Source organism: Pseudomonas sp. URMO17WK12:I11 (assembly GCF_007677725.1).
GTDB lineage: Bacteria > Pseudomonadota > Gammaproteobacteria > Pseudomonadales > Pseudomonadaceae > Aquipseudomonas.
In genome coordinates, this window is the sequence record NZ_VEDF01000007.1 from 1 (window position 1) to 57,671 (window position 57,671).

General features: G+C 63.4%; 42 protein-coding genes and 3 pseudogenes (1 of these 45 running past the window's edge). 22 read left to right on the forward strand and 23 right to left on the reverse strand.

Annotation, left to right across the window (positions count from 1 at the left end; all coding sequences use genetic code 11):
• Nucleotides 1-338 precede the first annotated feature (338 nt).
• Nucleotides 339-743: a YkgJ family cysteine cluster protein gene (locus FS665_RS14490; RefSeq protein ID WP_049870388.1), complete on the reverse strand. Its 405-nt coding sequence runs from the start codon at nucleotides 741-743 to the stop codon at nucleotides 339-341.
• Nucleotides 744-925: 182 nt separating this feature from the next.
• Here FS665_RS14490 and FS665_RS14495 point away from each other — a divergent pair, with 182 nt between their 5' ends.
• From FS665_RS14495 to FS665_RS14505, 3 genes are all read left to right on the forward strand, one after another.
• Nucleotides 926-3,376 carry a glycogen/starch/alpha-glucan phosphorylase gene (locus FS665_RS14495; protein ID WP_145189578.1) on the forward strand — a complete coding sequence of 817 codons (2,451 nt, stop codon included), beginning with the start codon at nucleotides 926-928 and terminating at the stop codon, nucleotides 3,374-3,376.
• Between the two features lie 199 nt (nucleotides 3,377-3,575).
• A complete protein-coding gene (locus FS665_RS14500; protein ID WP_145189581.1) occupies nucleotides 3,576-4,586 on the forward strand; it encodes a class 1 fructose-bisphosphatase in 1,011 nt (336 codons plus the stop codon).
• Nucleotides 4,587-4,589: 3 nt separating this feature from the next.
• On the forward strand, nucleotides 4,590-5,186 hold the full coding sequence (locus tag FS665_RS14505; RefSeq protein ID WP_145189585.1) for a DUF924 family protein: 597 nt from the start codon (nucleotides 4,590-4,592) through the stop codon (nucleotides 5,184-5,186).
• 33 nt (nucleotides 5,187-5,219) lie between these two features.
• Here FS665_RS14505 and FS665_RS23935 read toward each other — a convergent pair whose 3' ends face one another.
• Both FS665_RS23935 and FS665_RS23940 read right to left on the reverse strand, forming a co-directional pair.
• On the reverse strand, nucleotides 5,220-6,020 hold the full coding sequence (locus FS665_RS23935) for a methyl-accepting chemotaxis protein (RefSeq protein ID WP_371921277.1): 801 nt from the start codon (nucleotides 6,018-6,020) through the stop codon (nucleotides 5,220-5,222).
• A gap of 54 nt (nucleotides 6,021-6,074) precedes the next feature.
• Nucleotides 6,075-7,112, reverse strand: a pseudogene (locus FS665_RS23940) (cache domain-containing protein); the annotation flags it as partial.
• A gap of 223 nt (nucleotides 7,113-7,335) precedes the next feature.
• Between FS665_RS23940 and bamE the strand changes: the two are divergent.
• Together bamE and FS665_RS14520 are read left to right on the forward strand one after the other, a co-directional pair.
• On the forward strand, nucleotides 7,336-7,590 hold the full coding sequence (bamE, locus tag FS665_RS14515) for an outer membrane protein assembly factor BamE (protein ID WP_145189588.1): 255 nt from the start codon (nucleotides 7,336-7,338) through the stop codon (nucleotides 7,588-7,590).
• On the forward strand, nucleotides 7,587-8,159 hold the full coding sequence (locus tag FS665_RS14520; protein WP_145189591.1) for a lipocalin family protein: 573 nt from the start codon (nucleotides 7,587-7,589) through the stop codon (nucleotides 8,157-8,159). The genes bamE and FS665_RS14520 overlap by 4 nt, the downstream gene beginning before the upstream one ends.
• 31 nt (nucleotides 8,160-8,190) lie before the next feature.
• Here FS665_RS14520 and FS665_RS14525 read toward each other — a convergent pair whose 3' ends face one another.
• The gene (locus tag FS665_RS14525) at nucleotides 8,191-9,555 is read right to left on the reverse strand and encodes a formimidoylglutamate deiminase (RefSeq protein ID WP_145189594.1); all 1,365 of its coding nucleotides are present in this window, start codon (nucleotides 9,553-9,555) and stop codon (nucleotides 8,191-8,193) included.
• A gap of 145 nt (nucleotides 9,556-9,700) precedes the next feature.
• Between FS665_RS14525 and hutC the strand changes: the two genes are divergently transcribed.
• The 7 genes from hutC (at nucleotide 9,701) to hutG (ending at nucleotide 17,860) form a co-directional block, all read left to right on the forward strand.
• Entirely contained in the window at nucleotides 9,701-10,411 is a 711-nt protein-coding gene (hutC, locus tag FS665_RS14530; protein WP_178108355.1) for a histidine utilization repressor, read from the forward strand.
• Nucleotides 10,408-10,980 (forward strand): HutD family protein, encoded by a 573-nt coding sequence (locus FS665_RS14535; protein ID WP_145189601.1) that lies wholly within the window; start codon nucleotides 10,408-10,410, stop codon nucleotides 10,978-10,980. Before hutC ends, FS665_RS14535 begins: the two co-directional genes overlap by 4 nt.
• A gap of 117 nt (nucleotides 10,981-11,097) precedes the next feature.
• Nucleotides 11,098-12,771: a urocanate hydratase gene (hutU, locus tag FS665_RS14540; protein WP_145189604.1), complete on the forward strand. Its 1,674-nt coding sequence runs from the start codon at nucleotides 11,098-11,100 to the stop codon at nucleotides 12,769-12,771.
• A 66-nt stretch (nucleotides 12,772-12,837) separates the two neighbouring features.
• Nucleotides 12,838-14,370 (forward strand): histidine ammonia-lyase, encoded by a 1,533-nt coding sequence (gene hutH, locus FS665_RS14545; protein WP_145189607.1) that lies wholly within the window; start codon nucleotides 12,838-12,840, stop codon nucleotides 14,368-14,370.
• Nucleotides 14,371-14,434: 64 nt separating this feature from the next.
• Nucleotides 14,435-15,844 (forward strand): amino acid permease, encoded by a 1,410-nt coding sequence (locus FS665_RS14550; RefSeq protein ID WP_145189611.1) that lies wholly within the window; start codon nucleotides 14,435-14,437, stop codon nucleotides 15,842-15,844.
• Nucleotides 15,841-17,046 carry an imidazolonepropionase gene (hutI, locus tag FS665_RS14555; RefSeq protein ID WP_145189614.1) on the forward strand — a complete coding sequence of 402 codons (1,206 nt, stop codon included), beginning with the start codon at nucleotides 15,841-15,843 and terminating at the stop codon, nucleotides 17,044-17,046. The genes FS665_RS14550 and hutI overlap by 4 nt, the downstream gene beginning before the upstream one ends.
• Before the next feature lie 10 nt (nucleotides 17,047-17,056).
• Complete coding sequence (gene hutG, locus FS665_RS14560; protein WP_145189617.1) at nucleotides 17,057-17,860, forward strand: N-formylglutamate deformylase; 804 nt, start codon at nucleotides 17,057-17,059, stop codon at nucleotides 17,858-17,860.
• A 49-nt stretch (nucleotides 17,861-17,909) separates the two neighbouring features.
• Here the strand turns inward: hutG and FS665_RS14565 are convergent, their stop codons facing one another.
• Both FS665_RS14565 and FS665_RS14570 read right to left on the reverse strand, forming a co-directional pair.
• Nucleotides 17,910-23,429: a dermonecrotic toxin domain-containing protein gene (locus tag FS665_RS14565; RefSeq protein WP_256675099.1), complete on the reverse strand. Its 5,520-nt coding sequence runs from the start codon at nucleotides 23,427-23,429 to the stop codon at nucleotides 17,910-17,912.
• Nucleotides 23,430-23,518: 89 nt separating this feature from the next.
• Nucleotides 23,519-28,120, reverse strand: a complete 4,602-nt coding sequence (locus FS665_RS14570; protein WP_145189620.1) for a dermonecrotic toxin domain-containing protein — start codon at nucleotides 28,118-28,120, stop codon at nucleotides 23,519-23,521.
• A gap of 147 nt (nucleotides 28,121-28,267) precedes the next feature.
• Here FS665_RS14570 and pip point away from each other — a divergent pair, with 147 nt between their 5' ends.
• The 7 genes from pip to FS665_RS14605 all read left to right on the forward strand — a co-directional run bounded on the left by pip (nucleotide 28,268) and on the right by FS665_RS14605 (nucleotide 37,085).
• The gene (gene pip / locus FS665_RS14575; protein ID WP_145189623.1) at nucleotides 28,268-29,239 is read left to right on the forward strand and encodes a prolyl aminopeptidase; all 972 of its coding nucleotides are present in this window, start codon (nucleotides 28,268-28,270) and stop codon (nucleotides 29,237-29,239) included.
• Entirely contained in the window at nucleotides 29,236-29,673 is a 438-nt protein-coding gene (gene dtd / locus FS665_RS14580; protein WP_145189626.1) for a D-aminoacyl-tRNA deacylase, read from the forward strand. Before pip ends, dtd begins: the two co-directional genes overlap by 4 nt.
• Nucleotides 29,674-29,996: 323 nt before the next feature.
• On the forward strand, nucleotides 29,997-31,673 hold the full coding sequence (locus tag FS665_RS14585; RefSeq protein WP_145190284.1) for a glucan biosynthesis protein G: 1,677 nt from the start codon (nucleotides 29,997-29,999) through the stop codon (nucleotides 31,671-31,673).
• Nucleotides 31,666-34,239, forward strand: coding sequence for a glucans biosynthesis glucosyltransferase MdoH (gene mdoH / locus FS665_RS14590; RefSeq protein ID WP_145189629.1), 2,574 nt, complete (start codon nucleotides 31,666-31,668; stop codon nucleotides 34,237-34,239). The genes FS665_RS14585 and mdoH overlap by 8 nt, the downstream gene beginning before the upstream one ends.
• A 247-nt stretch (nucleotides 34,240-34,486) precedes the next feature.
• Complete coding sequence (locus FS665_RS14595; protein WP_145190287.1) at nucleotides 34,487-35,284, forward strand: transporter substrate-binding domain-containing protein; 798 nt, start codon at nucleotides 34,487-34,489, stop codon at nucleotides 35,282-35,284.
• Nucleotides 35,285-35,398: 114 nt separating this feature from the next.
• A complete protein-coding gene (locus FS665_RS14600; protein WP_371921278.1) occupies nucleotides 35,399-36,358 on the forward strand; it encodes an amino acid ABC transporter permease in 960 nt (319 codons plus the stop codon).
• A complete protein-coding gene (locus FS665_RS14605) occupies nucleotides 36,351-37,085 on the forward strand; it encodes an amino acid ABC transporter ATP-binding protein (protein WP_145190289.1) in 735 nt (244 codons plus the stop codon). The genes FS665_RS14600 and FS665_RS14605 overlap by 8 nt, the downstream gene beginning before the upstream one ends.
• Before the next feature lie 51 nt (nucleotides 37,086-37,136).
• Here the strand turns inward: FS665_RS14605 and FS665_RS23945 are convergent, their stop codons facing one another.
• The 12 genes and pseudogenes from FS665_RS23945 to ubiE form a co-directional block, all read right to left on the reverse strand.
• Entirely contained in the window at nucleotides 37,137-37,850 is a 714-nt protein-coding gene (locus tag FS665_RS23945; protein WP_371921279.1) for a methyl-accepting chemotaxis protein, read from the reverse strand.
• Between the two features lie 33 nt (nucleotides 37,851-37,883).
• Nucleotides 37,884-39,134, reverse strand: a pseudogene (locus tag FS665_RS23950) (methyl-accepting chemotaxis protein); the annotation flags it as partial.
• Nucleotides 39,135-39,253: 119 nt separating this feature from the next.
• The gene (locus FS665_RS14615; protein WP_145189638.1) at nucleotides 39,254-41,170 is read right to left on the reverse strand and encodes a methyl-accepting chemotaxis protein; all 1,917 of its coding nucleotides are present in this window, start codon (nucleotides 41,168-41,170) and stop codon (nucleotides 39,254-39,256) included.
• A 100-nt stretch (nucleotides 41,171-41,270) separates the two neighbouring features.
• Nucleotides 41,271-41,978: a 16S rRNA (uracil(1498)-N(3))-methyltransferase gene (locus FS665_RS14620; RefSeq protein ID WP_145189641.1), complete on the reverse strand. Its 708-nt coding sequence runs from the start codon at nucleotides 41,976-41,978 to the stop codon at nucleotides 41,271-41,273.
• Nucleotides 41,975-42,766, reverse strand: a complete 792-nt coding sequence (gene tatC / locus FS665_RS14625; RefSeq protein WP_145189644.1) for a twin-arginine translocase subunit TatC — start codon at nucleotides 42,764-42,766, stop codon at nucleotides 41,975-41,977. Before tatC ends, FS665_RS14620 begins: the two co-directional genes overlap by 4 nt.
• Nucleotides 42,767-42,768: 2 nt before the next feature.
• Nucleotides 42,769-43,107: pseudogene (gene tatB, locus FS665_RS14630) on the reverse strand (Sec-independent protein translocase protein TatB); the annotation flags it as partial.
• 3 nt (nucleotides 43,108-43,110) lie between these two features.
• Nucleotides 43,111-43,392, reverse strand: coding sequence for a twin-arginine translocase TatA/TatE family subunit (locus tag FS665_RS14635; RefSeq protein WP_145189649.1), 282 nt, complete (start codon nucleotides 43,390-43,392; stop codon nucleotides 43,111-43,113).
• A 62-nt stretch (nucleotides 43,393-43,454) separates the two neighbouring features.
• Complete coding sequence (locus FS665_RS14640; RefSeq protein ID WP_145189652.1) at nucleotides 43,455-43,790, reverse strand: phosphoribosyl-ATP diphosphatase; 336 nt, start codon at nucleotides 43,788-43,790, stop codon at nucleotides 43,455-43,457.
• Between the two features lies 1 nt (nucleotide 43,791).
• Nucleotides 43,792-44,184, reverse strand: coding sequence for a phosphoribosyl-AMP cyclohydrolase (gene hisI / locus FS665_RS14645; protein ID WP_145189655.1), 393 nt, complete (start codon nucleotides 44,182-44,184; stop codon nucleotides 43,792-43,794).
• Nucleotides 44,185-44,256: 72 nt separating this feature from the next.
• Nucleotides 44,257-45,876 carry a ubiquinone biosynthesis regulatory protein kinase UbiB gene (gene ubiB / locus FS665_RS14650; RefSeq protein ID WP_145189658.1) on the reverse strand — a complete coding sequence of 540 codons (1,620 nt, stop codon included), beginning with the start codon at nucleotides 45,874-45,876 and terminating at the stop codon, nucleotides 44,257-44,259.
• Nucleotides 45,873-46,496, reverse strand: coding sequence for an SCP2 domain-containing protein (locus tag FS665_RS14655; protein WP_145189661.1), 624 nt, complete (start codon nucleotides 46,494-46,496; stop codon nucleotides 45,873-45,875). The genes ubiB and FS665_RS14655 overlap by 4 nt, the downstream gene beginning before the upstream one ends.
• On the reverse strand, nucleotides 46,496-47,266 hold the full coding sequence (gene ubiE, locus FS665_RS14660; protein ID WP_145189664.1) for a bifunctional demethylmenaquinone methyltransferase/2-methoxy-6-polyprenyl-1,4-benzoquinol methylase UbiE: 771 nt from the start codon (nucleotides 47,264-47,266) through the stop codon (nucleotides 46,496-46,498). The genes FS665_RS14655 and ubiE overlap by 1 nt, the downstream gene beginning before the upstream one ends.
• A gap of 124 nt (nucleotides 47,267-47,390) precedes the next feature.
• On the opposite strand from ubiE, the gene FS665_RS14665 reads away from it, so the two are divergent.
• Complete coding sequence (locus tag FS665_RS14665; protein WP_145189667.1) at nucleotides 47,391-47,666, forward strand: polyhydroxyalkanoic acid system family protein; 276 nt, start codon at nucleotides 47,391-47,393, stop codon at nucleotides 47,664-47,666.
• Between the two features lie 19 nt (nucleotides 47,667-47,685).
• Here the strand turns inward: FS665_RS14665 and FS665_RS14670 are convergent, their stop codons facing one another.
• Nucleotides 47,686-52,413: a DUF6543 domain-containing protein gene (locus tag FS665_RS14670; protein ID WP_145189670.1), complete on the reverse strand. Its 4,728-nt coding sequence runs from the start codon at nucleotides 52,411-52,413 to the stop codon at nucleotides 47,686-47,688.
• Nucleotides 52,414-52,584: 171 nt separating this feature from the next.
• Here FS665_RS14670 and FS665_RS14675 point away from each other — a divergent pair, with 171 nt between their 5' ends.
• Together FS665_RS14675 and FS665_RS14680 are read left to right on the forward strand one after the other, a co-directional pair.
• Nucleotides 52,585-53,004: a phasin family protein gene (locus FS665_RS14675; protein WP_145189673.1), complete on the forward strand. Its 420-nt coding sequence runs from the start codon at nucleotides 52,585-52,587 to the stop codon at nucleotides 53,002-53,004.
• Nucleotides 53,005-53,014: 10 nt separating this feature from the next.
• Nucleotides 53,015-53,776, forward strand: coding sequence for a phasin family protein (locus FS665_RS14680; protein ID WP_145189676.1), 762 nt, complete (start codon nucleotides 53,015-53,017; stop codon nucleotides 53,774-53,776).
• A gap of 55 nt (nucleotides 53,777-53,831) precedes the next feature.
• Here the strand turns inward: FS665_RS14680 and FS665_RS14685 are convergent, their stop codons facing one another.
• The 4 genes from FS665_RS14685 to phaC (FS665_RS14700) form a co-directional block, all read right to left on the reverse strand.
• Nucleotides 53,832-54,446: a TetR/AcrR family transcriptional regulator gene (locus FS665_RS14685; RefSeq protein ID WP_145189678.1), complete on the reverse strand. Its 615-nt coding sequence runs from the start codon at nucleotides 54,444-54,446 to the stop codon at nucleotides 53,832-53,834.
• A 12-nt stretch (nucleotides 54,447-54,458) separates the two neighbouring features.
• Complete coding sequence (phaC, locus tag FS665_RS14690) at nucleotides 54,459-56,141, reverse strand: class II poly(R)-hydroxyalkanoic acid synthase (protein ID WP_145189680.1); 1,683 nt, start codon at nucleotides 56,139-56,141, stop codon at nucleotides 54,459-54,461.
• Nucleotides 56,142-56,195: 54 nt separating this feature from the next.
• Nucleotides 56,196-57,047 (reverse strand): poly(3-hydroxyalkanoate) depolymerase, encoded by an 852-nt coding sequence (gene phaZ / locus FS665_RS14695; protein WP_145189682.1) that lies wholly within the window; start codon nucleotides 57,045-57,047, stop codon nucleotides 56,196-56,198.
• Nucleotides 57,048-57,110: 63 nt separating this feature from the next.
• On the reverse strand, nucleotides 57,111-57,671 hold the final stretch of the coding sequence (phaC, locus tag FS665_RS14700; protein ID WP_145189684.1) for a class II poly(R)-hydroxyalkanoic acid synthase. The gene runs 1,119 nt beyond the window's last position; the window shows 561 of its 1,680 coding nt (coding positions 1,120-1,680); the start codon falls outside the window, past its right edge; its stop codon occupies nucleotides 57,111-57,113.

Sequence of the window (57,671 nt, forward strand, 5' to 3'; positions counted from 1 at the left end):
TGTCACAGGCGTCACTGGCCCGAAACAAACGTAGGAGCGAGCGCAGCTCGCGATGCGCCGCGCGGGCGGCGCTCGATATCCGTCACACCCTCACAGCCAAGGCATGCGCCCGACGGCCCTCATTCAAGGCGGTCGCGCGCGTCTGTCACAGGCGTTACTGGCCCGAAACAAACGTAGGAGCGAGCGCAGCTCGCGATGCGCCGCGCGGGCGGCGCTCGATATCCGCCACACCCTCATAACCAAGGCATGCACCCGGCGGCCCTCATTCAATCGCAAGGCGAATGCGCGGCCCTCACTCAATCAAAAGGTGAATGCGTGGCCCTCACTCACAAGGCGAATCACCGCCCAACCACCTTCGGCTTGTAAGCACAATACCCCGGCCGCGGCCCGACCTTGGGGTGATTACGGCAGGTATCCGGCCGCTTGTCATAGATGGTGCACAGTCGGCTCTTGCGATCCAGATACATGCAGTCATCGTTGCTCATCCGGGTCAGGGTGAAAATTCCCGACTTCTGGTTGAAGCGCTCGATGATGCCTTCTTTCTGCAGGCGCTTGGCGACGTTTTTCGGCGGTTCGTCTTTCTCGAATTCGTCCACCACGCCGATGCGGATCAGATCCTTGATCTTCACCTCTACCGGCAGGGTGCAACAGGTCGAATGGCAGCCATGGCACATGTGGCTGGCATAACGCTGCCAAGTCTCCAGGCGGTCGACTTCGGCGGCGGCGATCAGGGTCGTTTTCATCGTTATGGGGGTGAATCACGGTGTAGGGCGCGCGATGATACCGGAGTTGCTCAAATTGTGAACAACCTTTTGGCGATTGAAGCACGCTTGATGAAAAGACGAACACTGGCTGCCATGGCGGGTCGAAGCGTCTAGTCTTTATTGTCTCTTTCCGCTTTCGTCAACTTGCCCGAGGATGCCCCATGTCTCAGGAACCCAAAGCTCGTGACGCCGAAGTCGCGGATTTTCGCGCTGCTGTGCTCGATAAGCTGACCTATGCCGTCGGCAAAGACCCTGAGCACGCCTTCGATCACGATTGGTTCGAAGCCATCGCCCTGGCGGCGCGCGATCACATGGTCGTGCATTGGATGGACCATACCCGCCAGGCCTATCGGCGCAGCCAGAAGCGTGTGTACTACCTCTCCCTGGAATTTCTGATCGGTCGGCTGCTCTACGACAGCCTGAGCAACCTCGGCCTGCTGGACATCGCCCGCGAAGCGCTCGAGGGCCTGGATGTCGATCTCGAGCGTATCCGCCTGCTCGAGCCTGACGCTGCGCTGGGCAATGGCGGCCTGGGACGCCTGGCAGCCTGCTTCATGGAGAGCATGTCGACGTTGGGCATCGCTGCCCATGGCTACGGCATTCGCTACGAGCACGGCCTGTTTCGTCAGGCGGTGGTCGATGGTTGGCAACAGGAGCAGACCGAGAACTGGCTGGACTTCGGCAACCCCTGGGAGTTCGAGCGCGCCGAGGTGATCTACCCGATCAGCTTCGGCGGCAGTGTCGAAACCGTGCAAGATGCCCACGGCCAACAGCGTCAGGTGTGGACGCCGGGTGAGACGGTGCGAGCGGTGGCCTATGATACGCCAGTGGTCGGTTGGCGCGGCGCCAGTGTCAACACCCTGCGCCTGTGGCGCGCACGGGCGTTGGAGGAGCTGCACCTGGAGCGCTTCAATGCCGGTGACCACTTGGGGGCGGTAGCGGAGGTGGCGCGGGCCGAGAGCATTTCGCGGGTCCTGTACCCGGCCGACAGCACCGAAGCCGGCCAGGAGCTGCGTTTGCGCCAGGAGTACTTCTTCGTCTCGGCCTCGCTGCAGGATCTGCTGCGCAGGCACCTGAACATGCACGATAGCCTACTGAATCTGCCGGATGCAGCGGCCATCCAGCTCAACGATACGCACCCATCGATTGCCGTGGCCGAGCTGATGCGGCTGCTGGTCGACCAGCATGAAATCCCCTGGGATACCGCCTGGGAGGTGACCGTCGGCACACTGGCCTATACCAATCACACGCTGCTGCCCGAGGCGCTGGAAACCTGGCCGGTGGCGCTGATGGAGCGCATGCTGCCGCGGCACATGCAGATCATCTACCTGATCAACGCCTACCATATCGACAGCCTGCGCGCCAAAGGCTTGCACGACTTCGACGTGCTGCGCGCAGTGTCGCTGATCGAGGAAGACAACGGCCGCCGTGTGCGCATGGGTAACCTTGCGTTTCTGGGCTCGCACAGCGTCAACGGCGTGTCGGCGTTGCACAGTCAGCTGATGAAAAGCACGGTGTTCGCCGAGCTGCACAAGCTCTATCCGCAACGGATCAACAACAAGACCAACGGCATCACCTTCCGCCGCTGGCTGTACCAGTCCAATCCGCAGTTGACGCAGATGCTGGTCGATGCGTTGGGGCCGCAGCTCAAGGACGACCCCGAGGGCCGCCTGGCCGATCTGCTGCCGTTCGCCGACAAACCGAGCTTTCGCAAGCAGTTCGCCGCCCAGCGCCTGCACAGCAAGCGCGCCCTGGCCAGCATCATCCAGGATCGCATCGGCGTCACGGTCAATCCCGAGGCGATGTTCGACGTCCAGGTCAAGCGTATCCACGAGTACAAGCGCCAGTTGCTCAACCTGTTGCACACCGTGGCGCTGTACCAGGCCATGCGCAACGACCCTGGCACCAACTGGGTGCCGCGGGTGAAGATCTTCGCCGGTAAAGCCGCGGCCAGTTATCACCAGGCCAAGCTGATCATCAAGCTGGCTAACGACATCGCCCGGGTGGTCAACAATGACCCGACCGTGCGCGGTCAGCTCAAGGTGGTGTTCCTGCCCAACTACAACGTCAGCCTGGCCGAAAGCATCATCCCGGCAGCCGACCTGTCGGAGCAGATCTCCACGGCGGGTTACGAGGCCTCCGGTACCAGCAACATGAAGTTCGCGCTCAATGGCGCGTTGACCATCGGCACGCTCGATGGTGCCAACGTGGAAATGTGCGAGCAGGTCGGGGCGGACAACATGTTCATTTTCGGCCTCACCGCGCAACAGGTCGAAGCGCGGCGCCGCGCTGGCGATTTCGGGGCCAGTGCGGCAATCGCTGGGTCCAGCCGGCTGGGCGAAGTGCTCGAGGCGATTCGCAGCGGGGTGTTTTCGCCAGACGATCCGTCGCGCTATGCGGGGCTGATCGACGGGCTGGTGGCCTATGACCGCTTCTTGGTCTGCGCCGATTTCGACGCCTATTGGGATGCCCAGCGCCGGGTCGACGAACTCTGGCACGATCCGCAGGCATGGTGGCGCATGGCGGTGCTCAATACCGCGCGCATGGGCTGGTTCTCCTCTGACCGAACCATCCGCGAATACGCGACCGAGATCTGGAAAGCTCTGGATTGATCAGGCACGCGAACTTTTGTGGCAGCACCCTTGCGTCGCGAAAGGGCTGCGTGGTTGGCCGAGGGCGTGCGGGGCAATCGACCACTGAGCGGGCGCTTGCTGAACTCACGCCCGCAAGTCGAGTCTCTTTGCTCGCTAGCCTGCAACTCTCACTGTAAACTGCGGGGGTTTTTCTCCCCCTTTCCTTTCGGAGCCATACATGTCCCGCGTTACCCTGAGTCGCTATCTGATTGAGCAGACCCGCAGCAACAATACCCCTGCCGATCTGCGCTTCCTGATCGAAGTGGTGGCGCGTGCGTGCAAGGAGATCAGCCATCACGTGTCCAAGGGCGCCCTCGGCGGCGTGCTCGGCAGCATGGGCACCGAGAACGTGCAAGGCGAAGTCCAGAAGAAACTGGACGTGATTTCCAACGACATCCTGCTCGAAGCCAACGAGTGGGGCGGTCACCTGGCCGGCATGGCGTCCGAAGAAATGGACAACGCCTACCAGATTCCGGGCCGCTATCCCAAGGGTGCCTACCTGCTGGTCTTCGACCCCCTGGACGGTTCGTCGAACATCGACGTCAACGTCTCGGTCGGTACCATCTTCTCGGTACTGCGTTGCCCTAACGAATACCTGAGCCAGAACGAAACCCTCAACGAGAATGCCTTCCTGCAGCCAGGTACCGAGCAGGTCGCCGCCGGCTATGCCATCTATGGCCCGCAGACCATGCTGATCCTGACCCTGGGCAATGGCGTCAAGGGCTTCACCCTGGACCGTGAGCTGGGCAGCTTCGTGCTGACCCACGAAAACATCCAGGTGCCGGAAACCACCGCTGAATTCGCCATCAACATGTCCAACCAGCGCCACTGGGAAGCCCCGGTTCAGCGTTATGTCGGCGAGCTGCTGGCAGGCGAAACCGGCCCGTTGAAAAAGAACTACAACATGCGCTGGATCGCCTCGATGGTGGCCGACGTGCACCGTATCCTGACCCGCGGCGGTCTGTTCATGTACCCGCGCGATGCCCGCGAGCCGAGCAAGCCGGGCAAGCTGCGCCTGATGTACGAAGCCAATCCGATGTCGTTCATCATCGAACAGGCTGGCGGCGCTTCCACCAATGGTTACGAGCGGATCCTCGACATCAAGCCAGAGAGCCTGCACCAACGCGTGTCGGTGATTCTCGGCTCGAAGCAAGAGGTCGAGCGCGTTACCGCCTACCACAAGGAGTAAGTCATGCTCGCACCTTGGCAGCCGTTGCTGGAATGGTGGTTCGGCTGGGGCACCAGTGCCCAGGCCGTGGCTGACGAGAAGAGCACGCTGTGGTTCGGCAAGCATCATGATGCCGAGGCCCAGGCGCTGTTTGGCGAGCTGGTCGAGCACGCCCTGGCCGGCGGGCTGGAAGACTGGCAGCAGAGCCCGCAAGGCTGGCTCGGCTTGCTGATTCTGCTCGACCAACTGCCGCGCATGCTCTATCGCGACACGCCGCGCGCCTTCGAGGGTGATCGGCGTGCCCAGGTAGTGGCCATGCAAGGGCTGCAGAAGCACTGGGATTACCAGTTGCTGCCGATCCAGCGGGTGTTCGTGCTGCTGGTGCTGGAGCATGCCGAGGTGCTGGACTGGCAGAACCTGTGCGTCGAGCGCTACCAGATGCTGCTCGCCGAACAGCCTGAAGACAGCCGCCGCTTGTTCGAAGGCTTTCTCGATTACGCCGAGCAGCATCAGCGGGTGATTGCCCGCTTCGGCCGTTTCCCGCACCGCAACCTGGTGCTGGGGCGGCCGAGCACCAGCGAAGAGATGGACTTCTTGCTCGAGCCTGGGTCGAGGTTCTAGGCCGTTGGGGCTGCCAAGCAGCCCCAGCTGTCATCAGATCCTGAAACTGCCGACCAGATGCTTCAACCGCTCGACCTGGTGTTCCAGGTCGGTGCAGGCGCGCAAGGTGCTCTGCAGGTTCTGTACCCCTTCCTGATTCAGCGAATTGATCTCGGTGATGTCGACATTGATCGATTCGACCACGGCTGTCTGCTCTTCCGTGGCGGTGGCCACTGACTGGTTCATGCCGTCTATTTCTCCAATGCGCTGGGTCACGCTGCCCAGCCGCTCGCCAGCCTGGTTGGCGATGCCCACGCTCTGGTCGCTGTGCTGACGGCTCTGGTTCATGGTGCTGACCGCCATTTGCGCGCCGGCCTGCAGTTCCTCGATCAAACGCTGCACTTGCTGCGCCGACTCCTGGGTGCGGTGGGCGAGGTTGCGCACCTCATCGGCGACCACGGCAAACCCACGCCCGGCTTCGCCTGCGCGGGCTGCCTCGATCGCCGCGTTGAGCGCCAACAGGTTGGTTTGCTGGGAAATACCGCTGATCACATCGAGAATCTGGCCGATGTTGGCCGTGTGGGCGTTGAGCGTCTCGATGTTGCCGCACGCGTCGCTGATGCGCGCCGAGAGCTGGTTCATCACCTCGATGGTGTGCCCGACCACGTCCTGACCGTCTTTGGCCAAGCCGCGTGCCTCGCTGGAGTGCTGCGAGGCCAGCGCGGCGTTCTGGGCAATTTCCTGGGCGGCTGCACCGAGCTGGTTGATCGCCGCAGCGACACTGCTGGTGCGGCTCGACTGCTGGTCGGCATTATGGATCGAGGCATTTGAGGCGCCGATCACCTGCGCCGCCACGGCATTGACCTGGCCAGTGGCCGAGGCGACTTCGCGGATCGACTCGTGGATGCGTTCGACGAAGCGGTTGAACGACTGTGCAAGGCTGCCAAATTCATCCTGGGCATGAATGGCCAGGCGCCGGGTCAGGTCGCCTTCGCCCTGGGCGATGTCGTGCATGGCGCGGCCCATGACGTGCAGGGGCTCCATCAGCACACGGATCAGCAAGCCCAACAGCGCGATGATGACCACGATGGCGATCAGGGTGGCAACCAGCGCCGAGGTGCGCAGATCGCTGAGCATGGCGAACGCGGCATCCTGATCGAGCACCAGGGCGACGTACCAGTCCGCCGACGGCACGCCGTCGACGTGGGTGAAATTGATGAACTGCCTGTGGCCGTCGACCACGACTTCCTTGAGCCCGGCACCAATGGCCGGCGTGTCCTGCGGATAGAGATCGGCCAAGGTTTTCAAGGCGAGATCGGCCTGGGGATGGATCAGTACCTTGCCCTGGCCGTTGACGATGAACGCATGGCCCTGGCCGTCGAAGTCCAGGGCGTTGATCAGCCTGCTGATGGTCTGCAGGTCAGTGTCGGCGCCGCTTACGCCGATCAGGCGACCTGCTTGCTGCACCGGCGTTGCCAGGGTAATCACCAGCTTGCCGGCCGAAGCCGAAATGTACGGCTCGGTGACGATGGTCTGGCCGGCAGCGCTGGCGGCCTTGTACCAGCCGCGTGCGCGTGGGTCGTAGTCGGCTGCGCGATTGCCCGCAGGCACCGATTGCATGCTGCCGTCCTGGCCGCCGAAGTAGCTGAGCTGGAAATTCTGGCTGTATACCGGCAGGGCCAGGCTACGTGCCAGGCTGTCCTTGGACGGGCCGTCGACAGCCACCTGTTGGGCGAGCGAGTCGAGCAGCTGGATGCGACTGTCGAGCCAGTTATGGATATTGCCAGCGGTCAGGCTGCCCAGGTCTTGCAGGTTGGTTTGCGTATCGCTGCGCAGGGACTGGCGTTGCCGGTAGTCGTTGAACAGCACGAAACAAGCAAAGGCAACCGCCACCACGAGGGCGGCGGCCAGCAGGATCTTGTGGCTGAACTTCAGGTTCTTGGTCATTTTTTTCTGGTCTGCACAAGGCAAGGCATAGGAGGAACTGCGGTCATGCGCCACAGCGTGCCCGCTGTGTCGTCGCAGCGCGGCAAAACATGAATGATTTCGTTCACGCCAGCCGACCAATGGCGCACCTGGAAACGCGACCGGCAGGGAACCAGGGAGGGTTTTTCCCGTCGAAGGCCACTGCAGGCTCTCGCCTGTCTCTATTTTCCAGGAGAGTTCCTCGATGTCGTTGCGTTCCCTCGCCCTGTTGTCGCTGTGCGTCGTGCTCACTGCGTGCAGCAAGATCAACCAGGAAAACTATTCCAAGCTCAAGGCCGGCATGACCAAGCCCGAGGTCGAGCAATTGCTTGGCAAGCCTACCGAATGCTCCGGCGCGCTGGGCATGAGCAGTTGCACCTGGGGCGACGAGGCCAGCTTCATCAGCGTGCAATACGCAGCCGACAAGGTATTGATGTATTCCGGGCAGGGCCTCAAATGAAGCGTCTACATGTGCTGCTGGGGGTGTGCCTGGTGATGCTGCTGGGCGGCTGTGCCACTTCGGCCAACGATCCGCTGGCGCCAAAGACCGCAGGCGACGTCGACCTCAAGCGCTATCAAGGCAAGTGGTACGAGCTGGCGCGTCTGCCGATGCAGTACCAGGCCGATTGCGCCCAGTCCGAAGCGCATTACAACCTCAAGCCTGATGGCTCCTACGGCGTACTCAACCGCTGCCGCACGCTGGGCGATGAATGGCTGCGCGCCGAAGGCCACGCCAATATCCAGGAGCCTGGACACACCGACCGGTTGTGGGTCGAGTTCGATAACTGGTTCACCCGCCTGGTACCTGGCCTGACCCGCGGCGAGTACTGGATTCTCTACGTCGATAGCCAGTACCACACCGCGATTGTCGGCAGCCCGGATCGCAAGTACCTGTGGATTCTGTCGCGTACCCCGACCCTGGCACCCTGGCAGCGCGAGAGCTTGATGTCCAAGGCCCGCCAGCAGGGTTACGACACCAGTCGTCTGATCTGGCGAACGCCAGACCGGCAGATCGTCAAGATGCACTGAGCCAGTGGGCCGCTGCGAACGGCCCGGTGAGTCAGCCCAGCAGTTGCCTGAGCACCTGGGCAAAAGCCTGCGCGCTATCGACCTCCTGAGCGTGGTGTCCTTGGCGTATCACCCAGGTGCCGTTGACCATCACATCCCGGACCTGACGATCACCGCCGGCGAACAACCAGCGGTTTAGAATCGCATCGTCCTCGGCGGTGGCGAGATAAGGGTCCTGCCCATCGAGCACCAGCCAGTCCGCACGCTGGCCGACCGCCAAAGCGCCGATCGGCTGCCCCAGCGCCTGCGCGCCACCGGCCAGCGCCGCGTCGAAGAGGGTGCGGCCGATGCTCGGCTGGTCAGGGCGGTACAGGCGATTGCGGCGTTGATCGCGCAGGCGCTGACCGTACTCCAGCCAGCGCAACTCCTCGACCACGCTCACCGACACATGGCTGTCCGAGCCTATGCCCATACGCCCACCCTGTTCGAGAAACGCCACGGCCGGGAAGATGCCGTCACCCAGGTTGGCTTCGGTGCTCGGGCACAGGCCTGCCACCGCGCCGCTGCGCGCCATCGCGCTGACTTCATGGGCATCGGCATGGGTGGCATGCACCAGGCACCAGCGCCGGTCCACCTCGACATGCTCATAGAGCCACTGCAAGGGCCGCAGCCCACTCCAGGCCAGGCAGTCATCCACTTCCTTCTGCTGCTCGGCAATGTGGATATGCACCGGGCACTGCTGATCGCTGGCGGCCAGCACCTCGTGGATCTGTTCGGGCGTCACCGCCCGTAGCGAATGGAAGCACAGGCCCAGGCGCTGCGCTGGTTGCGCCCTCAGGATCGGCCCTAGCTCGGCGTGCAGGTGCAGGTATTGCTCAGTGGACTGGATAAAACGCCGTTGCCCGGATGTGGCTGCCTGACCGCCGAAGCCTGCGTGGCTGTACAGCACCGGTAACAAGGTCAAGCCGATGCCGCTGCTGGCCGCCGCAAGGCTGATGCACCGCGACAGCTCGGTACGCTCGGCGTAAGCGTTACCTGCCGGGTCATGGTGCACATAGTGGAATTCGGCCACCGAGGTATAGCCAGCCTTGAGCATCTCGATGTAGAGCTGAGTGGCGATCACCTGCAGCTGCGCTGGGGTGATCTTGCCGACCAAGCGGTACATCAACTCGCGCCAGGTCCAGAAGCTGTCGTTGGGATTGCCGGCGACCTCGGCCAGCCCGGCCATGGCGCGCTGAAAGGCATGGGAGTGCAGGTTGGGCATGCCAGGCAGCAGCGGCCCGGCAAGGCGCTGCGCCGATTCGGCAGTGCCGCCGACGTCAAGGCGGCTGAGCAGGCCGTCGCTGCCAACCTCCAGACGCACATTGGTCGCCCAGCCGCTGGGCAGCAGGGCACGTTCTGCAAAATACGCGGGCATCTGCGAGGGTCCTGTTGTAGTTGTACTTGTATATACATATACAGGCGTTTGCCTGGCGGGTAAACTGCGGCAAGCTAGCCACCATTCCATTGCTCAAGGACTCAACGCCGTGCCGACACCTCCTGTCTCCGCGCTGGCCACCCGTATGGGTGAAGGCCCGGCGCCGCTGTACGCCCGGGTCAAGCAGATGATTGTCCAGCAGATCGAAAATGGCAGCTGGCCCGCGCACCATCGGGTGCCGTCGGAAAGTGAGCTGGTCAGCCAGCTGGGCTTCAGCCGCATGACCATCAACCGCGCGCTGCGCGAGCTGACCGCCGACGGCCTGCTGGTGCGCATGCAGGGGGTAGGCACCTTCGTCGCCGAGCCCAAGACCCGCTCGGCCTTGTTCGAGGTCAACAACATCGCCGATGAAATCGCCGGCCGCGGCCATGCCCATAGCTGTCAGGTGATCACGCTGGTCGAAGAGGCCGCTGGGTCCGAGCGTGCCCTGGCACTGGACATGCGTGAGGGCCAACGGGTTTTTCATTCGCTGATCGTGCATTTCGAGAACGGCGTGCCGGTACAGATCGAGGACCGTTACGTCAACGCGGCCATCGCACCGGACTACCTCAAGCAGGACTTCACCCGTCAGACGCCTTATGCCTACCTTTCCCAGGTCGCGCCGCTGACCGAAGGCGAGCACGTGGTCGAGGCGATTCTGGCCGACCCGGAGGAGTGTCGTCTGCTGCAGATCGAGCGCGGCGAGCCGTGCCTGTTGATTCGCCGGCGCACCTGGTCGGGTCGCCAGCCGGTCACCGCCGCGCGCCTGATTCATCCGGGCTCGCGTCATCGCCTCGAAGGGCGCTTCAGCAAATGACGCGCCTGCAGGTGCTGCGGGCCCGGGATTATCCACGCATGCCATGGAAGAACGGTGGCGGTTTCACCGAAGAGATCACCCGCGACGATGGCCAAGGCCTGGAGGGTTTCGGCTGGCGCCTGTCGATTGCCGACATCGCCGAGTCGGGCGGTTTCTCGGTGTTTGCCGGTTATCAGCGGATCATCAGCGTGTTGCAAGGCGATGGCATGCGCTTGCTGGTCGACGACCAGCTCAGCCGACCGCTGCTGGCGTACGACGCGTTCGCGTTTGCCGGTGAGAGCCAGGTCAGTTGTCACCTGCTGGGCGGGCCGATCCGCGATTTCAACCTGATCTATGCGCCGCAGCGCTACCGCGCGCGCCTGCAGTGGTTCGATGGCACCCATCACCTGTACAGCTCGGCAGATACGTTGCTGTTGTTCGCGGCCAGTGCCTGCGTCGAGGTGGCGCTGCCTGGTCAGGCCGTTCACCCGCTTGGCTTGTACGACTGTCTGCGTCTGGACGACAACGACCACCTTCAGTTCCTCAAGGCAAACGGCCGCTTCTGCTTGGTAGAACTCACGTTGCGGTAAGCGGCGGGCCGTAAGCGGCAAGCTTGCGACTTGTCCGTGCTTGTACATACAAGTAAAGATGTGTTTGTATAGCTGCGACGACACATCTGCCTGCGGACACCCGCCAAGGACCTTCCCGTGACTGACAACAATAAATACCGTGACGTTGAAATCCGTGCGCCACGTGGCAACACGCTGACCGCCAAAAGCTGGTTGACCGAAGCGCCCCTGCGCATGTTGATGAACAACCTCGACCCACAGGTCGCCGAGAACCCCAAAGAGCTGGTGGTGTATGGCGGCATTGGCCGCGCCGCGCGCAACTGGGCCTGCTATGACAAGCTTGTCGAAACCCTGACCCGCCTGGAAGACGACGAAACCCTGCTGGTGCAGTCAGGCAAGCCAGTAGGGGTGTTCAAGACCCACCGCAATGCGCCACGGGTGCTGATCGCCAACTCCAACCTGGTACCGCACTGGGCCAGCTGGGAACATTTCAACGAACTCGACGCCAGGGGGCTGGCCATGTACGGCCAGATGACCGCCGGCAGCTGGATCTACATCGGCAGCCAAGGCATCGTCCAAGGCACCTATGAAACCTTCGTCGAAGCTGGGCGCCAGCACTACGGCGGCAGCCTCAAGGGCAAGTGGGTGCTGACCGCAGGGCTCGGCGGCATGGGCGGCGCGCAGCCGCTGGCGGCGACCCTGGCCGGCGCTTGCTCGCTGAACATCGAATGCCAGCAAAGCCGCATCGACTTCCGCCTCGAAACCCGCTACGTCGACGAGCAGGCCGCTGACCTGGACGACGCCCTCGCGCGCATCGCCCGCTACACCGCCGCAGGTCAGGCGATCTCCATCGCCCTGCATGGCAACGCTGCCCAGATCCTGCCTGAGCTGGTCAAGCGCGGCGTGCGTCCGGACATGGTCACCGACCAGACCAGCGCCCACGATCCGCTCAACGGCTACCTGCCGGCCGGCTGGACCTGGGAGCAGTACCGTGAGCGCGCGCAGAGCGACCCGGCCGCGACCGTCAAGGCCGCCAAGCAGTCGATGGCCGTGCACGTGCAGGCCATGCTCGATTTCCAGAAGCAGGGCGTCCCAACCTTCGATTACGGTAACAACATCCGCCAGATGGCCAAGGAACAAGGCGTGGCCAACGCCTTCGATTTCCCGGGTTTCGTGCCGGCGTACATTCGCCCGCTGTTCTGCCGTGGCATCGGCCCGTTCCGCTGGGCGGCGCTGTCGGGTGATGCCGAGGACATCTACAAGACCGACGCCAAGGTCAAGCAACTGATCCCCGATGACGCCCATCTGCACCGCTGGCTCGACATGGCGCGCGAGCGCATCAGCTTCCAGGGCTTGCCGGCGCGCATCTGCTGGGTGGGCCTGGGGCTGCGCGCCAAGCTCGGCCTTGCATTCAATGAAATGGTGCGCAGCGGCGAGCTGTCGGCGCCGGTGGTGATCGGCCGCGATCACCTCGATTCTGGGTCGGTGTCCAGCCCCAATCGGGAGACCGAAGCCATGCGCGATGGCTCCGATGCCGTGTCCGACTGGCCGTTGCTCAATGCCTTGCTCAACACCGCCGGCGGTGCCACCTGGGTGTCGTTGCATCATGGGGGTGGCGTCGGCATGGGCTTCTCGCAGCACTCCGGCATGGTCATCGTCTGTGACGGCACCGACGAAGCCGCCGAGCGTATCGCCCGGGTGTTGACCAACGACCCAGGGACCGGAGTGATGCGCCATGCCGATGCCGGCTACGACATTGCCATCGAATGCGCCAAGGAGCAGGGGCTGGACCTGCCGATGATCACCGGCTGAGCGCAGGCCGTTGTCCCATACTGAATAACAAGAGGGCCTGCGGGCCCCTGCCATTGGAGTAGCGAAGTGACCGAATTGACCCTCAAGCCAGGCACCTTGACCCTGGCTCAGCTACGCGCCATCCATGCTGCCCCGGTACGTTTGCAGCTCGACGCCAGCGCCGCAGCGGCGATCGATGCCAGTGTCGCCTGCGTCGAGCAAATCATTGCCCAGGACCGTACCGCCTACGGTATCAACACCGGCTTCGGGCTGCTGGCGTCGACCCGCATCGCCAGCCATGACCTGGAAAACCTGCAGCGCTCGCTGGTGCTGTCGCATGCCGCGGGCATCGGCGCGCCGCTGGACGACGACCTGGTGCGGCTGATCATGGTGCTGAAGATCAACAGCCTCAGCCGGGGTTTCTCCGGTATCCGGCGCAAGGTCATCGACGCGCTGATCGCCCTGGTCAACGCCGAGGTCTATCCGCACATCCCGCTCAAGGGCTCGGTGGGCGCGTCCGGTGACCTTGCGCCGTTGGCGCACATGTCGCTGGTGTTGCTCGGCGAGGGCAAGGCGCGTCATCGCGGGCAGTGGCTGTCGGCCGGCGAAGCGCTGGCGCTGGCGGGCCTCGAGCCGCTGACCCTGGCGGCCAAGGAAGGCCTGGCGCTGCTCAATGGCACCCAGGCGTCCAGCGCTTACGCGTTGCGTGGTCTGTTCCAGGCTGAAGACCTGTTCGCCGCTGCCATCGCGTGCGGCGGCCTGAGTGTCGAAGCCGCGCTGGGCTCGCGGGCGCCGTTCGATGCGCGCATCCATGCGGTGCGCGGTCAGCGCGGGCAGATCGACACCGCGGCGTGTTTCCGTGACCTGTTGGGCGAGGCCAGTGAGGTGTCGCTGTCGCACAAGAACTGCGACAAGGTCCAGGACCCGTACTCGCTGCGCTGCCAGCCCCAGGTGATGGGCGCCTGCCTGACGCAGATCCGCCAGGCCGCCGAAGTGCTGGGCATCGAAGCCAACGCGGTGTCCGACAACCCCCTGGTGTTCGCCGCCGAAGGCGATGTGATTTCCGGGGGCAACTTCCACGCCGAGCCTGTGGCCATGGCCGCTGATAACCTGGCCCTGGCGCTTGCCGAAATCGGCGCGCTCAGCGAGCGCCGCATTTCGCTGATGATGGACAAGCACATGTCACAGCTGCCGCCGTTTCTGGTGGAAAACGGAGGGGTCAACTCCGGCTTCATGATCGCCCAGGTCACTGCAGCGGCCCTGGCCAGCGAGAACAAGGCCCTGTCGCATCCGCACAGCGTCGACAGCCTGCCGACCTCAGCCAACCAGGAAGACCACGTGTCGATGGCCCCTGCTGCGGGCAAGCGCCTGTGGGAAATGGCCGAGAACACCCGAGGCGTGCTGGCCATCGAATGGTTGGGCGCGTGTCAGGGGCTGGACCTGCGTAAAGGTCTGAAGACTTCGGCGAAGCTGGAACAGGCGCGTCAAGCCCTGCGCCGCGAAGTGCCGCATTACGACCGCGACCGCTTCTTCGCCCCCGACATCGAGGCCGCTGTCGCCCTCTTGGCCAAGGGTAGCCTCACCGGGCTGCTGCCGGCTGGGGTTCTGCCTAGCCTGTAACGTTTCGGGGCCGGTTCGCGGCCCCCTCGATCTCACGACCACAAGAACAATTCAAGGACGTGATATGCAGCAAGCTCAAGCTTTGAAGCGTGGCCTGACGGCCCGCCACATCCGTTTCATGGCCCTTGGCTCTGCCATCGGCACCGGCTTGTTCTACGGCTCAGCCTCGGCGATCCAGATGGCCGGCCCGGCTGTATTGCTGGCCTACCTGGTTGGCGGCGCCGCCGTGTTCATGGTCATGCGCGCGCTCGGTGAAATGGCCGTGCACAACCCGGTAGCAGGCTCTTTCGGCCACTATGCCAGCACCTACCTCGGGCCCATGGCCGGGTTCATCCTGGGTTGGACCTACGCCTTCGAAATGGTCATCGTCGCGATTGCCGATGTCACGGCCTTCGGGATCTACATGGGCTTCTGGTTTCCGGAAGTGGCCCGCTGGATCTGGGTGCTGGGCATCGTCTTCGTCATTGGCGGGCTGAACCTGTGCAACGTCAGGGTTTTTGGCGAGATGGAGTTCTGGTTGTCGCTGCTCAAGGTCGGCGCCATTGTCGCGATGATCCTCGCCGGCCTGGGGATCATGGTCTTCGGCTTCAGCCAGGTCAGTGATGGCCACGTCGTGGGCTTGGCCAACCTGGTCGAGCATGGTGGCTTCATGCCCAATGGCACCAGCGGCCTGATCGCGTCTTTTGCCGTGGTGATGTTCGCCTTCGGCGGCATCGAGATCATCGGCGTGACCGCCGGCGAGGCGAAGGATCCGCAGCGCGTGATTCCCAAGGCGATCAATGCCGTGCCGCTGCGCATCCTGCTGTTCTACGTGCTGACCCTGTTGGTGCTGATGTGCCTGTACCCGTGGCCACAGATCGGCAGCGAAGGCAGCCCGTTCGTGCAGATTTTCAGCCACCTGGGTATCGGCTCGGCCGCTGCCGTGCTCAATATCGTGGTGATTTCCGCTGCGGTGTCGGCCATCAACAGCGATATCTTCGGCGCCGGTCGCATGATGTATGGTCTGGCCCAGCAAGGCCATGCGCCGCGCAGTTTCGGGCAGTTGTCCAGGCACGGCGTGCCGTGGATGACCGTGGTGGTGATGGGCGCGGCATTGCTGCTCGGGGTGCTGCTCAACTACCTGATCCCGGAAAACGTCTTCCTGCTGATTGCCTCGATCGCCACCTTCGCCACCGTGTGGGTATGGTTGATGATTCTGCTCACGCAAGTGGCCATGCGCCGCAGCATGAGCCGTAGTGACGCCGCCCAGTTGCGCTTTCCCGTGCCCTTCTGGCCGTACGGGCCGGCCCTGGCGATCGTCTTCATGCTGTTCATTTTCGCCGTGCTTGGCTACTTCCCCGACACCCAGGCGGCCTTGCTGGTCGGCGTGATCTGGGTCGTCTTCCTGGTGGTTTCGTATCTGCTGTGGTGCAAGCCACGCCCAGGCAAGCACGCCCCATTGGACTGCACCGCAGGTCAAGGAGATTGCACATGAGAACCCTCTGGCAGCACTGTCACGCGGCCACCATGGCTGGGGGGCGTTACGCCATTATCGAGGATGCGGCGATCATCACCGCTGCCGGGCGCATCGAGTGGCTCGGCCCACGCGCCGAGCTGCCGTCATCGGCAGTCGCGCACAGTGTCGATCTGGCTGGCGCCTGGGTGACCCCTGGACTGATCGACTGCCACACCCATGCCGTGTTCGGCGGCAACCGTAGCGGCGAATTCGAGCAGCGTCTGCAAGGGGTCAGCTATGCGCAGATCGCTGCCCAGGGGGGCGGCATCGCCAGCACCGTGCGGGCCACCCGTGCTGCCAGCGAAGACCAGCTGTTCAGCAGCGCCCGCCAGCGGCTCGAAGCGCTGATGCGCGATGGCGTGACAACCGTCGAGATCAAGTCCGGCTACGGCTTGGACCTGGCCAACGAGCGCAAGATACTGCGGGTCGCCCGGCGCCTGGGCGATGAGCTGGCGCTGACCGTGCGCGCCACCTGCCTGGCTGCCCATGCCTTGCCACCGGAGTACGCAGGGCGCGCCGATGCGTTCATCGAGCACATCTGCCAGCAGCTGTTGCCGGCGCTCGCCGACGAAGGCTTGGTCGATGCAGTGGACGCATTCTGTGAACACCTGGCGTTCTCGCCGGCGCAGGTGGAGAAGGTGTTCATCAAGGCGCACGAGCTGGGGCTGCCGGTGAAGCTGCATGCCGAGCAGCTGTCATCCCTGCATGGGTCGAGCCTGGCTGCGCGCTACCAGGCACTGTCGGCCGATCACCTGGAATTCATGACCGAGCAGGACGCCGTTGCCATGGCCCAGGCGGGCACGGTCGCGGTGTTGCTGCCCGGTGCGTTCTATTGCCTGCGCGAGACCCAGTTGCCGCCGATCGATGCACTGCGCCGTCACGGCGTGAAGATGGCCCTGGCAAGCGACCTCAACCCCGGCACTTCGCCTGGGTTGTCGCTGCGCCTGATGTTGAACATGGGGTGCACGTTGTTTCGCATGACCCCTGAAGAAGCCTTGGCCGGCGTCACCGTGCACGCCGCCACGGCGCTGGGCCTGGGCGATAGTCACGGGTCGCTCGAGGTCGGCAAGGTCGCGGACTTCGTCGCCTGGCAAATCGAACGTCCGGCCGAGTTGGCCTACTGGCTTGGCGGCGAGCTGCCCAAGCGCGTGGTGCGCATGGGCCATGAACTGAATCTGTGAGCGAGACACGATGGACAAGGTACTGACATTCCAGCAAGGCCGTGTGCCGCTTTTGATCAGCATGCCCCATGCCGGCGTGAAGCTCACGCCAAGCGTCGAGCATGGGCTGGTGGAGACGGCGGGTAGCCTGCCGGACACCGATTGGCATATCCCCGAGCTGTACGATTTCGTCGGTGAAATGGGTGCGAGCGTGGTGGCCGCGCAGTATTCGCGGTTCGTCATCGATATCAACCGGCCCGAGGACGATACGCCGCTGTATGCCGGCGCCACCACCGGCTTGTTTCCCGCAACCCTGTTCGATGGCCAGGCGTTGTTCAAGCCAGGGCTTGAGCCGAGCGCGGAGCAGCGCAGCAGCTACCTGGAAAGCATCTGGCGCCCTTATCATCGCCTGCTGGAACAGGAGCTGGCGCGCCTGCGAGAGGCCCATGGCTACGCCTTGCTCTGGGATGCCCATTCGATCCGCTCGCACATCCCGCACCTGTTCGACGGCAAGTTGCCAGACTTCAACTTCGGCACCTTCAACGGCGCCAGTTGCGATCCGGCACTGGCCGCGCGTTTGCAACGGGTGTGCGGCGAGGCGCCGGGTTACAGCCATGTCCTCAATGGCCGCTTCAAGGGCGGTCACATCACCCGCCATTACGGCGACCCTGACAAGCACATCCATGCGGTGCAATTGGAGCTGGCGCAAAGCACCTACATGAATGAACGTGAGCCCTTCGCTTATCGTGATGACCTTGCCCGGCCTACCCGCGAGGTGCTCAAGGCGTTGTTGCAGGCAATGCTGGCCTGGGGGCAGGCGCGTTACGGACGCTGAGCGGCGTCGGCGCGCGAGCGAACCCGCGCGTCAACGCCATGGGCGAAGATCAGTCGCCGTGCACGAAGGCGATGGTCAATTCGCGTAGCAGCTCCAGTTCCTCCTGATCCCTGTCGTCCTGCAGCGCCTGTTGCAGGACCAGTTCTTCTGCCAAAGCATGGTCAGCGTTGGCGAGCTCCAGCACCCGCTGACCGAAGCGCGCCTGTATCTGCGCAAAGCGCGGCGCGTGTTCTGCGCGCAGGCGCAGGGTCCAGTCGGGGTTGGCCAACAGGTATTCGATGAAGGGCTCGCCACGCTCGCTCTGCCGTACGCTTTCCAGCACCCGCGTTATCTCCCCGCGTGCCAGGTTCGCGGCGCCGCGAAAGCGCATGCGGTCGGCAATGGGCAAGTCCAGTTCCTTGGCCAGCTCACGCCGGTAGGCCAGGCGCACGGAAACCAGGTCGCCGGAGCCTGAGCGGTTGCTCGCGAGTTTTTCCAGTTGCTCGATACGGAACAGTTGCAGCAGGCGCTGGTGCAGTTGGGCCAGGGTGTCACCGGCATCGATCACCAAGCGCTTGGCCATCAGGTACAGCTCGATATTGTTGAACTCCTGCAAGGCTCCGTCGTGGCAGGTTTGCGAGCCGGTTACAGGGTCTGGCAAGGCGGCTGTGGCGATGCTCTCCAGCACCGGCCGTTCTTCGGCGTTGGCTGCCGCCGCTACCAGCATCAGGCGAACCCGTTCGCAGAAGCTGGTTTGCGTGGTGGGATCGACGAACGGTGCGGCATTGTGCAGTCGACCGACCAGGCGCAGCAGGGCGCTGCCTTCGAGTTGCTCCCAACAGCTCTGCAATGCCTCGTTTTGCACGGCATTGCCCAACATCCAATCGTTGAGTCTGGGGGTGTCGTCACCGAGCAGCGGAAAATGCGGATGGTTCAGTGATTCTTCACTGGAGGTGTTGACCAGCATCAGGTTGTCAGGGATGTCCAGCGCGAAGGACAGGCTGCGCTGGCTGTCGGAAAACGCCCGCACGCGCAGGATCGTTTCCATGGGCAACGGATTGTCGAACAGCGAGATCGACGAGATCGGCATGGCGTTGTTGAGGTTCGACAGGATGTGTTCAGGCAGGTCGGTGATCTGGTTCGAACTCAGGTCCAGCAGCTCCAGGGGTAGCAGGTCGTTGCACCACTGTGGCCAGTTCTGCAGGTTCATGTGGGTAAGGCCCAGGGAGGTCAGGTTGGCGGCCAGGCCTGCCGGGACCTGGGTGATGCTGCCCAGCCGATTGCCCGACAGGTCCAGCGAGTTGAGTTGCTCAAGCCTGGCGAAGGTATCGAGCATGGCCTGATCGATCTCGAGGTCCATGTTGCGAAACTCAAGATAGGTCAACTGCCGCAGGCGTGGCAGCGCCGAGACCAACGCCGGGGTGGGCGCTTGGTGGGCATCGATGGTCAGGCGGGTGATAGAGGGGAACCGCTCGAGCAGGTCGCTGAGCTGAGACGCCGTGCCGCTCAGGCGAGTCAGTGTCATCGCGGTTACCCGCTCGCCGAAGAACGCTGGTAGCCGGCGCGGGAAATGCTCGATCGCTACGTCTTCCAGGTGCAGACGCAGATAGCGCTGGCCCTGCTCCTGACGCTCCCAGAATTGGTTGATCGCCGTGGCGATGCGCTGGCGGTCTGCCAAGGCCGACTGAGTCAATGGATTGCTCGAACTCGACGCCTGGGACCAGCCATCGATGGCATCGCGCATTTGCCGGCGTTCGCTGCGCACGCGTTCCAGACGTTCTTGCAAGGTGGCCGGTTGGTCGACCGCTACCTGCGAGGTTTCCGGGCGTTCGTTGAGCAGCAAGCGCTGCAGGTGGGTTTCATTGATGGGATTGCCCTGCAGGGAAATCGCCGGGGCACGGGTAAGGGTGTCGGCCTCGTTGAGCAGGAAGGCGGGCAGCGAACTCAGGTTATTGTCCTGGAGGGCCAGGTGACCGATGCGCCCCAGGGCATCGCTGCCGATTCCGATCGGCCACTGGCTCAGCTGCATGCGCTCGAGCCCCAGGTGCTCGAGGCTGAACAGATGGAAGCTGGGTCGATCGCCGCTTTGCTGCAAGCGGTTGCCGCTCAGGTCCAGATAGCCAAGATGCTCAAGCCTAGCCAGCTCGTTGAGGTGGCTGCCAGACAACAGCAGGTTCTGGTTGGTCAGTGCCAGTCGCTGTAGGTTGGGCAGCGCCGTGGGAATCGTCGGTAAGCTCGAGAGCAGCAGTGAAGGCGTCGCTCGAGGGTTGTAGGGCCGGCTGATTTCGAGGGACTGCAGCTGCGGAACCAGGCCAAGCAGGCGTTGCATCAGGCGCTCGGTTTGGCCCCAGCCGGCCAGGGTGCCGCTGGGCAGGTCGATCAGGCGCAGACTGCGAATGCGCCGGTAGAAGAAGTCCGGCAAGGTCATTGGGATATCCGTCAGCGGCACGCCCTCTACGCTCAGCTCGGCATTGAGCGCATGCTCGTCCTCAAGAGCGGTGTCGTACCAGTGCTGCATGATCGACTCCCGAAGGCTGTCATAGGCGCGCGCGGCCTGATCCGAGGCAGGCGAAATCGCTTCGCTCCAGTCTTCCAGCTGGCGCTCCAGCAGGTCGCGCTCGCCCAGCAGCGTGGTCAGGTGCTCGATGATTTGCAATCGGTTGCGCCCTTGACCGGCAATCGCCATCAGCACGTGCTCGGGCGATCTGCCGGTACGCTCAGGAATACCCGTGGCGCGGGCGGTTGCCAGCAGGTGCTGGCGGGTACTGCCTTCAGCGGCATCTTCACCGCTGCTCAGCGGGTAGCCCACACGGCCGTCGGCGAGGCGCATTGCAGGCCGGTAGCCAGGCCGGATCGGTTGCATGCCCAGTACTTGGCGCAACTCGGCGCGGGCAAGCATGGGCTGTGTTCGAAGCAGATGCCGTAGGGCTGCAGCATCGTCGCAGCCCAGCTGCGCCATGGCCTCGGGCAGCGCCGCATGCAACGCTGCCGGAAGATCGGCGTAAGGTGCCACCGAAGCCCTGGGCTGATTGGCATCGTGCACGATGTAGCCGGCTTGCGCATGGCTCAGCGTGACGTAGGGACGCTCGTCGAGCGGCCCGAGAGTATGTTGCTGATCAGGCCAGTGGCTGCGTTGCAGCAATTGCACCTTGGTCTCGGCAGGCCACCCCGGCAGGGTTTGCAGTGTCTGCATGACGAGGCGATCACTGTCCCAGCCCTGTACGCCGACCAGATGAATACCTTCATAGGCGCGGGCCAGGCGGATCTGTTGCTGGTACGCGCGGATCTCCTCACCTAGGCGCAGTGGAATTTTTCCACCGTCCAGGTCTTGTCGTTCAGCGGCGCTCACACCGCTCAGCAGCTCATCGATGACAGGGCTTGGCAGGTGGGGATAAACGCGCTGCACCAAGGGGCTGGAGGGGTGTTCGGGGCTCGGCAACCGATCGTACGCCTTGGCGAATTCACTGTGCCAGGTGCTGCTGTCCGGCAGCTGGCGCAGGGTCTGGTCGATGGCGAAGCGCTGCAAGGTGTCTTCGAGCAAGGCTGGCAGGCGCAGGTTATCTGCCAGCGCGCGGCGCAGTACGTCTTCGTGGATGTCGCATACGTCCAGGATCCGTTGCAGCGTCTGCGAGTCGAACTGCGCGCTGAGATGGCCCATGCGCCGCATCAGCCTCGGGCCGTCCCAGGTGCGCGGCTGTTCGCTCTCCAGGACCCAGCTGCCGGCACCGTTGTGCAAGGCCTCGGGCTGATAGGCGTTGGTCCGAGTGGGGTGCTCCAGCCGATAGCCGGCGGCGCTCTTGTTGATTGCATAGACCCGGTTTTCCACGGGCAGCCAGGTCTTGCCGGCATGATGGATCAGGCCTGATGCATCCGGCGCCAGACCAGCAGGAAGCACCTGGTCGTGGGCAAAGGGCGCGAGGTCGGGCAGCCATAGGCGCTGCTCGCCATCAGGCGATTCAACGGGCTTGAGTTCCTCGATGAATGACGGGGTTTCTACCGGGATGTGTTCGACCACCGGCCGTTCGCCGCCCTGGCCAGCGCCAGCCAGAGCCGCCATCAGGGCGAGGTTGTCGATCACATCCATCAGGTAAGCCAGGGCCTGCTGGCGATCGCCGTCCAGCCAGCTGTCGATGCCCTCGAACGCTTCGTTGGCCAACTGCACGGCAGTGACACCGAGCATTACGGCGCCCAACGGTGGCAGGAACATCCCGGCGAAGTTAAGCACGTTGAGCGCGATGGCCTCGAAGTAGGCCAGGTGCCTTTGCGCGGTCTGCTGATCCTGGATCGCTGTAGGCACAGCATGAAACAGCCCATCGTCGCGCAAGCGTCGTTGCCGCTGGGTGGTGCGTTCTTCCAGCATCGACGCGGTGAATGGATGCACATGCAGGCGTACCTGCGCGTTTGGGTCGGGTACACGCTCCTTCAACTGCCCGCTGGCGTTCCAGGTGAAGGGCTCGAGGGTGTCGGCAAGTTTTTCCAGAAATGCATGCTTGTGCCGGTCGGACACCAGCAGCAGGCCCGCTGGCTGGCGCAATGCCGACAGGTGCCTGGCCAGGAAGGCCTCGGCATCGAGCCTGGAGGCGTGTTGTGTCAAAGGCTCAGGCAGACCGGGGAGATACAGTACCACCCAGCCGTCGTAGGGGTAGGTCGGCCCAGGCGGGAAGCGCCCGCCACCACTGGGGATGCGCGCATCGATGCCGATGGTCATGGCGCCGGTAAGGGGCGTCTGCAGCACCTCGATGGTGCCGCACAGCAATGTACGCCCGTCGAGCTTGACCGGCTCGTCGCTGCCGAGCTTGAGCAGGGTGTCGTGGATGAACCGGTCGATCTTGCCGCGCAGCAGGGCGAGGTGCACCTGCAGTTTGAACGCCGAACGTTCGGCTGCGCTGAACACCTCGCGCACAGCCTCGGCATCGACGTGCCCGGCCGGTGGGTCGAGGGCATCGAGCATGAGCTGGTACTTGCCGCCGAGATCCAGCTCGCGTGCCAGGGCGGCGAATTCTTCGGCGGCAATGGCCAGCGGCGTGGCTGTGGATAACAGGCTGACATCGTTGCTGTCGAGCAAGCGCGAGGCCTGATCGCCGGCTTTCAAGCCGTCCGGCTGGGCTTCGGAGGCCTCGAAGTTCTGCAGGGCGCTGTGCAGCAAGGACTGCGTCGCCAGCTGCAAGGCGCGGGCCGAAGTGGCGAAGGGATCGTCGCCCGGGCTGCCCAGTGCGGTTTTCAACGAGGCGGCACGGCTCAGGTTCATCAAGTAAGTGTTCGACACATCAAGCTTCAGCTCGAAGCGTTTCTCCAAGGCCGCCGTCAGCACGCCCGTGGCGTAAGGCTCCAGGGCGGGTACGCTGGCCAGCAGCGCCTTGAGCGCGGCCTCGGCGTGCAGGTGTTCGGCATATGTGCTCATCAAGGCCTTGGCCACGTCGGGATTGGCCAGGCAAGCAGCTTCCAGTTGCCGGTCGCGCTGATCGCTCGACTGGCGCATCAGTTGCCGATGTTCAGGTTCAAGGGTAATCAGCCAATCGGGGACTTTGCTGCTGACCAGTTGCTGGAAAGGACTGATGGCGCTGACTTCAGGGTGGGCCGGATCGATCATGGGGCAATCTCGTGTCATGTGAGTTGCCCCATGCTATTTAGCCGTCCTGGCGGGCTGTATATAAGATCATCTTGGCGGTGGGCGTCGCTCTACCCTGGCCTGAAACCGTGCGGCAGATACAGCCTTGGCGCGCCCTCTGCCTGGCCAAGCAACTGCCGTGCATGGTCATCCAGCGGGTTTCCAGCGAGCGCGACAATCGTGCGTTCACCCTCCAGGGTGTTGGCCGCCAGAACTTCGGCAGGCACGTGGGTCAGCAGATTGTCGCCGAGGTCGAGCAATTGCGTAGGCATCACGTCGTATAACCAAGCAGGCCACGCCTCTAGTCCGGTGTCGGCCAAGGTCAGCTGGTTCAGCCGGCGCTGCACCTGCACTGGCGCAACCAGGTCAGCGCTCAGGCGGTTGCCGGTCAGGTCCAGCAATTCCAGCGCTGGCAGGCGCAGCAGCAGTTCCAGCGTGGCGTTATCGATGACCAGGCCTTGGCCAACCAGCTCCAGTTCCGTCAAGGATGGCAGATGAACCAAGGCTTGCGGGACGCTGTGCAAGGCCTGGACATTGTCGTACAGCGCTAGGGTGACCAAGCGCGGAAACTGCCGCAGGCAACTGTCGAGCTGCTGCCGGCTCGCATCCAGTCCTTCCAGGATCAGATGATCGACATGCTCGGTATAGAAGGCAGGCAACTGAGGCGGGAAGTCTTCAAGCCGCACATCCAGCAAATGCAGCGGTGCACGGCCTAACTGGCGAACCCGCGCTTCCCAGAAATCGCTGAGATCGGTCGCGGTTTGCACTCTGCTGGCGGGTCCCTGCAGCGCCCACTGGTGCAGCGATGCTCGCAGCTCGATGCGCTGCGCCTGAAGAGTCGCCAGGTTGGCTTGAATGGGCGCCGACAGATCCAGGTTGAACACGAATGCCCGCGGCAGGCCGTCCTGGCTGAAGGCCAGGTGCTGTACCAGCGCCTCGGGCAACGGGTTGGCTTCAAGGGTGATCACGGTGCCAGGCCCTGCGCTCGGCGGGTTGAGTCTGAGGTAGCCCGGCACGGTGACAAGCGCATTCTCGCGTAGGGACAGGTACGCCACCTGGGCCATGAGGTCGGCGTTCAGCCATTGCGGCCACTGCATGAGCGACATGCGTTCCATGCCCAGATACTGCAAGCGCCATGCACTGGGCACGAATTCCCCTCCCTGGGCCAGCAGATTGCCGCCCAGGTCCAGCAGATCGAGGCGGGGCATGCGGGCCAGTCGATCGATTGCCTCTGGCGTCAGTAAGAGATTCTGGTTGATCAGGCGCAATTCTCTGAGCTGCGTAAAGTACGTGACGAGCAGATCCAGGTTGGCCTGTAGCTCGAACGGCGGTGCTTCAGCGGCGAAGGGACGATCGATTTCCAGCATCTGCACATTTGGAAAATGCCGGAACAGGTTTTCCAGCACTGCTCTGACGCGAGCATTGGGAAGATTGCCTGCCGGCGCATGGTCGATGGCGATGTCGTCCAGGTGCAGATGCCGAACCCCTTCGCCATAGCCAGGCGGGAAGTCGGTCGGGAACTCGGACAGGAACGTCTGGTTCAGGTACAGGGTGCCGTGTCCTGCATCGAATTCCGGAACGGCGGCGTGCATCCAGTGAGTCCACAAGGCATTTTCCAGGGTGTCGCGGCTGTAGCTGCTGAAGTTGGCATCGGCAATCGCGGGTGGGCTGGCGCGCCATTGATCCAGACTGGCCTGCAAGGTGACGGCACTGTCGGCCAGCTGTGCGAGCCTTGCATCGGCTTGCTCGTCGCTCAACGGCAGTTCCTGCAAGGCGCTGAGCAACTGGTTGGCGGTGGCGGGCGCGACGCCTATCTGGGTAAGCCGGACATACAGGCGAGTGAATCGGTCGAGCAGCGACAGGTCATCGACCCAGGGGGTGGGGCTCAACCGATAGCCGATCCGGCCATCGGCCAAGCGCATGGGCGATCTGAAGCTGGCCCGCTGCATGCCCAGCTGCTTGCGCAACATCCAGCGCGACAGATGCGGCCCCTGACGTAAACGTTCGAGCAACGCAGGAGCAGTGGCCAGTTCAGGGTCGTTCAATGCGTCGCACAGCGCGTGGGCCAGCGTGGCGTGCTGCTTGGCCACTGGCTCGGCGGGGAAGGGGGCAGTGCTGGTGTAGGCCGATCCGTAGCGCGTCACCAGGCGTACGGTCGCTGCCTGGTCATCGCCGATACTGGCGATAAGGCGCGGCTGGAACCTGCCTTCGTGCAGCTCGATCTTCAGGCCCTGGGGCATGCTCGGCAATTGGGCAACGCTGTACAGCATCAGCAGGTCCGTGTCTTCGCTGTGCACTGCCTGCAGATACAAGCCTTCATAAGCGCGCGCCAGGCGAATCTGCTGTTGGTAAAGGCGTACCTCTTCGCCCAGGCGCTTGGGCACCTTGCCCTGGGCGAGGGCCTGCACCTCGCTCGCCGAGGCCTGGCGCAGCAGTTCGTCGATGATTGGGGTGGGAAGGTTTGGGTAGATTCGCGTGATCAAGTCGGCGTGAGGGGACTGGCTAGCGGGCAGCGAACGATACTGGCGCAAGAATTCGGCATTGAGCTGAGCGGTCGAGCCGTGCGGATTCGCCGCCTCGATGGCGCTGTGGAGCCCGAAGCGCTGCAAGGTGTCTTCGAGCAAGGCTGGCAGGCGCAGGTTATCTGCCAGCGCGCGGCGCAGTACGTCTTCGTGGATGTCGCATACGTCCAGGATCTGTTGCAGCGTCTGCGAGTCGAACTGCGCGCTGAGATGGCCCATACGCCGCATCAGCCTCGGGCCGTCCCAGGTGCGCGGCTGTTCGCTCTCCAGGACCCAGCTGCCGGCACCGTTGTGCAAGGCCTCGGGCTGATAGGCGTTGGTCCGAGTGGGGTGCTCCAGCCGATAGCCGGCGGCGCTCTTGTTGATTGCATAGACTCGGTTTTCCACGGGCAGCCAGGTCTTGCCGGCATGATGGATCAGGCCTGATGCATCCGGCGCCAGGCCTGCAGGGAGCACGTGGTCATGGGCGAAGGGCGCGAGGTCGGGCTGCCACAGCCGCTGCTCGCCATCAGGCGATTCAACGGGCTTGAGCTCCTCGATGAATGACGGGGTTTCTACCGGGATGTGTTCGACCACCGGCCGTTCGCCGCCCTGGCCAGCGCCTGCCAGAGCCGCCATCAGGGCGAGGTTGTCGATCACGTCCATCAGGTAAGTCAGGGCCTGCTGGTGATCGCCGTCCAGCCAGCTGTCGATGCCCTCGAACGCTTCGTTGGCCAACTGCACGGCAGTGACACCGAGCATTACGGCGCCCAACGGTGGCAGGAACATCCCGGCGAAGTTAAGCACGTTGAGCGCGATGGCCTCGAAGTAGGCCAGGTGCCTTTGCGCGGTCTGCTGATCCTGGGCAGCGGTGGGCACAGCATGAAACAGCCCATCATCGCGCAAGCGCTTTTGCCGCTGGGTGGTGCGTTCTTCCATTATCGGCTTGGTGAAGGGGTGCACGTGCAGCCGTACTCGGGCATTGACGTCGGGCCTGCGCACTTTGAATTGACCCGTTTCGTCCCAGGTATAGGGTTCGAGCGTATCGGCGAGCTTTCCCAGAAAAGTGCTTCGGTCGCGGTCGGGCAGCAGTCCAGGGGCGCCGGGCTGCTTGAGCGCTGGCAGCTGCCGGGTCAGGAAAGCCTCAGCTTCGTCCCTGGAACCATGCTGCGTCAGAGGCTCAGGCATGCCAGGCAAGTACAGCACCACCCAGCCGTCATAGGGGTAGGTCGGCCCAGGCGGGAAGCGCCCGCCACCACTGGGGATGCGCGCATCGATGCCGATGGTCATGGCGCCGGTGAGAGTGGTATGCATCAGCTCGATGGCACCGCACAACAGCGAGCGCCCGTTGAGCTTGACCGGCTCGTCGCCGCCGAGCCGGAGCAAACTGTCGTGGATCAGCGGGTCGATCTTGCCGCGCAGCAGGGCGAGGTGCACCTGCAGTTTGAACGCCGAACGTTCGGCTGCGCTGAACACCTCGCGCACAGCCTCGGCATCGACGTGCCCGGCCGGTGGGTCGAGGGCATCGAGCATGAGCTGGTACTTGCCGCCGAGATCCAGCTCGCGTGCCAGGGCGGCGAATTCTTCGGCGGCAATGGCCAGCGGCATGGCTGTGGATAACAGGCTGACATCGTTGCTGTCGAGCAGGCACGAGGCCTGGTCGCCGGCTTTCAAGCCGTCCGGCTGGGCTTCGGAGGCCTCGAAGTTCTGCAGGGCGCTGTGCAGCAAGGACTGGGTCGCCAGCTGCAAGGCGCGGGCCGAAGTGGCGAAGGGATCGTCGCCCGGGCTGCCCAGTGCGGTTTTCAACGAGGCGGCACGGCTCAGGTTCATCAAGTAAGTGTTCGACACATCAAGCTTCAGCTCGAAGCGTTGCTCCAAGGCCGCCGTCAGCAAGCCCGTGGCGTAAGGCTCCAGCGCGGGAACGCCGGCCAGCAGCGCCTTGAGCGCGGCCTCGGCGTGCAGGTGTTCGGCATACGTGCTCATCAAGGCCTTGGCCACGTCGGGGTTGGCCAGGCAAGCAGCTTCCAGTTGCCGGTCGCGCTGATCGCTCAACTGGCGCATCAGTTGCCGATGTTCAGGTTCAAGGGTAGTCAGCCAGTCGGGGACTTTGCTGCTGACCAGGCGTTGGCGGGGATCAATGTCGCGGGCTACAGGTTTGGCATGATCGAACATCGGGCAATCTCTTGGCAGGGGATTGCCCGATGCTATTGAGCTGCCTGCACCGGCTGCACATAAGATGATCTTGCGCAGACGCATGCTCAAAGCGCAATTCAGGTTTATGATGGCCCACGGCCGACCCAACCTCACACGGAGTGCGCGATGCAGACCCTCTACCCGCAGATCAAACCCTACGCCCGGCACGATCTGGCCGTGGAAGCGCCGCATGTGCTGTATGTCGACGAAAGCGGCTCGCCAGAAGGGTTGCCTGTGGTATTCATCCACGGCGGACCGGGGGCGGGCTGCGATGCCCAGAGCCGCTGCTACTTCGACCCCAATCTGTACCGCATCATCACCTTCGACCAGCGCGGCTGTGGCCGCTCCACGCCCCATGCGAGCCTGGAAAACAACACCACCTGGCACCTGGTCGAAGACCTCGAGCGCATCCGCCAGCACCTGGGCATCGACAAGTGGGTGCTGTTCGGTGGTTCGTGGGGCTCGACGCTTGCCCTGGCCTACGCCCAGACTCACCCCGAGCGCGTCCACGGCCTGATCTTGCGCGGCATCTTCCTGTGCCGCCCGCAGGAAATCGAGTGGTTCTATCAGGCCGGCGCCAGCCGCATGTTCCCCGACTACTGGCAGGACTACATTGCGCCGATCCCGACCGACGAGCGCGACGACTTGGTCAAGGCGTTCCACAAGCGCCTGACCGGCAACGACCAGATCGCCCAGATGCACGCGGCCAAGGCCTGGTCCACCTGGGAAGGGCGCACCGCGACCCTGCGGCCGAATCCGCTGGTGGTCGATCGCTTCTCCGAGCCGCAGCGCGCGTTGTCGATTGCCCGCATCGAGTGTCACTACTTCATGAACAATGCGTTCCTGGAGCCGGACCAGTTGATTCGCGACATGCCTCGCATCGCCCACCTGCCGGCGGTGATCGTGCACGGTCGCTATGACGTCATCTGCCCGCTGGATAACGCCTGGGAGCTGCATCAGGCCTGGCCCAACAGCGAACTGAAGGTGATTCGTGATGCAGGCCACGCCGCTTCCGAGCCTGGCATTACCGACGCCCTGGTCCGCGCTGCCGACCAAATGGCCCGGCGTCTGCTCGACCTGCCTCTGGAAGAAGCATGAAGGGCTTGCTGCAACGGGTACGCAGCGCACGGGTGGAAGTCGCCGGTGAAGTCGTCGGCGCCATCGACCAGGGCCTGTTGGTGCTGGTCGCGGTCGAGCCTGGGGACACCCGCGAGCACGCCGACAAATTGCTGCACAAGCTGCTCAACTACCGGGTGTTCAGCGATGCTCAGGGCAAGATGAACCTGTCGCTCAAGGATGTCGCGGGCGGCTTGCTGCTGGTCTCGCAGTTCACCCTGGCCGCCGACACCCGCAGCGGCATGCGCCCAAGCTTTTCCAGCGCAGCGCCACCGGCGCTGGGCGCCGAATTGTTCGACTATCTACTGGCCCAGGCGCAGGGCCAGCATGAGGTGGTTGCCAGCGGGCAGTTCGGCGCGGACATGCAGGTGCACCTGGTCAATGATGGCCCTGTGACATTCTTGTTACAAATATGAGGTCGAAAAACCCCTTGTAAGTAGGAAAACAAGGGGTTTTGTACGATAAATAGTTGGTCCAGCCTGATGCGTTGTAACGCGACCTGCTGGATAATCGCGCGCTGCGTGAGCCTGCATTCGCAGGTTCGTTTCACTCTGACTCGAGCACTACCAGGACCTGTTTGGGGAATCATTACGCCCTCATGGGGTCCGAACAGTGCTCGCCAACCCGGCATTTGTCGCTGGCCGTTGGTTTCATGATCTGTTTTCGGCGAGGGTTGCTCGTGATTGTTAGTCCCCAAAAAGCATCAAGAATCCCCGGCAGCGGGCTGCGCAAGGCCCTGATGGCCAGTGTGGCATTGCTCGGCCTGATGAGCGCGGGCCAGCTGTGGGCATTCAATCTTGACGATGTTGCAGCCAAGGCAAAGGATCTGGCCGGCCAAAAGTACGAAGCACCGAAGAGCAATCTGCCGGCGGTGTTCCGCGACATGAAGTTCGCCGACTACCAGAAGATCCACTTCCTGCAGGAAAAGGCCGAGTGGGCCCAGGACAAGACCCCGTTCAAGCTGTCCTTCTATCACCAGGGCATGCACTTCGACACGCCGGTGAAAATCAACGAAGTGACCGCCACCAAGGTCGAGGAAATCAAGTACGACCCGAGCCGCTTCGAGTTCGGTGACGTGCCCCATGATCCGGAAACCACCAAGAACCTTGGCTACGCCGGCTTCCGCGTGTTGTATCCGATCAACAAGGCCGACAAGCAGGACGAGATCATGACCCTGCTTGGCGCCAGCTATTTCCGCGTGGTCGGCAAGGGCCATGTGTACGGTTTGTCGGCCCGCGGCCTTGCCATCGACACGGCGTTGCCGTCGGGTGAAGAATTCCCGCGTTTCACCGAATTCTGGGTCGAGAAGCCCAAGCCAACCGACAAGCACCTGGTGATCTACGCCTTGCTTGACTCGCCACGTTCCACCGGTGCCTACAAGCTGATCCTGCGTCCGGGCAGCGACACGGTGGTGGATGTGCAATCGCGGGTGTTCCTGCGCGAGCAAGTCAGCCGCCTGGGCATCGCGCCGTTGACCAGCATGTTCCTGTTCGGCCCCAACCAGCCGTCCAAGGTGCTGAACTACCGTCCAGCGCTGCACGACTCCGAAGGCCTGTCCATTCATGCGGGCAACGGCGAGTGGATCTGGCGTCCGCTGAACAACCCGAAACACCTGGCGGTCAGCAACTTCAGCGTGGAAAACCCCCGTGGCTTCGGCCTGATGCAGCGTCAGCGCGCCTTCAGCGACTTCGAAGACCTGGACGACAACTACCAGAAGCGTCCAAGCGCCTGGATCGAGCCGAAGGGCGACTGGGGTAAAGGCACCGTCGACCTGGTCGAGATTCCGACCGCCGATGAGACCAACGACAACATCGTGGCGTTCTGGAGCCCTGAGAAACTGCCTGAGCCTGGCAAGCCGTTCGAGTACGCCTACCGTCTGCACTGGACCATCAATGAGGCGCCATTCCAGGCCGCCGACCTGGGTTCGGTCAAGCAGACCCTGCGTTCGACCGGTGACGTCAAGCAGTCCAACCTGATTCGTCAGCCTGACGGCAGCGTTGCCTTCCTGGTCGACTTCGCCGGCCCAGCCCTGGCGGCGTTGCCGGAAGACACCGCCGTGCGTAGCCAGATCAGTGTCGGCGACAACGCCGAGGTGGTCGAGAACAACCTGCGCTATAACCCAGAAACCAAGGGCTGGCGCCTGACCCTGCGGTTGAAGGTCAAGGAAGCCAACAAGTCGACTGAAATGCGCGCAGCCCTGGTGCGTGACGTGCCGGTCGAAGCTGCCAAGCCTGCCGCCGAGGCCAAGCAGGAAAAGGCTGCGGCCAAGCATGCCAAGCACGACAAGACCGCCAAGGCTCCTGCTACCGAGGCCGAACAACCTGCCGCCGATGCGGCGTCCACCAACGGGGCCCCGGCCACCACTGAGCAAGTGCTGACCGAGACCTGGAGCTATCAGTTGCCTGCCGATGAGTAACTCAAGCGCACGGCCAGAATCGCTTGGCGAATATCTGGCCCACCTCCCCCTGAGCGATGAGCAGCGCGCGGAACTCGCCAGCTGCACGTCGTTCGGTGAGCTGCACCAACGCCTGGCAGCCCGCCCGGCTGCCCACCCCACCGAGGCCGTGCAGGCTTCGGTCGGCCCGCGCCTGACCGTGGGCAGCGCCGCCGAGCTCGAGGACGCCGAGATGCTCGGCGTCGACGGCAACGGTCGGCTGTGCCTGAAGATCGCCCCGCCGATCAAACGCACCAAGGTCGTGCCCGAGCCATGGCGCACCAACGTGCTGATCCGCATGTGGCGGCGCCTGACCGGTCGCCCGAACGCGCCACAGCCGCCCAAGCGCGAGCTACCGGCCGCGCGCTGGCGCACCGTGGGTTCGATCCGCCGCTACATCCTGCTCACCTTGATGATCGGCCAGACCATCGTCGCCGGTTGGTACATGAAGGGCATCCTGCCGTACCAGGGCTGGTCGTTCGTCGATTTCAGCGAAATCGTCAACCAGCCGCTGTGGGACACAGTCGTGCAGGTTTGGCCATATGCGTTGCAGACGTCGATCCTGATATTGTTCGGGATACTCTTCTGTTGGGTTTCGGCTGGGTTCTGGACGGCCCTGATGGGCTTTCTCGAGCTGCTCACCGGGCGCGACAAGTACAAGATTTCCGGCAGCAGCGCCGGTAACGAGCCGATCGCTCCCGAGGCGCGCACCGCGCTGGTGATGCCGATCTGCAACGAGGACGTACCACGGGTGTTCGCAGGCCTGCGGGCGACCTTCGAGTCGGTGGCCGCCAGCGGCAACCTCGACCGCTTCGATTTCTTCGTGCTCAGCGACACCAACGACACCGACATCGCCGTGGCCGAGCAGCAGGCCTGGTTGGACGTCTGCCGCGAGACCAAAGGCTTTGGCCGGATTTTCTATCGCCGCCGGCGGCGCCGGGTCAAGCGCAAGAGCGGCAACCTCGACGACTTCTGCCGTCGCTGGGGTGGCGACTACAAGTACATGGTGGTGCTCGACGCCGACAGCGTCATGAGCGGCGAATGCCTGAGCAGCCTGGTGCGCCTGATGGAGGCCAATCCGGATGCCGGCATCATCCAGACCGGGCCGAAGGCCTCGGGCATGGACACCCTGTATGCGCGCATGCAGCAGTTCGCCACGCGCGTCTACGGGCCGCTGTTCACCGCCGGCCTGCATTTCTGGCAGCTCGGTGAATCGCACTACTGGGGCCATAACGCGATCATTCGCATGAAGCCCTTCATCGAGCATTGCGCATTGGCGCCGCTGCCGGGCAAAGGCGCCTTCGCCGGTGCCATTCTTTCCCATGACTTCGTCGAGGCCGCCTTGATGCGGCGCGCCGGTTGGGGGGTGTGGATCGCCTACGACTTGCCAGGCAGCTACGAGGAATTGCCGCCGAACCTGCTCGATGAACTCAAGCGCGATCGGCGCTGGTGCCACGGCAACCTGATGAACTTCCGCCTGTTCCTGGTCAAGGGCATGCACCCGGTGCACCGTGCGGTGTTCCTGACCGGCGTGATGTCCTACCTGTCGGCGCCGTTGTGGTTCCTGTTCCTGGTGTTGTCCACCGCGTTGCTGGCGACCAACACGTTGATGGAGCCGCAGTATTTCATCGAGCCCTACCAGCTGTATCCGCTGTGGCCACAATGGCACCCGGAAAAAGCCGTGGCGCTGTTCTCGACCACCATCGTCCTGCTGTTCCTGCCCAAGCTGCTGAGCGTCATTCTGATCTGGGCCAAGGGTGCGGTCGAATACGGTGGGCGGATCAAGGTCACCCTGTCGATGCTGATGGAGATGCTGTTCTCGATGCTCCTGGCACCGGTGCGGATGATCTTCCACACCCGCTTCGTGCTGGCGGCGTTTCTTGGCTGGGCTGCAACCTGGAACTCGCCGCAGCGTGACGACGACTCCACGCCGTGGAGTGAGGCGGTGCGCCGCCATGGTCCGCAGACCTTGCTGGGCTTTGCCTGGGCAGCATTGGTGGCGTGGCTGAACCCGAGCTTCCTGTGGTGGCTGGCACCGATCGTCGGCTCGCTGCTGCTGTCGATCCCGGTGTCGGTGATCTCCAGTCGCACGCGCCTGGGCCTGGCGGCCAAGGACGAAAAGCTGTTCCTGATCCCCGAGGAATACGCCACTCCGCAGGAGTTGCTGGCTACCGACCAGTACACCCACGAAAACCGCTGGCACGCCCTGCACGACGGCTTCGTGCGGGCAGTGGTCGACCCGCGGCAGAATGCCCTAGCCTGCGCCATGGCCACCGCCCGGCACGGTCATGCCGCACCGATCGAAGCCATGCGCGCCGAGCGCGTGGCCAAGGCCCTTGAGGTCGGGCCGCAAGGGCTGGACCTGGCGACGCGCCTGGCCTTGATCAGCGACCCGGTGGCCTTGAGCCGCCTGCACGAGCAGGTATGGGCCCAGCACAATGCAGCCTGGATCGATGTGTGGCGCGCGTCGATCAGCAACGATCCCCACGCTCCGCTGCTGCCACTGCACCCGGAGAATCAAGGCCAACCGACACTCGCCGGCGCCTGATCGACCCTAGGGCCGCTGCTACAGGGATATGTACTGCCTTGTAGCAGCGGCCTTGCGTCGGGAACTCAGGGTCGAACCCTCGCCAGCAATGTCCCCGCATGATGGATTTTGGCCAACAAAGTCCCCCCCGGCTCTAGGTCCCCGGGCCGCCATGCGTTAGCATCCCTCTCCGATACGACGCATCGGCCGGTACGGTCGTGCCAACACAATAAGATTCGCTCTTTTCTTGCTAGGGGACTTGGTGATGATCAAGAAATACCTTTCGCGGCTGCTGGTCGGTGTCACCGCCCTGGTCGCCGTGACTGCGGCGCAGGCTGGCGCCATCGATGAGGCGGTCAAGCGCGGCACCTTGCGGGTCGGCATGGACCCCACCTACATGCCGTTCCAGATGACCAACAAGCGCGGCGAGATCATCGGCTTCGAAGTCGACATCCTCAAAGCCATGGCCAAGTCCATGGGCGTCAAGTTCGAGGCGGTATCCACGGCGTATGACGGCATCATCCCAGCCCTGCTGACCGACAAGTTCGACATCATCGGCAGCGGCATGACCTTGACCCAGGAACGTAACCTGCGCCTGAACTTCAGCGAACCGTTCATCGTGGTCGGCCAGACCCTGCTGATCCGCAAGGAGCTGGCGGGCGAGATCAAGACCTACAAAGACCTGAACAACGAGAAGTACCGCCTGACCTCCAAGCTCGGCACCACCGGTGAGATGGTCGCCAAGAAGTTGATCGGCAAGGCCAAGTATCATGGCTACGACAACGAGCAGGAAGCGGTGATGGACGTGGTCAACGGCAAGGCCGATGCTTTTGTCTATGATGCCCCCTACAACGTGGTAGCGGTCGAGAAGGCCGGTGCCGGCAAGCTGGCGTTCCTCGAAGAGCCCTTCACCTACGAACCGCTGGCCTTCGGTCTGAAGAAAGGCGATTACGACAGCATCAACTTCATCAACAATTTCCTGCACCAGATCAAGCATGACGGGACCTACGATCGTATTCACGACAAGTGGTTCAAGAACAAAGACTGGCTCAAAGAAATGGAATAAAAGGCAGCTCCAAGCCGCAAGCTGCAAGCCACCTGCAACGGCGGACCGGTAACGGTTGCGCTTTGGCGGATGGCTTGTAGCTTGCGGCTTGCCGCTTTCTGGAGTTACCCCGTGATCAAACACAACAAAGCCCAGTGGCCCTGGCATGGCTTGACGGCGCTGGTCCTGGTGGGCCTGGCGGTCAGCCTGTACATGGCTACCTCGATGATTTCCTACGAGTGGCGCTGGAACCGCGTTCCCCAGTATTTCGCCTACAAGGCCGAAGAAGTGCAACGCGCTGCCAACTATGGCAGCGTGCAGGAGATCGTGGTGTCTGGTGATACCGCGCAGGTCACGCTCAAGGATGAAAACGGCGAGCAACAGGTGCTCGAGGTGGCGGCGGACAGCCTGCAACTGAGCCGTGGCGATGACGTCTCCGAGGGCGACCAGATCGGTGTGACCCGACACTGGGCGGCGGGGCCGTTGGCCTGGGGGCTATGGACCACGCTGTGGATTTCGGTGGTTTCCGGCGCGCTGGGGCTGGTAATCGGCCTGTTCGCCGGGTTGTGCAGGTTGTCCGGTAACCCGACCTTGCGCGACCTGTCGACGGTATATGTCGAACTGGTACGCGGCACGCCGCTGCTGGTGCAGATCTTCATCTTCTACTTCTTCATCGGCACGGTGCTCAACCTTTCGCGCGAGTTTGCCGGGGTGGCTGCGCTGGCCTTGTTCACGGGCGCCTATGTGGCAGAAATCGTCCGTGCAGGGGTACAGTCGATCGCCAAGGGGCAGAACGAAGCGGCTCGCTCGCTGGGCCTCAATGCGGGCCAGTCGATGCGCCATGTGATCCTGCCGCAAGCGTTCAAGCGTGTGCTGCCACCGCTGGCCGGTCAGTTCATCAGCCTGGTCAAGGACACCTCGCTGGTGTCGGTGATCGCCATCACCGAGCTGACCAAAAGTGGTCGCGAGGCCATTACCACATCGTTTTCGACGTTCGAGATCTGGTTCTGCGTGGCAGGCCTGTATCTGCTGATCAACCTGCCGCTGTCGCATATCGCCAGTCGGCTCGAGCGGAGGCTTGCGCAAAGTGATTGAAGTCCGGGATCTGCTCAAAGTCTTCGACACCCGCGGGCAGGTGGTGCGCGCTGTGGATAACGTCACCACCCAGGTGGCCAAGGGCGAAGTGGTGGTGGTACTCGGCCCGTCCGGCTCGGGCAAGTCGACCTTCCTGCGCTGCCTCAATGGCCTGGAGCATTTCGATCAGGGCCACGTGGCCATCAACGGTTTGCAGCTGGCCGATGCCAAGACCGACATCAATGCCTACCGCCGCGAGGTGGGCATGGTATTCCAGCACTTCAACCTGTTCCCGCACATGACCGTGCTGGAAAACCTGTGCCTGGCGCAGAAAGTGGTGCGCAAGCGCAACAAGGCCGAGCGCGAGGCCAAGGCGCGTGCGTTGCTGGCAAAAGTCGGCATCGCCGAGAAAGCCAACGAATACCCTTCGCGTCTTTCCGGAGGCCAGCAGCAGCGTGTGGCGATCGCCCGAGCCCTGGCGATGGAACCCAAGGTCATGCTGTTCGACGAACCCACCTCGGCGCTCGACCCGGAAATGGTCGGTGAGGTGCTGGATGTGATGAAGACCTTGGCCCAGGAAGGCATGACCATGGTCTGCGTCACCCACGAGATGGGCTTTGCCCGCGAAGTGGCCGATCGGGTGTTGTTCTTCGATCACGGCAAGTTGCTGGAAGACTCGCCCCCCGCGCAATTCTTCGCCGCACCCAAGGACCCCCGCGCCCAAGCGTTCCTGCGCCAGGTGCTATAGCGGCGCCCAGGCAATGGGGCGAGGGTACACTCGCCCTGCTGCACACCTGGGTCAAAGGTTGAAGCGCCCGACCATCCCGCGCAATTGCTGACCCAAGTGCTCCAGTTCGCCGCTGGAGTGCGCTGTCTGTTCACTCGCCGCACTGGTCTGGTCCGACACGTCACGGACACTGATCACGCTGCGGTTGATCTGCTCGGCGACCACGCTCTGCTGCTCGCTGGCCGTGGCGATCTGCTGGTTCATGCCCTGGATGCTCGACACCGTATCGGTGATCTGGCTCAGCGCATCGCCGGCCTTGCGGCTCAATTCGACGCTCTGCTCGGTCAGGTTCTTGCTGCTGTCGAGCAGGCGCGTTACCTCGTCGGTACCGCTGTGCAAACTGTCGATCAGCTGGCCGATTTCTTCGGTGGCCGATGAAGTGCGTTGGGCCAGCCCCCGTACTTCATCGGCCACCACCGCGAAGCCGCGGCCCGCTTCACCGGCGCGCGCCGCCTCGATCGCGGCGTTGAGGGCCAGCAGATTGGTCTGCTCGGATACCGACTTGATCACATCCAGGATGCTGCCGATGCGCTGGCTTTCACCGGCGAGGTGCTGCATGGCCGCCAGGCAGTGGTCCATCTGCCCGGCCAATTGCTCGATACGGCCGATCGCTTCGCCCACCACCTGGTCACCAAGCTGCGCCTGGCTATCGGCAGTAGTAGCGGCGAACGAGGCTTGTTCGGCGTTCTGCGCCACTTCCTGGACGGTGGCGCTCATCTGGTTCATGGCCGTGGCGACCTGGTCGGTTTCCTCGCGCTGCTGGTTGATGCGCAGCTTGGTGTCCTCGCTGTTGGCTGCAAGCTGCGAGGCCGCCTGCGACAGTTGGCCCACGCCATGATCGATCCCGCCGATCAGCTCGCGCAGGCTCAGGGTCATTTCCCGCATGCTGGACTGCAGCTGGCCCATTTCGTCATGCCGATGCACTTCATCGACCTGGCTCAGGTCGCCCTTGGCGATGCGCGCAGCTTGTGCAAGGGTCTGGCGCAGCGGCTGCGTGATCTGCTGGGTGATCAACCAGGCCGCGATCACCCCGACCAGCAGGGCAAGCAGGGCGACTGTGGTCAGCAACGAGCGCGCCGCTACCGCTTCGCTATCGCGCTGTTCGACTTTACGCTCGCCCAATTGCAGGGTCAGGGTGTTGAGCCGATCGCCGATGCCTTCCATCTCGATCTGCAATTGCTCGGCACGTACCGCGACCCGCCGGTATTGCTCGAGACTGGCGCGATACTTGGCCAGCTCGACGCCGGGCTGCTCTGTCAGGGCGCGTGACAAGCCCAGCCCGGCCAGGCCCTTGAGCATCTGGCCAAGGCTGGCATCGGCGGCGTCCAGGGCCGCATCACCGACCTTGGCGAATGACTCGACGGGCTCGAAGCTGTAGGCCGGCATCTGGCTCTGCTGGCTGGCAGCGTCAACATGGCGGCTGAGCGAATCCATCATCCCAAGCACATTGCCTTGGGCATCGGCGGGCATTTTCAGCAACGCTTGGGTTTGCAGGTCGTCGATGACCTTCACCAGCTTCTGCGCCTGGGCCAGCATCGTGTCGCGCAGGGCGCTGCGGTTGGCCACGACTTTCTGCAGTTCAACGAAGTCTTCGCGCAGCCGCTCGACCAGTTCCAGGTTGGCGGTGATGGCCTTGCGCGACTCCTCGACCGTGGAGCGCTGCTGCATCATGCTCAGCATGCTGTCCAACTGGCCGATGATTTTCTGGATGCGCGCTTTGCTGACGTCATCGCCCAATACCCGAAAGGTGATGCGTTCTGCGCGCATGTCCTTGACGAAGTCGGTGAGCTGGCCAATCTCGCTGAGCTGTTCGGAGCGGATGATGGCGTCATCCAGGGCCCGCCAGCCGCTGATGGTGGTGGCCAGGGTGAGCACCAGCACGATGGCGAAGCCCAAGGCGAGCTTGAGGGCCACGCCGACATTGCCGAGCCTGCGGTTGAGGTAGCTGAACATGGTGTGTCTCCGTCCATATGAAAAGGATGAAGTGCTGGCACATGGCCGGCAGTCCATCCCGTGTCATCGGCGCAGAGACTGTAGGACTTGACCTGATAATCAGGTAGGACGCTTCCCAAGCGGCTGTAGGAAAAGTTACCCGGCGACAGCGGCCACCGGGCGCGGGCCGTCCCGCTTCAGAGCCTGAAGCGCCCGACCAGGCCTTGCAGGTGCGTCCCCAAGCGTGCCAGTTCGACGCTTGAGCTGGCGGTTTCTTCACTCGCGGCCGAGGTCTGGTCGGAAATGTCACGCACGTTCATCACGCTGCGATTGATTTCCTCGGCGGTGGCGCTCTGTTGCTCTGCCGCAGTGGCTATCTGCTGGTTCATCGCCTGGATGGACGATACCGTGTGGGTGATCGTCTCAAGCGAGGAGCCGGCGCGCCGGGTCAGCTCGACGCTGCTGTCGGTCAACTGGCGGCTGGCGTCCATGACGCTGGCTACCCGCTGGGTGCCACTTTGCAGGCCGGCAATCAACTCTTCGATTTCTTCGGTGGATTGCTGGGTGCGCTGGGCCAGGCTGCGCACCTCATCGGCGACCACGGCGAAACCACGCCCGGCCTCTCCGGCGCGCGCTGCTTCGATCGCTGCGTTGAGGGCCAGCAGGTTGGTCTGCTGGGCCACCGACTTGATGACATCCAGCACGCTGCCGATCTTGTCGCTTTCCGCCTTGAGCTGATTCATCGCCTCACTGGAGTTGACCACTTCGCTGGCCAGGCGCTCGATCTGGTTGACCACTTCGCTGACCACCCGATCACCTTCACGGGCCTGCTGGTCGGCCATCGCTGCGGCCTCGGAAGCTTGTTCGGCGTTGCGCGCCACTTCATGCACGGTAGCGGCCATCTCGTTCATGGCGGTGGCGACCTGATCGGTCTCGACCTTCTGATTGTTGACCCCGGCGCTGGTCTGCTCGGTGACGGCCGACAGCTGCTCGGCAGCACTGGCGATCTGGGTTACGCCGTCACCAATGCCGCCGATCAGCTCGCGCAAGCCCTGGGTCATGCGCTGCATGCTCGCTTGCAACTGGCCCAGCTCGTCACGACGGTTGGTTGGCAGGTCCTGGCGCAGGTCGCCGTTGGCCACGCGTTCGGCAGCGGCAAGGGTCTGGCGCAGCGGGACGATGATCTGCCGGGTGATGATCCAGGCCGCCAGCAGGCCCAGCGCCAGCGCCAGGGCAGTGGCACTGCCGAGCAAGACCTTGGCTTGGCGGGTGCCGGCATCGCGGACTTCGGTCTGCGAAACGGTCATCGCTTCACTGGTCTGCAACAATACCGAACCTTGCTCAGCCATCTGCTGCAGGGCCTGTTCGCTGGCGCTCTGGGCGTTGCCGAACTGGGTCACGGCATCGCGGTAGGCTGCCAGTGCATTGGCTGAATCATCCAGACTGGCCGCGTACTCGGCCGGTAGCCGCGCTGGCAGCGCTTTCAAGTCGGCCAGGGCCTGATCGATGGCCTGTAGGGCGGTCTGCTGGTAATCGGCATTACCGCTGTAGGTGTAGCCGCGGACCTGGAAGCGCGCTTGTTGCACCAGGCTACTGACCGCTACGGCAGCCTGATACTGACTGATGTCGCCGCCTTGCAACAGCCGCTGCTGCACACGGGCGATCAACTCAGCGGCCTTGTCGGCGCTGTCGCCCAGCACGCCGCGCGCGGCATCGCGGCGCTGGCCTGCCTGCTTGATGTCGTTGAACGCTTGGCGGTATTTGCCCACGGCGACCTGCTGTTGCTGCAGGCGCTGGCGATCGGTCGGCTGCTCGATCTGCTCGAGCATCTTGGTGATCTGCCGCTCCAGGTTGGCTAATGACTTGTCCAGCTCACCGAGTGCGGCTTCGTTGCGGTCGCGCTGATACTGCTGGCGGGCGATGCGCAGCTCCTGGGTGTATTGGTGGATCACCGAGATGTTGCCCAGCTTGTCGCCGCGCGCGGTCACGCCATTGAGGCCTTGCCAACCGGTGAAGGTAATGGCCAGCGTGAGCAGTAGTACCAGGCCAAAGCCCAGGCCAAGCTTGCGATTGACGCTAGTGTTGCCTAGCGATTGGGTTAACCACTGATACATGTTCTATCCCCCGGCAGTGTGGCAGCACGGATTATTGTTGTGTTGCCAACAACATCGGCCAGGGGGATGGAAACTTGATAGGGAAAAGTTGACCTTTACGTCAGAAAATTCTCGAGAGCAGGGCAGTGACGGCGGTTTCCACCCGCAGGATACGCTCGCCCAACTGCACCGGAGTCAGGCCGGCTTTGCCGAGCAGCTCCACTTCATACGGGATCCAGCCGCCTTCCGGGCCGATCGCCAGGGTAACCGCACCCTCGACCGCACGCGGGCAGGGCGGATACGAACCGGGGTGGCCGACCAGGCCCAGGGTGCCTGCGGCGATGGCCGGTAGACGGTCTTCGACGAACGGCTTGAAGCGCTTCTCGATGATCACCTCGGGCAGCACCGTATCGCGCGCCTGTTCCAAGCCTAGGATGAGGTTTTCGCAAATGCTCTCAGCGTGCAGGAACGGCGTTTGCCAGAAGCTCTTCTCGACTTTGTAGCTGTTGACCAGGATGAGCCGTTCGACACCCAGGGTGGCGACGGTCTGGAACAGCCGGCGCAGCATCTTCGGGCGCGGCACGGCCAGGATCAGGGTCAGCGGCAGCTTGGCCGGAGGCGCCTGGTCGAACGTCACCTGCAACTCGGCTTCATGGGCCTGCAAGCGCGTGACCACGGCACTGCCCATCAGGCCGCCGAGGCGACCAACGCGCAGGGTATCGCCCACCGCCACGCGGTGAATGTCTTGCATGTGGGTGAAGCGCCGGTCAGCCAGCACCACGCGGTCGGCCGCGATGAAGTCGGCCTCTTCGAGCAGTAGCAGGTTCACGGCTGGGTCGCAGGCGGTTGGTCGTTGTGGTCGTCGCTCACTTCATCTTCGGCCTGGCCACGTTTGCGGATCAGGCTGCCACACAGCACGCCGACTTCGAACAGCAGCCACATGGGCACGGCGAGCAGGGTCTGCGAGAAAATGTCTGGCGGCGTCAGGATCATGCCGACCACGAAGCAGCCGATGATCACGTAAGGGCGAGCCTTTTTCAGGTACTTCACATCGACCACGCCGATCCACACCAGCAGCACCACCGCCACCGGTATCTCGAAGGCGACGCCGAAGGCGAAGAACAGGGTCATGACGAAGTCGAGGTAGCTGGCGATGTCGGTCATCATCTCCACGCCGGCTGGGGTGGCGGCGGCGAAGAAGCTGAACATCAGTGGAAACACCAGGAAGTAGGCGAATGCCATGCCGGCATAGAACAGCAGGATGCTCGACACCAGCAGCGGAATGGCGATGCGCTTTTCATGGCGATACAGCCCCGGGGCGATGAAGCCCCAGATCTGCTGAAGAATGAACGGAATCGCCAGGAACAGCGAGACGATCATGGTCAGCTTGAATGGCGTCAGGAACGGCGAGGCCACATCGGTGGCGATCATCGTGGCATTGGCCGGCAGGTGATCGCGCAGCGGTGCGGAAACCAGCGTGTAGATCTGCTGGGCGAAAGAGAACAGCCCGGCGAAGATCAGGAAAATGACTGCCACGCAGCGCAGCAGACGGGTTCGCAGTTCGGTCAGGTGCGAGACCAGCGGCATCGGCTGGTCGTGTTCCGGATTTTCGCTCATGGGGCTCGCGGCGGTTGAGGCTGTTCGGGTGGTTCGGGTGTGCTGACCGCAGGGGCTGGCGGCGGCGTGGCGGCAGGCGGCTGCGCAGGCGGAGCCTGTGGGTTGAGAATGCGCCTGGCTTCCTCTTCCATGCGCATGATGTGCTCGTTATGCAGCTGGCGGCGGATGTCGTCGGCGCCGATCTCGCGCTCGACTTCCGTCTTGATCGCATTGAAGCTGCGCTTGAGTCGGCCAATCCACAGCCCCGCAGTACGTGCGGCCCCCGGCAGGCGCTCAGGGCCCAGTACCAGCAAGGCGACCAGGCCGACGAGCAGCAGCTCGCTGAAGCTGATGCCGAACATAGGTCAGTCTTTCCGTTGCGGCTCTTGGACCGGTTGGGCCTGGCCTTCGATGGTATGGCCCTGAGGCTGCTGGGCGGTGGTCTGCACCGGGGTGACCGGCGGCACTGGCTGGGCAGGCGGCGGGGTAGGCTCGGCAGGCTTGTGTTCTTCTTCGTTCATGGCTTTGCGAAAGCCCTTGATCGACTCGCCCAGGTCGCTGCCGAAGTTCTTCAGCTTCTTGGTGCCAAAGACCAGGACCACGACGATCAGCAGGACGATCCAGTGTTTCCAGTCAAAAATACCCATTTCGTACTCCGGAAAATTGTCAGTGAATCTTGTGGGGCTGCTCTGCAGCTGCCAGAGATATATCAGGCGCTTGGCTGGCGTGCGGCCTTTTCGTCGTGCCCGGATAGCCCGAAGCGGCGCTCCAGCTCGTCGAGCACGGCCTGTGGATGCTGGCCCAGCGCGCTGAGCATGACCAGGCTATGGAACCACAGGTCGGCGGTCTCGTAGATGACATCGCTGCAATCTTTGCTCAGCGCGGCGTCTTTGGCCGCGATGATGGTCTCGACCGACTCCTCGCCGAGTTTTTCGAGAATCTTGTTCAAGCCCTTGTGGTACAGGCTGGCCACATACGAGCTGTCGGGCGCTGCATGCTTGCGCTCTTCGAGCACGTCGGCCAGGCGGTTGAGGGTCTCGCTCATGTCAGTGTCCTGCGCTGTAGATGGCGTCCGGGTCTTTGACCACCGGATCGACGATGGTCCATTGGCCGTTTTCGAAGACCCGATAGAAGCAGCTTTCACGGCCGGTATGGCAGGCGATATGACCCAGCTGCTCGACCATCAGGATGATCACGTCGGCATCGCAGTCCAGGCGCATTTCATGCAGCTTCTGCACATGGCCGGACTCCTCGCCCTTGCGCCACAGCTTGCCACGCGAACGCGACCAATAGATGGCGCGATTTTCAGCGGCGGTCAGTGCCAGCGCTTCGCGGTTCATCCAGGCCATCATCAAAACGCGTCCGGTCTTGTGGTCCTGGGCGATCGCCGGTACCAGGCCATCGCTGTTCCACTTGATCTCGTCCAGCCAGTCTTTCATCGTCGACTCCAAATCGGGCCCGCTCCTGTACCGAGCCCTTTGCGCTAGTGTGCCAGCCAGCAGCGCGGCTGGCTATTGGCGCACGATCAGGTAAAGGCCGGCAGCCAGCATCAACCAGGCCGGCCAGGCGGCCGGGGCGGCGAGGCTGGCGGCCTCGGCAGCACCGGTGGCCAGCACCGCGCCGCCGCCCAGCAGCCCGGCGCCGAGTAGGCGCAAGGCCCAGCGGTCGCCGCGATGCCGGCGATCCGGCATTTTCGGGTCTTCAAGGTGGGGTTGCGACAGGCGTTCGAGCAGGTCGCGGGTCATGTCGGCCAGGTGCGGCAGTTGCTCGACCTGGCTGTGGATGTTGCCGAGCACGGCCTTGGGGCTCATGCGTTCGCGCATCCAGCGCTCCAGATAAGGCTTGGCAGTGGTCCACAGGTCCAGGTCCGGGTACAGCTGACGGCCCAGACCCTCGATGTTGAGCAGGGTTTTCTGCAGCAGCACCAACTGCGGCTGCACCTCCATGTTGAAGCGCCGAGCGGTCTGGAACAGGCGCATCAACACCTGGCCGAAAGAAATATCCTTCAATGGTTTTTCGAAGATCGGCTCGCACACCGTACGGATCGCGGCTTCGAACTCATTGACCTTGGTCTGCGCCGGCACCCAGCCGGAGTCGATGTGCAACTCGGCCACGCGGCGGTAGTCACGCTTGAAGAACGCGATCAGGTTGCGTGCCAGATAGTCCTGGTCCTCGGCGGTGAGGCTGCCGACGATTCCGCAGTCGATGGCGATGTACTGCGGACTCCAGGGTTTCACCGTGCTGACGAAGATGTTGCCTGGGTGCATGTCGGCGTGGAAAAAGCTGTCACGGAATACCTGGGTGAAGAACACCTCGACGCCGCGTTCGGCCAGCAGCTTCATGTCGGTGCGCTGGTCGGCCAGGGTGGCCATGTCGGTCACCGGCACGCCATAGATGCGCTCCATTACCAACACCTTGGGCCGGCACAGGTCCCAGTAGACCTGGGGTACGTACATCAGCTCGGAGCCTTCGAAATTGCGCCGCAGCTGGCTGGCATTGGCCGCTTCGCGCAAGAGGTCGAGCTCGTCGTAGATGGTTTTTTCGTAATCGTTGACGATCTCGACCGGGTGCAGGCGACGGGCGTCGGCCGAGGCGCGTTCGGCGACCTTGGCGATCTGGAACAGCCACGCCATGTCCTGGGCGATGATCGGTTTCAGGCCTGGACGCACGACCTTGACCACCACTTCTTCGCCGGTCTTCAGCCGTGCGGCATGCACCTGGGCCACCGACGCGGACGCCAGCGGCTCGACGTCGAAGCGGCTGAACAGCTGCGCCACCGGCGCGCCCAGCTGCGCTTCGATCAATGCCACGGCTTGCTTGGGGTCGAATGGCGGAACCCGGTCTTGCAGCAACATCAGTTCATCGGCGATGTCGTTGGGCAGCAGGTCGCGACGGGTCGACAGCAACTGGCCGAACTTGATGAAGATCGGCCCCAGTTCCTGCAGGGCCATGCGCAGGCGGGCTCCACGGGTGAGCGGCGAGGCCTTGCGCGGCAGCCAGCGCCACGGCAGCAGCAGGCGCACGCTGCGCAGCCACCACGGTAAAGGCTGGTCGAACAGCAAGTCATCGAGACGGTAGCGAATGACCACGCGCTGGATGCGGAAAAGACGGCGTACGGCGAGCAGCTTCATGCGTTATCGCTGGTATCAAGGGATCGGGAAAGTCGCTTGAGGCGTGCCTCAAGGCGTTCGATGTCGAGTTTCAGGGTGTCGAGTTCGCTGAACGCGGCCTCGGCTTCGCGCTTGCCCACCAGGGTACGCGATTCTTCGGCCAGGTAGTCGGACAGGCTCTGGCTGAAGCGTGCCAGGCCTTGGCGGGTCCAGCGCGCACGCAGGCGGATGTGGCCAGCGAGCAGCGCCGTGGCAACCGGGCCGAGCCAGCGTTGCAACTCATGCTCCCAGTCCAGCTCCAGGTCCTGCAGCACGCCGAACAGATCGAGCAGTGCGGCGCTGTCGCCGTGCAGCTCGACCTGCGGGCTGTGCAGCACCGCGGTCTTGTCCTTGGCCAGGGCCAGGCGCGCCAGGCTGGCTGCCGGCGCGCGCAGGCTGCAGTCGACCTCGCCCTCCCAGTGGGCAGCGAGCATCAGGCCTTCGTCATCGGGCAGGATGAACACCTGCATGGCCGGTTGCCGGCAGTCGATTTCGATGACCTTGCCCTCCAGCGCGGCCAGCCGCGGCATGGCCGTGCTGTCCATGCGCAGGACACGGTTCAGGCCATGTTCGACACTGGCGAGCAGCCCGGCCAGCAGCATCAGGGTTTGATTCCCCGGTGCACGGCAACGATACCGCTGGTCATGTTGTGGTAGGTGACGCGGTCGAAGCCGGCCTCGACCATCATGCTCTTGAGGGTTTCCTGGTCAGGGTGCATGCGAATCGACTCGGCCAGGTAGCGGTAGCTGTCGGCGTCGTTGGTGATCAGCTTGCCGGCCAGGGGCATGAAGGCGAACGAATAAGCGTCGTAGGCCTTGGACATGAGCTTGTTGGTCGGCTTGGAGAACTCCAGGACCAGCAAACGCCCGCCTGGCTTGAGCACACGCAGCATCGAGCGGATCGCTTGATCCTTGTGGGTGACGTTGCGCAGGCCGAAGGCGATGGTCACGCAGTCGAAGTGGTTGTCCGGGAAGGGCAGTTGCTCGGCGTCAGCCTGCACGAACTCGATGTTGCCGGCCACGCCACGGTCGAGCAGACGGTCACGGCCGACCTTGAGCATCGAGGCGTTGATGTCGGCCAGCACCACCTGGCCGTTGGCGCCGACCAGGCGCGAGAACTTGGCCGCCAGGTCACCGGTGCCGCCTGCGATATCCAGCACGCGGTTACCGGGGCGCACGCCCGACAGCTCGATGGTAAAGCGCTTCCACAGACGGTGCATGCCGCCGGAGAGCACGTCGTTCATCAGGTCGTACTTGGCCGCCACCGAGTGGAACACCTCGGCGACCTTCTTGGCTTTCTGGCTTTCCGGGACGTCCTTGTAGCCAAAATGGGTGGTGGGTTCGGCGTGGTCGCCTTTGCGCTGGTCGTTCATATCGCTTCACCGAAAAAAATTACCGCCATTCTAGGGCCAACCAGCGGATTTGTCTTGGCAGGGTGTGCCGGGGTGCGGGGGCGGGCATAATGCAGATTATGTCTAGATACCCAGGAACACCTGCATGACCCAGATCAGCGTCGAACGCAAACACACTCTCGGCCGCCAAGCCGCTCGTGCCAAGGCCGAGGCGCTGGTCGACAAGCTGACCCGCGAGTACGACCTCAAGGCCACCTGGGATGGCGACCGCGTCGATGTGGCGCGCAGCGGCGCCAAGGGTAGCGTGCAGATCGCCGATGACAGCATCCGCGTGGATCTGAAGCTTGGCCTGATGCTGTCGATGATGAGCGGCACGATCAAGGGTGAAATCGAGCGAGCGTTGGACAAGGCCCTGGCCTGAGGCGCAGGGCCTTTCGCGCTTATGAATCGAGGAAGGGGATGAGCTCCGCCGCCTCTTTGTGGCTCAGGTCGCCGCGGTAGATGCGAATGCGCTCGGCGGGGGTCGTCGAACGTAGCAGTTGCTCGTCACGGTTCAGTGAGCGGGGCTCCCAGAACTTCAAGTGACCCTTGGCGAAGGCCTGCGGTGCGGCCCCGGCATCGGTGTAATGGAAGTGTGCCTCCCAGAGTTTACGCCGCGGCGATATCCGGTCGATGGCATAGACATCCAGAAAATCGCCATCACCCAGGCGCTTGCGCGATTTTGCCAGGGTGATGTCCACCTCGCCGCGTGCCAGCAGGTAGCGCAGCGCCGTGCTGTCCGGGTGGCGCGTGTCGATGTAGGCCGCGGTGAGCAGGCGGTTTTTTTCGCGCTCCATCTCCTCGGCTGCCAGGCGCAGGCGCCCGGCCAGCGCGTGGCCATCATCGGGGCCTGCCTCAAGCTGGCTGGCGATTTCAGTCATGTCATTGATATGCCAGTCCAACAGGTCGGCCAGGCTGTTCGGCTCGCTGGTGTAGCGGGCGGCCAGGGCGAGCTGTTGCTCCTTGCGCGCCAACAGTCCGGTACCGATGTTGCGCAACGCCATGGCGCTTTTTTCAGCCGCTGGGGCGGACACTTCGTACCAGCGATCACCGCGCAGCTCAAAGCGTGCGATCGACTGCCGGGTGATCGGGTCGCGCTGGACGGCATGGTCCTCATTCGAGCCCTGCTGCGCCAGCACCGCCTTGCCGCGTGCGGTCCGGATCAACTTGGCTTTGCCGGGCTTGGGCCGGTACGGCAGCGCCCGCAGTGGCGCGGCGACACCGCTGGCCTGCTCCTTCAGGCGATGGCTCAGGTCCCGCTCGGCCAGGGCTTTGATGGCCGACAGGCTGGTGCTGTATTCAGTCAGCCTGGCTGCGTTGATCGCCGGATCCTCGACGGCCAGCATATAGTTGGCCACGGCGAGCGAGCGGTCGTATTCACGCACGACGTTGCTCAATATCTCTGCTTGCTGATCAGCGGGCAGTTCGGCGGTGGCCAGGCCATCATGGCTGAGTATCGCGCGCTGCAGGTCGCTGTCATGCAGCCCGGCCTGCAGGCGCAGCAGTTCGTCGAAGCTCTCCAGCGTCAACAGATCGCGGTCAAGGGTCAGGTGGGCCAGGTCGCTGACGATCTGGCCCCGTACCAGTAAAGTCGAATAGTAGCGCTGATCGACATAGCGGTTGATCTTCTGCGCCTTGTTGTCGAACTGCACCTGCGCATCGCCCATGAAGGCCGTGAGGTTTTCATCCAGGCGTGTACTGACCACCAATAGCCGGCGATGCACGTCCAGCGCACTGCCCAGGCGCTCACGGTAGCTGGCATAGAGCGACGCTTGCTCCTCGCCCCACTCCAGCTTCGCCAGGGTGTTGGAGCTGGTCTTGATGCTGTCGTAGTCGTTGCTTTCGAGCAGGCGATGGAACAGGTACATGTCATTGTCCAGCAGCTGCTCGGACCACTGCCCTCGGGCGTATCGCGCTGTTTCGATGGGGTCGAAGCGGGCGAAGCGAGGCTCGCACAGCTGTGTGTACAAGTCGATGTTGGCCACCAGGTAGGCCGCCTGCTTTTCGCGCAGCAACGCGAGCATATGGATGTGCGGATGCAGCTCGCGGCGCATTTGCGTCAGGGCATCACGCCGCGCCTTGAGCTCGTCAGGCAAAGTGCCTGCCTGATCTTCAGGCAAGCGCTCGATGTCCTGCCTGAGTGCCTGCGTAGCCTCTTCATACGGGATGATGCGGGCGGTGTTGGGCCGCGCCAGGTCATCGAGTTTGACCAAGGCGGCATTGTTGGCCTTGGTCGTCTCCTTGAGTGCCAGGTAAGCCTTGTGATTCGCCTCGCTGATGGCCTGGCGGGTCCTGGGCATGCCTCCTGCGAGGTTCAGGCCAAGCGCCCACTGGCCGTTCCAGCGCGTGACCCATGGACCCACACTGCGCTCGCGACCGGCGATGTAATAGCCGTCTGGGTTACCGCCCCATTGGCCGGACCATTCGCTACGCCATTGCTCAGGCCCGATGATGTGCAGACCTGACCAGCTTTCCTGAACCTCGAAGGCACTGCCCTGAAGGTCGACATAGTAACGGCCCTCCACCTTGAACAGCCCACGCAAACGGCCATGCGGTTCTGGCTGCCTGCCGCGCAGGTCGATGGCTGCGCGCAGTCCGTTCAGGCGCTGACGTTGCTCAGCCGAGAGGTTGCCAAGCCGCTGCGTGTCGGCCCAGCGCGTGACGTTGAGCGGTGCCTGTGGCAGCTGCTCGACGGGTTTCCAGGCAACTTGTCGGGGTTCCTCGCAGGCGAAGGTGGTTTCTGCCTGGCGCTTCTGAACGCCCAGCAGCTTGGGTTCGATGGATGATGAGGCGGCGGTGTCGACCTCGCCCGCGCCATGCCGATGGCTTAGCAACATGGCGAGATTGATCAGCAGATCGACGCCAGCTAGCACGCGCTCGCCCTGGCCACCGTCAGTGAGCGCCGCCATATCCTGCTTGATGGCCTTGAGACTGCCCAGCAGCCACAGCACGCTCGCCACTGGCCCCGGTAACAAGGCGACGAGGGTATCGAACGCGAGCCAGGCCAATTGCGTGATCATGCTCCAGCGCAGTTGTGCATTGGAGGGGCTTTGCCGCGAGGCGAGCAATGTCAGTGCTTGTCCGCGGGCCTGGAACATGGGGTTGTCCAGGTCGCCCTGCCAGGCCGTGAATGAAATGCTCGCCGGCACTCGCTGCGCTCGCAGCAATGCGTCCAGAATGCCCGGAGCACCCCCCAGCAGATGTGCCAGTTCGGCGAGGTCGCGATGCAGGTTGGGTTTGGCGAAGCCGCCGTCGGCGTAGATGTCCCGGGCATCGTCGTCCAGCCACGCCAGCATGTTCTGCTGAAGTTCGCCTTCGGCGCGAATGTCAGCCATCAACTGACCGAGATTGTCGTATTGCCTGATGGCGTCGTCGATCAACAGCGGTCGATACAGCACCCAGCAGTCCAGGGCGACGAATCTGAGCAGAAACGTGTAGTGGACAGTGTTGGCTGCCGAGGCTTGCGGGGTGCAGCGAAACGCCAGCGGGGCCATCTGAATGTCCGTCGCCTCGCTCGAGCGGGTGCGGCAGAAACCCGACAAGGCGTACCATGCGTTTTCGCTCAGGCGTCGCTCGATTCTGGCACGAAGGGCGTTGAGCAACAGCGCAGTTCGCCACTCGACGGCGAACGCCTGCAGACGCTGCGGGTGGCTGGCAGCCTCGTCGAGTCGGGCTTTGACGTACAGCGGATACTGGCCGCCGATATCCAGCGTGTAGACCATCTGCTGGACATAGTCCGGATTCATCCAGGCTGGCACGCTGCCTGAATCGCTATCGGTCACGCCAGTGAGCGCCTCATTGTCGCTGCCGCGCAGCCGCGCGATCGCCAACGCGGTCAGGCTCTCCGTGCGCAGCGGTTCCAGGCGTGCCGGGCCTGTGGAAGACACCTGTACCACCTGGGCGATCGACACTTGCAACGCGTCCGGATCCAGCGCTGGGCTGTCCGGGTGGTCCAGCCGCATCTGCTCGCTCAGGCGCCGCGCCGCATACTGCTCAAGGCTGTCGATATCGCTCGTCGATGCGCCGCCCTTGCTCAGGGCCTGGCGCGCAGCCAGCTCGAACAGTACCTGTTGATACTCGAAGCGATCGGTGGCGCTGGCTTGGTCAAGCCAGGCGGGCAGCGCGGCATGGAACGTGACGGCAGGGGCCACTTCACTGTCGCAGAACACCCACGAGGGGTCGCTCAACAGGCTGTACAGCGTTTCGAGCACCGAAACCTCGGTAACATCCTCGCGGCAAAGCCGTCCCAGGCTGTCGAGCACCCCGTTCAGCAGTTGCATGGCCAGGTAGGCGAACGGATCCTCCTCGAGCTTCTGACAGGCCCAGGTCATCGCGTCGAAGCGATAGATCTGCGACAGAAAGCCGTCCAGTGCCGTGCCGAAGGCCTCGAGGCTGTCGAAGCTGCGTACGGTTGCGCAGGGGTTGCACCACAGCAGCGTCTGCCGACCGCCGCGCTCGACGTGCACCAGCAGGTCAGGGAGATTCCGTTCATGGGTGATGCCCTGATCGAGCAGCGTGATCTGCAGGGCAGAAACCCTCGGTGCCTGCGCACCGCCCTCGCTCAGGGCGTACAGCAGCTCCTTCTCGTCGTCGGCCAGGCCTTGATACTCGATGTTTGCAAGCAGGATGCCTTTGAGCAGTTGCGCCACCCAGTGCAGACGCGAGATGTCCGAGCCGGGTTCGCTGCCGGTCCAGTAGCTGACCTGTGCCCGTTGAAACACCTCGACCAATGCTTCCAGAAACCCATTGAAGTCGGCACTGAGCTGCTCCATCGGCATGACGTTGTCAGCAAATGCATGCTCGCCTGCAGGATGCTCGGGCGCGCGTAGGGGTTCAGGAGGCGCCATGCTGAGCTGCGAATCGGCGGCCAGGCGCAAGGGTTGGTGGGTCAGCCAATGCTCGAGCAACGTATCTACCAAGGCGACGGCAGGCGTTTGGTCGGCTGGCATCAGCCAGATGTGCTCCAGCGACTGCACGCGGGGGAAGTGATGGCTGATCCATGGGCATCTGGCCTGCAGCACGCTGAAGCCTTCTTTGGCCACTGTCTGGCGCAACGTCGGGCGCCCGGTGAAACAGGCCGCTACCTGTTGCCTGGCCGGCACTACGGAGGAAAGTCGGGAAGGGTGCATGGTTGGGCTCCGCTTGAGGTGACCCGCGACCCTAAGTCGAACGCCCCAGGCGGCAGAGGTAGATAAATCCCGCTTCGCGCTAGGGTGCAGTTTCTAATTTTCTTCCCTACCGTGTGTTCAATCCGTTTCTACGGGCAGTTTCCCTCCACTGATGAGCATGAGGTACAGAGCATGGCCAAAGTGACTGTGAAGAAAAAAGACGACGCGCCCGGCACGCTGGGCGAAGTGCGCGGCTACGCGCGCAAGATCTGGCTGGCCGGCATCGGCGCCTACGCTCGGGTCGGGCAGGATGGCGCCGATTACTTCAACGCGTTGGTCAAGGCCGGCGAAGGTGTCGAGAAACGCGGCAAACAGCGCATCGACGAAGAACTCGACGCGGCCAATCAGCACATCGACGAGGCAAGCGTTGAAATCAGTCGAGTGCGGGGTAACGTCGAAACTGGCCTGGAAAAGATCGAAAAAGCTTTCGACGCACGGGTAGGTCGCGCCTTGAATCGCCTTGGCATTCCGTCTAAACATGACGTTGAGGCGTTGTCCATCAAGCTTGAACAGCTGCATCAGCTGCTTGAGCGCGTCGCGCACAAACCATAAGGAGAGCAGGATGGCTGGCAAGAAAAAGTCCGATAAAGACGGCAGCTCCTGGGTCGGCGGGGTCGAGAAGTACTCCCGCAAGATCTGGCTGGCAGGGCTGGGTATCTACTCGAAAATCGACCAGGACGGCTCCAAGCTGTTCGACTCACTGGTCAAGGACGGTGAGAAGGCCGAGAAACAGGCCAAGCAGACCGCAGAGGAGGTGGCCGACACCGCCAAGTCCTCGACTTCATCGCGTGTAGCGGGGGTCAAGGACCGTGCCTTGGGCAAATGGAGCGAACTCGAAGAAGCCTTCGACAAGCGCCTGAACAGCGCCATTTCGCGCCTCGGTGTGCCGAGCCGTAACGAGATCAAGGCCTTGCACCAGCAGGTCGACACCCTGACCAGGCAGATCGAGAAACTGACCGGTGCATCGGTGACCCCTGTGTCAGCGCCGGCTGCGAAAAAACCTGCCTCCGCCAAAGCGACGGCCAAGCCGTTGGCCAAACCTGCAGCCAAGAGCGCGGCCAAGCCTGCGGCAAAATCGGCAGCGGCCAAACCCGCAGCCAGCAAATCGGCAGCGAGCAAGTCGGCAGCAGCCGAGCCAGCCGCCAAGGCGCCGGCCAAGCCCGCGCCAGCGAAGAGAGCCGTCGCCAAGCCCGCCGCCAAGAAGGCACCACGCAAGGCGGCGGCCGCCTCTGCCAGTGATGCTGCCAGCGCTGAGCAGACGTCATCTGCAGCTTCGGCCAGCACCGCGCCATCGGCGCCAAGCGGCACCGGCACGTTGATCTGACAGCGGCTGGGGGCGTTTCGCGGGCTAGCCAGGATCGCCCCGCGAAGCGCCGGCTTCAAACCTCCAGATACCGCATCGCAAGCGCCTGCGCCGCGTCGCGCGCTTGCTCGTGCAAATGCGGCGCGACCAGCAGCATCACCTGATAGACCACCACGCCCACATCCCCCTCGCGCCCCAGTACGCGCTGGTAATCCAGCGAGAACAACAGGGTCAAGGTGATCTGCTCGACCAGCTGCCCCAGTGCCTGGGTGCCGCTGACCACCTGGCCCTGGCCTTTGAGACTGGCCAGCAAGGCCGCCAAGGTGCGCTTGAGTGCGTTGATCAGGCCGCGCATGCCGCGTGCCAGCTTGGGCAGGCGCCCGCTGAGGTTGGACAGGTCCTGGAACAGAAAGCGGTATTGCGCCATGCGCTCGACGATCAGGTGCAGGAACAGCCAGTAGTCCTCGGCATCCAGCCGCACGTGCACAGGCGGGTCGAGCAACGGCATCAGCGCATCCTCGAAACGCTCGAACAGCCCATGGATCAAAGGCTCCTTGCCATGGAAGTGGTAGTACAGGTTGCCAGGGCTGATGCCCAGCTCATTGGCGATCTCCAGGGTCGAGACGTTTGGCTCGCCCTGCTGATTGAACAACTGCAGGGCGCATTCGAGGATGCGGTCGCGGGTCTTCATCAGTCAGGCTTCTCATCGGCTCAGCACGTAAGTGCCCGGTGCGGGGCCCAGTGCAGGATAACGGGCATTGCCCAACGCGCTGCGTGGCGCCTTGAGCGGCCCTGAACGTGGCTTGATCCACTCCAGCCATGCTGGCCACCAACTGCCCTCGCGGCGTTGTGCGTCGTGCAACCAGGCGCGTGGATCACTCGCCAATGTGGGGTTTTCCAGGTAGTGCGCCTTGGGGTTGCCGGGTGGATTGATGATGCTCTGGATGTGCCCGCTATTGGCCAGCACGAAGCGCCGGTCGCCGCCGAGCAGCAGGGCCGAACGGTACACCGCGTCCCAAGGGGTGATATGGTCATTACTGCCGGCTACGGTGAAGCTGTCCAGGTCGACCTGGCCGAGATCGATGGGCGTACCACACACGTCCAGGCCTGCGGCACGGGTCAGCGGGTTGAGTTTGAAAAAGTCCAGGAGGTCACGGTGCAAGGCGGCCGGCAGTCGCGTGCTGTCGGCGTTCCAGTAAAGGATGTCGAATGCCGGCGGTGTCTTGCCCAGCAGGTAGTTGTTGACCCAGTAGTTCCAGATCAGGTCATTGGGCCGCATCCAGGCGAAGATACGCGCCACCTCGCCACCGTCCAGCACCCCGCGCTGATACGACCGGCGTTTGGCCGCCTCGAGGGTCTGCTCGTCGGCGAACAGGCTCGCCGGGCTATCGAACTGGCTGTCGAGCAAGCTCACCAGGTAAGTGGCACTGCGCACCCGCCGCAGCTTCTGCCTGGCCTGCAGATGGCCCTGTAGCGCGGCCATGGTCAGCCCGCCTGCGCAGGCGCCCATCAGGTGCGGGTCGCGGCTGGCGCTGATGCTGCGACAGGCGTCGAGCGCTTCTTCCAAGGCGTGTACATAGCGTGAAAGGCCCCACTCGCGATGACACGGATCGGGGTTGCGCCAGCTGATCATGAAGACCTGCAGGCCGTTCTTGAGCATGTACTGCACCAGGCTGTTGGTCGGTTGCAGATCGAAGATGTAGTACTTGTTGATCTGCGGCGGCACCACCAGCACGGGCCGGGCGTGTTGTCTTTCGCTCATCGGCTGGTACTGGATCAGTTCCAGCAGTTCGTTGCGAAACACCACCGCGCCAGGGCTGGCCGCCAGGTTTTCGCCCACCTGGAACGCACGCTCGTCCACCTGCCGTGGCAAGCCATCGTTATGGCGCAGATCATCGAGTAGATGGCCGATACCGCGCACAAGGCTCTGCCCACCGGTATTCAACAGCTCCTTGACCGCCAGCGGGTTGAGCGGCGAGTTACTCGGCGCCAGGGCGTCATTGATCAGGTTGAACAGAAAGTGCGCGCGGGCGCGGTCATCGGCATTCTGGTGAGTTTCGTCGATCCACAGGCGGGTGTGTTTCTGCCAGGCCAGGTAGGCTTGCAGGCTACGCCGGTAAAACGGATTCTGGCGCCACGTTGGATCGGCGAAGCGGTTATCGCGGGCGCTGGGTTGGTACGGGGTGTCGCCAAGCATCACCCGCCCCAGCTGGTTACCCAGGGCCAGCAGGTGGCGGGCGGTAGGCAGCGGATTGCCCAGGCCGTGGCGTCCCACGCTGCGCAAGGTCGACAACAGGTCACGGCCACGCACGCCGAGAATGGCCTGGTGCGCATCGCTGTGGGTGGCGGGATGCGTCGGCGCTCCCTTGCCCGGGTGGTCTTGCATGGCAACACTCCTTGTCTGACCCTGTGCAGCGCTGCCGCTGCTTTCACCTCACCTTCACGCACCCGGAGCCGGGCGGGGGTGCATGACCGCGCGCTGACGTTCTTGTTGGAGGAATTTCATGATGATGGGCGCGACGGCCTCGGCCCGGGTAATCAGGAACAAGTGGCCGTCGTCGATAATGTGTAGCTGGGCATTGGGAATTCGCCAAGCCAGCAGGCGCATGTTGATCAGCGGAATCAGCGGGTCGTCGTCACCGGCCAGCACCAAAGTCGGCTGCTGGATCTTGTGCAGCCAGTGAATGCTGGTCCAGCCGAGCCCGGCGAACAGCTGCCAGTAGTAGCCCAGCTTGCCGCCGGAGCGCACCTTGGCGGCGTGATGCATGGCTAGCTCGGGATCGCGGCGAAAGCCGCCGCCATAGATCAGCGGAGCGATGCGCATCACATGCGAAGGCTGCACATAGCGCCTTGGGCTGGCCATCATCCACAGCACCTTGGGTTTGCCAGGTACCATGACTGCGCCGGCAGCGGTGGCCGCCAGCACCAGTTTCTTGCAGCGCTCGGGGTAATCGTGGGCGAACTGCTGGGCCAGCGCGCCGCCCCAGGACACGCCGATGACGTTGACCTGGCCGTAGTCCAGGTAATCGAGCATGCGCGCGGTGAGCTTGGCCAGACCGGGGAAGCGATACGGGTGGCGCGGGGTCGACGAGCCGCCGACGCCGGGCACGTCGAAGGCAATGATTTCCAGGTCTGGGTCCAGGGCTTCGATGAACGGGAAGACCAGCTCCAGGTTGGCACCGATGCCATTGAAGATCAGCAGCGGCGTCAGGTGCGGCTTGCCTGGACGCACTGCGGTACGGATGGATTGTTCGTCCAGTTCGACGGTGCGAAAAACGTAGGGTAGCGGCATGCGCGTGGCTCTGTGGCTGGAGGATGCACCGTGGCACGCACCGCGCGGCCACGGCGTTGCAACTTAGCGCTCGTGTACGTAGGTGCCAGGTGCTGCTTCGCCGGCAGGGTAGGCACGATTACCCAGGCGCGTGGGGGCCTTCTTCAAGTCGCCTGCGCGTTCGCCCAACCAGCGTTGCCAATGCAGCCACCATGAATCGGCGTGCTTGTCGGCGTTTTCCTGCCAGGCAATCGGATCACCTGGGCGATCGGCACCGGTCAGGAAGCGTGCCTTGGGGTTGCCGGGTGGATTGAGGATGCTCTGGATATGGCCGCTGTTGGACAACACGAATTCGATCTTGCCGCCGAACAGGTGCGCCGAGCGGTAGCACGACTGCCATGGGGTGATGTGATCGGCAGTGCCGGCCACGCTGAAGATGTCGCACTGGACCTGCTTCAGATCGATGGGGGTGCCGCAGACCTCCAGCGCGTCGGCGCGGGTCAGCGGGTTGTTCTTGAACATTTCGATCAGGTCGCCGTGAAACGCAGCGGGCAAGCGCGTGGTGTCGTTGTTCCAGAACAGGATGTCGAACACCGGCGGTTCGTTGCCCAGCAGATAATTGTTGACCCAGTAGTTCCAGATCAG

Excerpts from the sequence above, each read along its gene's own strand:
- FS665_RS14490 (WP_049870388.1), bottom strand. The coding sequence starts at position 743 with ATGAAAACGACCCTGATCGCCGCCGCCGAAGTCGACCGCCTGGAGACT.
- FS665_RS14495 (WP_145189578.1), top strand. The coding sequence starts at position 926 with ATGTCTCAGGAACCCAAAGCTCGTGACGCCGAAGTCGCGGATTTTCGC.
- FS665_RS14500 (WP_145189581.1), top strand. The coding sequence starts at position 3,576 with ATGTCCCGCGTTACCCTGAGTCGCTATCTGATTGAGCAGACCCGCAGC.
- FS665_RS14505 (WP_145189585.1), top strand. The coding sequence starts at position 4,590 with ATGCTCGCACCTTGGCAGCCGTTGCTGGAATGGTGGTTCGGCTGGGGC.
- bamE (WP_145189588.1), top strand. The coding sequence starts at position 7,336 with ATGTCGTTGCGTTCCCTCGCCCTGTTGTCGCTGTGCGTCGTGCTCACT.
- FS665_RS14520 (WP_145189591.1), top strand. The coding sequence starts at position 7,587 with ATGAAGCGTCTACATGTGCTGCTGGGGGTGTGCCTGGTGATGCTGCTG.
- FS665_RS14525 (WP_145189594.1), bottom strand. The coding sequence starts at position 9,555 with ATGCCCGCGTATTTTGCAGAACGTGCCCTGCTGCCCAGCGGCTGGGCG.
- hutC (WP_178108355.1), top strand. The coding sequence starts at position 9,701 with ATGGGTGAAGGCCCGGCGCCGCTGTACGCCCGGGTCAAGCAGATGATT.
- FS665_RS14535 (WP_145189601.1), top strand. The coding sequence starts at position 10,408 with ATGACGCGCCTGCAGGTGCTGCGGGCCCGGGATTATCCACGCATGCCA.
- FS665_RS14550 (WP_145189611.1), top strand. The coding sequence starts at position 14,435 with ATGCAGCAAGCTCAAGCTTTGAAGCGTGGCCTGACGGCCCGCCACATC.
- hutI (WP_145189614.1), top strand. The coding sequence starts at position 15,841 with ATGAGAACCCTCTGGCAGCACTGTCACGCGGCCACCATGGCTGGGGGG.
- hutG (WP_145189617.1), top strand. The coding sequence starts at position 17,057 with ATGGACAAGGTACTGACATTCCAGCAAGGCCGTGTGCCGCTTTTGATC.
- FS665_RS14565 (WP_256675099.1), bottom strand. The coding sequence starts at position 23,429 with ATGATCGATCCGGCCCACCCTGAAGTCAGCGCCATCAGTCCTTTCCAG.
- FS665_RS14570 (WP_145189620.1), bottom strand. The coding sequence starts at position 28,120 with ATGTTCGATCATGCCAAACCTGTAGCCCGCGACATTGATCCCCGCCAA.
- pip (WP_145189623.1), top strand. The coding sequence starts at position 28,268 with ATGCAGACCCTCTACCCGCAGATCAAACCCTACGCCCGGCACGATCTG.
- dtd (WP_145189626.1), top strand. The coding sequence starts at position 29,236 with ATGAAGGGCTTGCTGCAACGGGTACGCAGCGCACGGGTGGAAGTCGCC.
- FS665_RS14585 (WP_145190284.1), top strand. The coding sequence starts at position 29,997 with ATGGCCAGTGTGGCATTGCTCGGCCTGATGAGCGCGGGCCAGCTGTGG.
- mdoH (WP_145189629.1), top strand. The coding sequence starts at position 31,666 with ATGAGTAACTCAAGCGCACGGCCAGAATCGCTTGGCGAATATCTGGCC.
- FS665_RS23945 (WP_371921279.1), bottom strand. The coding sequence starts at position 37,850 with ATGAACCAGATGAGCGCCACCGTCCAGGAAGTGGCGCAGAACGCCGAA.
- FS665_RS14615 (WP_145189638.1), bottom strand. The coding sequence starts at position 41,170 with ATGTATCAGTGGTTAACCCAATCGCTAGGCAACACTAGCGTCAATCGC.
- tatC (WP_145189644.1), bottom strand. The coding sequence starts at position 42,766 with ATGAGCGAAAATCCGGAACACGACCAGCCGATGCCGCTGGTCTCGCAC.
- FS665_RS14635 (WP_145189649.1), bottom strand. The coding sequence starts at position 43,392 with ATGGGTATTTTTGACTGGAAACACTGGATCGTCCTGCTGATCGTCGTG.
- FS665_RS14640 (WP_145189652.1), bottom strand. The coding sequence starts at position 43,790 with ATGAGCGAGACCCTCAACCGCCTGGCCGACGTGCTCGAAGAGCGCAAG.
- hisI (WP_145189655.1), bottom strand. The coding sequence starts at position 44,184 with ATGAAAGACTGGCTGGACGAGATCAAGTGGAACAGCGATGGCCTGGTA.
- ubiB (WP_145189658.1), bottom strand. The coding sequence starts at position 45,876 with ATGAAGCTGCTCGCCGTACGCCGTCTTTTCCGCATCCAGCGCGTGGTC.
- FS665_RS14655 (WP_145189661.1), bottom strand. The coding sequence starts at position 46,496 with ATGCTGCTGGCCGGGCTGCTCGCCAGTGTCGAACATGGCCTGAACCGT.
- ubiE (WP_145189664.1), bottom strand. The coding sequence starts at position 47,266 with ATGAACGACCAGCGCAAAGGCGACCACGCCGAACCCACCACCCATTTT.
- FS665_RS14665 (WP_145189667.1), top strand. The coding sequence starts at position 47,391 with ATGACCCAGATCAGCGTCGAACGCAAACACACTCTCGGCCGCCAAGCC.
- FS665_RS14670 (WP_145189670.1), bottom strand. The coding sequence starts at position 52,413 with ATGCACCCTTCCCGACTTTCCTCCGTAGTGCCGGCCAGGCAACAGGTA.
- FS665_RS14675 (WP_145189673.1), top strand. The coding sequence starts at position 52,585 with ATGGCCAAAGTGACTGTGAAGAAAAAAGACGACGCGCCCGGCACGCTG.
- FS665_RS14680 (WP_145189676.1), top strand. The coding sequence starts at position 53,015 with ATGGCTGGCAAGAAAAAGTCCGATAAAGACGGCAGCTCCTGGGTCGGC.
- FS665_RS14685 (WP_145189678.1), bottom strand. The coding sequence starts at position 54,446 with ATGAAGACCCGCGACCGCATCCTCGAATGCGCCCTGCAGTTGTTCAAT.
- phaC (WP_145189680.1), bottom strand. The coding sequence starts at position 56,141 with ATGCAAGACCACCCGGGCAAGGGAGCGCCGACGCATCCCGCCACCCAC.
- phaZ (WP_145189682.1), bottom strand. The coding sequence starts at position 57,047 with ATGCCGCTACCCTACGTTTTTCGCACCGTCGAACTGGACGAACAATCC.